The 57,671-nt window shown below is 40.6% G+C and carries 56 protein-coding genes and 1 tRNA gene; 38 read left to right on the top strand and 19 right to left on the bottom strand.

Annotated elements, in window-relative coordinates:
• Positions 1-227: 227 nt before the first annotated feature.
• The 5 genes from aspS (at position 228) to BEGALDRAFT_RS07585 (ending at position 7,120) form a co-directional block, all read left to right on the top strand.
• Complete coding sequence (aspS, locus tag BEGALDRAFT_RS07605) at positions 228-2,033, top strand: aspartate--tRNA ligase (protein WP_002685353.1); 1,806 nt, start codon at positions 228-230, stop codon at positions 2,031-2,033.
• An 85-nt stretch (positions 2,034-2,118) separates the two neighbouring features.
• Positions 2,119-2,373, top strand: a complete 255-nt coding sequence (locus tag BEGALDRAFT_RS07600; RefSeq protein WP_002685352.1) for an FmdB family zinc ribbon protein — start codon at positions 2,119-2,121, stop codon at positions 2,371-2,373.
• A gap of 577 nt (positions 2,374-2,950) precedes the next feature.
• A complete protein-coding gene (gene cobC / locus BEGALDRAFT_RS07595) occupies positions 2,951-3,514 on the top strand; it encodes an alpha-ribazole phosphatase (RefSeq protein WP_002685351.1) in 564 nt (187 codons plus the stop codon).
• A gap of 242 nt (positions 3,515-3,756) precedes the next feature.
• Positions 3,757-5,409: a GGDEF domain-containing response regulator gene (locus BEGALDRAFT_RS07590; RefSeq protein ID WP_002685349.1), complete on the top strand. Its 1,653-nt coding sequence runs from the start codon at positions 3,757-3,759 to the stop codon at positions 5,407-5,409.
• A gap of 280 nt (positions 5,410-5,689) precedes the next feature.
• Positions 5,690-7,120, top strand: coding sequence for a sigma-54-dependent transcriptional regulator (locus tag BEGALDRAFT_RS07585; protein WP_002685347.1), 1,431 nt, complete (start codon positions 5,690-5,692; stop codon positions 7,118-7,120).
• Positions 7,121-7,548: 428 nt separating this feature from the next.
• Here the strand turns inward: BEGALDRAFT_RS07585 and BEGALDRAFT_RS07580 are convergent, their stop codons facing one another.
• Both BEGALDRAFT_RS07580 and BEGALDRAFT_RS07575 read right to left on the bottom strand, forming a co-directional pair.
• A complete protein-coding gene (locus BEGALDRAFT_RS07580) occupies positions 7,549-8,556 on the bottom strand; it encodes an Rpn family recombination-promoting nuclease/putative transposase (protein WP_002685345.1) in 1,008 nt (335 codons plus the stop codon).
• Positions 8,557-9,576, bottom strand: coding sequence for an Rpn family recombination-promoting nuclease/putative transposase (locus BEGALDRAFT_RS07575; protein ID WP_002685342.1), 1,020 nt, complete (start codon positions 9,574-9,576; stop codon positions 8,557-8,559). It lies immediately after the preceding gene.
• A gap of 160 nt (positions 9,577-9,736) precedes the next feature.
• On the opposite strand from BEGALDRAFT_RS07575, the gene BEGALDRAFT_RS07570 reads away from it, so the two are divergent.
• Positions 9,737-10,528, top strand: a complete 792-nt coding sequence (locus tag BEGALDRAFT_RS07570) for a GNAT family N-acetyltransferase (protein ID WP_002685340.1) — start codon at positions 9,737-9,739, stop codon at positions 10,526-10,528.
• Positions 10,529-10,616: 88 nt separating this feature from the next.
• Complete coding sequence (locus BEGALDRAFT_RS07565) at positions 10,617-11,339, top strand: glutamine amidotransferase (RefSeq protein ID WP_002685338.1); 723 nt, start codon at positions 10,617-10,619, stop codon at positions 11,337-11,339.
• 24 nt (positions 11,340-11,363) lie between these two features.
• Here the strand turns inward: BEGALDRAFT_RS07565 and BEGALDRAFT_RS07560 are convergent, their stop codons facing one another.
• The 7 genes from BEGALDRAFT_RS07560 to BEGALDRAFT_RS07530 form a co-directional block, all read right to left on the bottom strand.
• Positions 11,364-12,179 carry a CbbQ/NirQ/NorQ/GpvN family protein gene (locus tag BEGALDRAFT_RS07560; RefSeq protein ID WP_002685337.1) on the bottom strand — a complete coding sequence of 272 codons (816 nt, stop codon included), beginning with the start codon at positions 12,177-12,179 and terminating at the stop codon, positions 11,364-11,366.
• Between the two features lie 2 nt (positions 12,180-12,181).
• A complete protein-coding gene (locus BEGALDRAFT_RS07555) occupies positions 12,182-12,844 on the bottom strand; it encodes a DedA family protein (protein ID WP_002685336.1) in 663 nt (220 codons plus the stop codon).
• A gap of 262 nt (positions 12,845-13,106) precedes the next feature.
• Complete coding sequence (locus tag BEGALDRAFT_RS07550; RefSeq protein WP_002685335.1) at positions 13,107-13,862, bottom strand: RNA methyltransferase; 756 nt, start codon at positions 13,860-13,862, stop codon at positions 13,107-13,109.
• A gap of 2 nt (positions 13,863-13,864) precedes the next feature.
• A complete protein-coding gene (locus BEGALDRAFT_RS07545; RefSeq protein ID WP_002685334.1) occupies positions 13,865-14,497 on the bottom strand; it encodes a DUF599 domain-containing protein in 633 nt (210 codons plus the stop codon).
• Positions 14,498-14,504: 7 nt separating this feature from the next.
• On the bottom strand, positions 14,505-16,088 hold the full coding sequence (gene prfC, locus BEGALDRAFT_RS07540; protein ID WP_002685330.1) for a peptide chain release factor 3: 1,584 nt from the start codon (positions 16,086-16,088) through the stop codon (positions 14,505-14,507).
• 658 nt (positions 16,089-16,746) lie between these two features.
• Positions 16,747-17,823, bottom strand: coding sequence for an ATP-binding protein (locus BEGALDRAFT_RS07535; protein ID WP_002685323.1), 1,077 nt, complete (start codon positions 17,821-17,823; stop codon positions 16,747-16,749).
• Positions 17,820-19,358: a DUF5691 domain-containing protein gene (locus BEGALDRAFT_RS07530; protein ID WP_002685321.1), complete on the bottom strand. Its 1,539-nt coding sequence runs from the start codon at positions 19,356-19,358 to the stop codon at positions 17,820-17,822. Before BEGALDRAFT_RS07530 ends, BEGALDRAFT_RS07535 begins: the two co-directional genes overlap by 4 nt.
• A 425-nt stretch (positions 19,359-19,783) precedes the next feature.
• On the opposite strand from BEGALDRAFT_RS07530, the gene BEGALDRAFT_RS07525 reads away from it, so the two are divergent.
• From BEGALDRAFT_RS07525 to dnaQ, 5 genes are all read left to right on the top strand, one after another.
• On the top strand, positions 19,784-21,352 hold the full coding sequence (locus BEGALDRAFT_RS07525; protein WP_002685319.1) for a glucan biosynthesis protein: 1,569 nt from the start codon (positions 19,784-19,786) through the stop codon (positions 21,350-21,352).
• On the top strand, positions 21,331-21,861 hold the full coding sequence (locus BEGALDRAFT_RS07520; protein WP_002685317.1) for a hypothetical protein: 531 nt from the start codon (positions 21,331-21,333) through the stop codon (positions 21,859-21,861). Before BEGALDRAFT_RS07525 ends, BEGALDRAFT_RS07520 begins: the two co-directional genes overlap by 22 nt.
• A 187-nt stretch (positions 21,862-22,048) precedes the next feature.
• The gene (locus BEGALDRAFT_RS18105; protein ID WP_002685315.1) at positions 22,049-22,573 is read left to right on the top strand and encodes a hypothetical protein; all 525 of its coding nucleotides are present in this window, start codon (positions 22,049-22,051) and stop codon (positions 22,571-22,573) included.
• Between the two features lie 6 nt (positions 22,574-22,579).
• Complete coding sequence (gene mpl, locus BEGALDRAFT_RS07510) at positions 22,580-23,944, top strand: UDP-N-acetylmuramate:L-alanyl-gamma-D-glutamyl-meso-diaminopimelate ligase (RefSeq protein ID WP_002685314.1); 1,365 nt, start codon at positions 22,580-22,582, stop codon at positions 23,942-23,944.
• Positions 23,945-23,953: 9 nt separating this feature from the next.
• Positions 23,954-24,697 (top strand): DNA polymerase III subunit epsilon, encoded by a 744-nt coding sequence (dnaQ, locus tag BEGALDRAFT_RS07505; protein WP_002685312.1) that lies wholly within the window; start codon positions 23,954-23,956, stop codon positions 24,695-24,697.
• An 80-nt stretch (positions 24,698-24,777) separates the two neighbouring features.
• On the opposite strand, the gene BEGALDRAFT_RS07500 is transcribed toward dnaQ, so the two are convergent.
• A tRNA-Arg gene (locus BEGALDRAFT_RS07500) sits at positions 24,778-24,855 on the bottom strand.
• 164 nt (positions 24,856-25,019) lie between these two features.
• On the opposite strand from BEGALDRAFT_RS07500, the gene BEGALDRAFT_RS07495 reads away from it, so the two are divergent.
• Positions 25,020-25,871 carry a c-type cytochrome gene (locus BEGALDRAFT_RS07495; protein WP_002685310.1) on the top strand — a complete coding sequence of 284 codons (852 nt, stop codon included), beginning with the start codon at positions 25,020-25,022 and terminating at the stop codon, positions 25,869-25,871.
• 253 nt (positions 25,872-26,124) lie between these two features.
• Entirely contained in the window at positions 26,125-27,489 is a 1,365-nt protein-coding gene (locus tag BEGALDRAFT_RS07490) for a hypothetical protein (RefSeq protein ID WP_002685307.1), read from the top strand.
• A gap of 317 nt (positions 27,490-27,806) precedes the next feature.
• Here BEGALDRAFT_RS07490 and BEGALDRAFT_RS07485 read toward each other — a convergent pair whose 3' ends face one another.
• The 4 genes from BEGALDRAFT_RS07485 to BEGALDRAFT_RS07470 form a co-directional block, all read right to left on the bottom strand.
• The gene (locus BEGALDRAFT_RS07485; RefSeq protein ID WP_002685305.1) at positions 27,807-28,457 is read right to left on the bottom strand and encodes an IS982 family transposase; all 651 of its coding nucleotides are present in this window, start codon (positions 28,455-28,457) and stop codon (positions 27,807-27,809) included.
• 420 nt (positions 28,458-28,877) lie between these two features.
• Entirely contained in the window at positions 28,878-29,948 is a 1,071-nt protein-coding gene (lptG, locus tag BEGALDRAFT_RS07480) for an LPS export ABC transporter permease LptG (RefSeq protein ID WP_002685300.1), read from the bottom strand.
• A gap of 49 nt (positions 29,949-29,997) precedes the next feature.
• Complete coding sequence (locus tag BEGALDRAFT_RS07475; protein WP_002685292.1) at positions 29,998-30,378, bottom strand: PilZ domain-containing protein; 381 nt, start codon at positions 30,376-30,378, stop codon at positions 29,998-30,000.
• Positions 30,379-30,403: 25 nt separating this feature from the next.
• Positions 30,404-30,616: a YdcH family protein gene (locus BEGALDRAFT_RS07470; RefSeq protein WP_002685285.1), complete on the bottom strand. Its 213-nt coding sequence runs from the start codon at positions 30,614-30,616 to the stop codon at positions 30,404-30,406.
• Positions 30,617-30,882: 266 nt separating this feature from the next.
• On the opposite strand from BEGALDRAFT_RS07470, the gene dapF reads away from it, so the two are divergent.
• Together dapF and BEGALDRAFT_RS07460 are read left to right on the top strand one after the other, a co-directional pair.
• Positions 30,883-31,722, top strand: coding sequence for a diaminopimelate epimerase (dapF, locus tag BEGALDRAFT_RS07465; RefSeq protein WP_002685284.1), 840 nt, complete (start codon positions 30,883-30,885; stop codon positions 31,720-31,722).
• Positions 31,719-32,414 carry a DUF484 family protein gene (locus tag BEGALDRAFT_RS07460; RefSeq protein WP_002685283.1) on the top strand — a complete coding sequence of 232 codons (696 nt, stop codon included), beginning with the start codon at positions 31,719-31,721 and terminating at the stop codon, positions 32,412-32,414. The genes dapF and BEGALDRAFT_RS07460 overlap by 4 nt, the downstream gene beginning before the upstream one ends.
• An 81-nt stretch (positions 32,415-32,495) precedes the next feature.
• On the opposite strand, the gene BEGALDRAFT_RS07455 is transcribed toward BEGALDRAFT_RS07460, so the two are convergent.
• On the bottom strand, positions 32,496-33,200 hold the full coding sequence (locus BEGALDRAFT_RS07455; RefSeq protein WP_002685282.1) for a hypothetical protein: 705 nt from the start codon (positions 33,198-33,200) through the stop codon (positions 32,496-32,498).
• Between the two features lie 58 nt (positions 33,201-33,258).
• Between BEGALDRAFT_RS07455 and BEGALDRAFT_RS07450 the strand changes: the two genes are divergently transcribed.
• From BEGALDRAFT_RS07450 to BEGALDRAFT_RS07375, 14 genes are all read left to right on the top strand, one after another.
• Positions 33,259-33,447 (top strand): helix-turn-helix domain-containing protein, encoded by a 189-nt coding sequence (locus BEGALDRAFT_RS07450; protein WP_040294908.1) that lies wholly within the window; start codon positions 33,259-33,261, stop codon positions 33,445-33,447.
• Complete coding sequence (locus tag BEGALDRAFT_RS07445) at positions 33,444-35,258, top strand: RHS repeat domain-containing protein (RefSeq protein WP_002685281.1); 1,815 nt, start codon at positions 33,444-33,446, stop codon at positions 35,256-35,258. Before BEGALDRAFT_RS07450 ends, BEGALDRAFT_RS07445 begins: the two co-directional genes overlap by 4 nt.
• Positions 35,242-35,424 (top strand): hypothetical protein, encoded by a 183-nt coding sequence (locus tag BEGALDRAFT_RS07440; RefSeq protein ID WP_002685280.1) that lies wholly within the window; start codon positions 35,242-35,244, stop codon positions 35,422-35,424. Before BEGALDRAFT_RS07445 ends, BEGALDRAFT_RS07440 begins: the two co-directional genes overlap by 17 nt.
• 133 nt (positions 35,425-35,557) lie before the next feature.
• Positions 35,558-36,379 (top strand): hypothetical protein, encoded by an 822-nt coding sequence (locus tag BEGALDRAFT_RS07435; RefSeq protein ID WP_040294907.1) that lies wholly within the window; start codon positions 35,558-35,560, stop codon positions 36,377-36,379.
• Positions 36,380-36,424: 45 nt separating this feature from the next.
• Positions 36,425-36,934 carry an RHS repeat domain-containing protein gene (locus BEGALDRAFT_RS07430; RefSeq protein ID WP_002685276.1) on the top strand — a complete coding sequence of 170 codons (510 nt, stop codon included), beginning with the start codon at positions 36,425-36,427 and terminating at the stop codon, positions 36,932-36,934.
• Positions 36,935-37,014: 80 nt separating this feature from the next.
• Complete coding sequence (locus BEGALDRAFT_RS07425; RefSeq protein ID WP_002685275.1) at positions 37,015-37,290, top strand: ParB N-terminal domain-containing protein; 276 nt, start codon at positions 37,015-37,017, stop codon at positions 37,288-37,290.
• A gap of 102 nt (positions 37,291-37,392) precedes the next feature.
• Positions 37,393-38,019, top strand: coding sequence for a hypothetical protein (locus BEGALDRAFT_RS07420; RefSeq protein WP_002685273.1), 627 nt, complete (start codon positions 37,393-37,395; stop codon positions 38,017-38,019).
• 85 nt (positions 38,020-38,104) lie between these two features.
• On the top strand, positions 38,105-38,902 hold the full coding sequence (locus BEGALDRAFT_RS19385) for an RHS repeat domain-containing protein (RefSeq protein WP_456297503.1): 798 nt from the start codon (positions 38,105-38,107) through the stop codon (positions 38,900-38,902).
• Positions 38,903-39,208: 306 nt separating this feature from the next.
• Positions 39,209-39,649 carry a hypothetical protein gene (locus BEGALDRAFT_RS07405; RefSeq protein WP_002685262.1) on the top strand — a complete coding sequence of 147 codons (441 nt, stop codon included), beginning with the start codon at positions 39,209-39,211 and terminating at the stop codon, positions 39,647-39,649.
• A 95-nt stretch (positions 39,650-39,744) separates the two neighbouring features.
• Positions 39,745-40,626 carry an RHS repeat-associated core domain-containing protein gene (locus tag BEGALDRAFT_RS07400; protein ID WP_081484154.1) on the top strand — a complete coding sequence of 294 codons (882 nt, stop codon included), beginning with the start codon at positions 39,745-39,747 and terminating at the stop codon, positions 40,624-40,626.
• 537 nt (positions 40,627-41,163) lie between these two features.
• Positions 41,164-41,934, top strand: coding sequence for an RHS repeat domain-containing protein (locus tag BEGALDRAFT_RS07390; RefSeq protein WP_002685259.1), 771 nt, complete (start codon positions 41,164-41,166; stop codon positions 41,932-41,934).
• 46 nt (positions 41,935-41,980) lie between these two features.
• Positions 41,981-42,520, top strand: a complete 540-nt coding sequence (locus tag BEGALDRAFT_RS18100) for an ankyrin repeat domain-containing protein (protein WP_050978422.1) — start codon at positions 41,981-41,983, stop codon at positions 42,518-42,520.
• Between the two features lie 560 nt (positions 42,521-43,080).
• A complete protein-coding gene (locus BEGALDRAFT_RS07380; RefSeq protein WP_002685257.1) occupies positions 43,081-43,521 on the top strand; it encodes a DUF6896 domain-containing protein in 441 nt (146 codons plus the stop codon).
• Between the two features lie 97 nt (positions 43,522-43,618).
• Positions 43,619-43,873 (top strand): CPCC family cysteine-rich protein, encoded by a 255-nt coding sequence (locus tag BEGALDRAFT_RS07375; protein WP_002685255.1) that lies wholly within the window; start codon positions 43,619-43,621, stop codon positions 43,871-43,873.
• Here the strand turns inward: BEGALDRAFT_RS07375 and BEGALDRAFT_RS19155 are convergent.
• Positions 43,856-44,002: a hypothetical protein gene (locus BEGALDRAFT_RS19155; RefSeq protein ID WP_157237562.1), complete on the bottom strand. Its 147-nt coding sequence runs from the start codon at positions 44,000-44,002 to the stop codon at positions 43,856-43,858. The genes BEGALDRAFT_RS07375 and BEGALDRAFT_RS19155 overlap by 18 nt on opposite strands.
• Positions 44,003-44,285: 283 nt before the next feature.
• On the opposite strand from BEGALDRAFT_RS19155, the gene BEGALDRAFT_RS07370 reads away from it, so the two are divergent.
• The 3 genes from BEGALDRAFT_RS07370 (at position 44,286) to BEGALDRAFT_RS07360 (ending at position 48,463) form a co-directional block, all read left to right on the top strand.
• Positions 44,286-47,414, top strand: coding sequence for a mechanosensitive ion channel domain-containing protein (locus BEGALDRAFT_RS07370; protein ID WP_002685252.1), 3,129 nt, complete (start codon positions 44,286-44,288; stop codon positions 47,412-47,414).
• 159 nt (positions 47,415-47,573) lie between these two features.
• Positions 47,574-47,804, top strand: coding sequence for an FmdB family zinc ribbon protein (locus BEGALDRAFT_RS07365; RefSeq protein WP_002685251.1), 231 nt, complete (start codon positions 47,574-47,576; stop codon positions 47,802-47,804).
• A gap of 110 nt (positions 47,805-47,914) precedes the next feature.
• Positions 47,915-48,463, top strand: a complete 549-nt coding sequence (locus tag BEGALDRAFT_RS07360) for a DUF2062 domain-containing protein (protein ID WP_002685250.1) — start codon at positions 47,915-47,917, stop codon at positions 48,461-48,463.
• A 34-nt stretch (positions 48,464-48,497) separates the two neighbouring features.
• Here the strand turns inward: BEGALDRAFT_RS07360 and csrA are convergent, their stop codons facing one another.
• From csrA to guaB, 3 genes are all read right to left on the bottom strand, one after another.
• Positions 48,498-48,686: a carbon storage regulator CsrA gene (gene csrA / locus BEGALDRAFT_RS07355; protein WP_002685249.1), complete on the bottom strand. Its 189-nt coding sequence runs from the start codon at positions 48,684-48,686 to the stop codon at positions 48,498-48,500.
• A 245-nt stretch (positions 48,687-48,931) separates the two neighbouring features.
• Positions 48,932-50,164, bottom strand: coding sequence for an aspartate kinase (locus BEGALDRAFT_RS07350; protein ID WP_002685247.1), 1,233 nt, complete (start codon positions 50,162-50,164; stop codon positions 48,932-48,934).
• 226 nt (positions 50,165-50,390) lie between these two features.
• The gene (guaB, locus tag BEGALDRAFT_RS07345) at positions 50,391-51,857 is read right to left on the bottom strand and encodes an IMP dehydrogenase (RefSeq protein WP_002685245.1); all 1,467 of its coding nucleotides are present in this window, start codon (positions 51,855-51,857) and stop codon (positions 50,391-50,393) included.
• 426 nt (positions 51,858-52,283) lie between these two features.
• Here guaB and BEGALDRAFT_RS07340 point away from each other — a divergent pair, with 426 nt between their 5' ends.
• From BEGALDRAFT_RS07340 to BEGALDRAFT_RS18095, 5 genes are all read left to right on the top strand, one after another.
• On the top strand, positions 52,284-53,435 hold the full coding sequence (locus BEGALDRAFT_RS07340) for a 4-phosphoerythronate dehydrogenase (RefSeq protein WP_002685243.1): 1,152 nt from the start codon (positions 52,284-52,286) through the stop codon (positions 53,433-53,435).
• Positions 53,436-53,577: 142 nt separating this feature from the next.
• On the top strand, positions 53,578-54,120 hold the full coding sequence (locus tag BEGALDRAFT_RS07335; RefSeq protein ID WP_002685241.1) for a hypothetical protein: 543 nt from the start codon (positions 53,578-53,580) through the stop codon (positions 54,118-54,120).
• 248 nt (positions 54,121-54,368) lie between these two features.
• Positions 54,369-55,796, top strand: a complete 1,428-nt coding sequence (locus BEGALDRAFT_RS07330) for a LutB/LldF family L-lactate oxidation iron-sulfur protein (protein ID WP_002685239.1) — start codon at positions 54,369-54,371, stop codon at positions 55,794-55,796.
• Positions 55,793-56,443 (top strand): LutC/YkgG family protein, encoded by a 651-nt coding sequence (locus BEGALDRAFT_RS07325; RefSeq protein ID WP_002685237.1) that lies wholly within the window; start codon positions 55,793-55,795, stop codon positions 56,441-56,443. The genes BEGALDRAFT_RS07330 and BEGALDRAFT_RS07325 overlap by 4 nt, the downstream gene beginning before the upstream one ends.
• A gap of 623 nt (positions 56,444-57,066) precedes the next feature.
• Positions 57,067-57,666 (top strand): hypothetical protein, encoded by a 600-nt coding sequence (locus tag BEGALDRAFT_RS18095; protein WP_002685231.1) that lies wholly within the window; start codon positions 57,067-57,069, stop codon positions 57,664-57,666.
• Positions 57,667-57,671: the final 5 nt, after the last annotated feature.

The following is a 57,671-nucleotide window of genomic DNA, read 5'->3' as shown; positions in this document are numbered from 1 at the left end:
TAACTATATATTTATTAATGAAATTTTTAATACTTTAATACTTATCTATTGTCTTAGCGTTATAAACTTTATTGACATTTTATTTTTAGCTATCATTTTTAAAAAATTGTTGTTGGGTTGGTTCTGATAACTTGCACGGTTACAGGACACCGCTTAACATGCTTAGTTTTGCCCAAGATTTTATAAAACGAAATTTTATTGCTTGAACAAGTAAGGAAGATAACGCCATGCGTAGCCACTATTGTGGACAGATTAATGAAGCATTCATCGACCAAACCGTGACTTTATGCGGTTGGGTACATCGTCGCCGTGACCATGGCGGGGTTATTTTTATCGATTTGCGTGACCGTGAGGGGGTTGTGCAGGTTGTGTTTGACCCCGATACAAAAGAGGCTTTTAACACGGCAGAGCGGTTAAGAAATGAGTATGTTGTACAAATGCAAGGGCTTGTTCGCCGTCGTCCCGCAGGCACGGAAAACATGGATTTGTCCACAGGACAGATTGAAATTCTTGGTAAACAAATTGAAATTTTAAATACCGCAGAGGCGTTGCCCTTCCAAATGGATGAAAATAATGTGAATGAGGAAACTCGTTTGCGTTATCGTTATTTAGATTTGCGTCGCCCTGTGATGTTGGAGCGGATGAAGTTGCGTACGCGCGTGAGCCGTTTAGTACGTGAATATATGAACAGTAACGGTTTTATGGATATTGAAACGCCGTTTTTAACAAAGGCAACGCCTGAAGGGGCGCGGGATTATTTAGTGCCTAGCCGTACTCATAGCGGGGAGTTTTTCGCGTTGCCTCAATCTCCGCAGTTATTCAAGCAGTTATTAATGATGTCGGGGATGGATAGGTATTATCAAATCGTGCGTTGTTTCCGTGATGAGGATTTACGCGCCGACCGTCAGCCCGAATTTACGCAAATCGATGTGGAAATGTCTTTCGTCGATGAAACCATTGTGCGCGATACGATGGAGAAGATGGTTCGGGGAATTTTTAAAGAGGTTTTAAATGTTGAGTTTCCTGAGCCTTTGCAGTGTATGACTTATCATGAGGCGGTGAGCCGTTTTGGGTCTGACCGTCCTGATTTGCGTAATCCGTTAGAGTTGGTGGATGTGGGCGATTTGATGCAGGATGTGGAGTTTAAGGTATTCGCTCAGCCTGCTAAAGATGCTAATGGACGGGTTGCTGCGTTGTTAGTGCCGAATGGCGGGCGGGATTTGTCACGCGGGCAAATTGATGCTTATACGGATTTTGTGACGATTTATGGCGCGAAAGGGTTGGCATATATCAAGGTCAATGATATCACGACAGGTCGTGATGGCTTACAATCACCAATTTTAAAATTCTTACCTGATGAAGTGATTAGCCAATTATTAGAGCGCACAAAAGCTAACACGGGTGATTTAATTTTCTTCGGCGCGGATAAAGCTAAGATTGTGAATGAGTCTTTAGGCGCGTTGCGTTTGAAGATAGGCGAGGATTTGAAGTTAACGCAAGCAGGGTGGAAAGCGTTGTGGGTGGTGGATTTCCCGATGTTTGAATGGGATGATAAGGAGAATCGTTGGATGTCTTTACATCATCCGTTTACCGCGCCTAAAGTCAATGATATTGGGGAGATGGAGGCGAACCCTGGTGCGTGTTTGTCTCGCGCTTATGATTTGGTGTTAAATGGTTCTGAAATCGGTGGCGGTTCTATTCGGATTCATCGCCCTGATATGCAAGCGGCGGTATTTCGTTTGTTAGGGATTACGGAGGATGAGGCGCGGGTTAAATTTGGCTTCTTACTCGATGCGTTAAAATTTGGTTGTCCGCCCCATGGTGGGCTGGCGTTTGGTTTAGACCGTTTGGTCATGTTAATGGCGGGTGCAAGTTCTATTCGTGATGTGATTGCGTTCCCGAAAACGCAAACTGCTAGTTGTCCGTTGACGGCTGCACCGTCACCCGCGAGCGAAATGCAGTTGCGTGAATTACATATTCGTTTACGCACGCCCGCAGCGAAAGAAGTGACAGCGGTTAAAGCAGGGGCTTAACGGTTTTATAAAACGGGGTAAAGTCACTTTTTTTAAATCGTAAAAGTCTTTACCTTGGTTAATCCAGCAAGATGAGGTTTATATCATGCCGACTTATGATTATCACTGTGCTTCTAATGGGCAAACGATAGAAGCAAAACATGGGATGAATGAAGAGTTAAGTACGTGGGGCGAATTATGCGCTAATACAGGGTTAGCCTTGGGCAATACGCCAGCCGATACGCCGATTGTGCGCTTAATTACGGGTGGGCAAATTGTGAGTAGTCGGGCGTTAAAAAATCCTGATATGCCTGCTTGTGCATCAGGTGGCTGTGGCGGGGGCATGTGCGGGTTACATTAAATTTAATTCTTAAATACACCGCACTTTTTAGCATTGCCTGTCATTGTATGACGAGTAAAACAGGGCTGGTCAATCGAGTAGTTGCTTGAATTGCCAGTCCTTATTTTATGAAATAAAACAATAACGCAGTAGCAAAACAGGTGGGACTTAACAGCTTGATTGTACGCAGTGGTTTATCGGTAGTATTGGCATGAATTTAACATTATTGTTAAAATTTTCTGTATCGACGGCAATGTCCTGAATTAACCATCTAACAATTCATTGCAGGACAGGGTGTAAGCCGTTTTGCCACCAACCCGATCGTAAAAGCAACCATAAAGAAACATGCAACAATGGCAGGATAGGCAGGACAAAACCTATCATAAAGTCCTAAGTTAATAATATTCATCTGCGTTGCTTTGGTGTTGCATCATTTATGCTTCCGCCAAATTATGGCTGTTTATTGGCAATTCCTGTTATTCCCTCGCTTTACGAATCTAAAAAACTATTTTAATTAAAATAGAGGGGATGCTGGCAATTGCGATGGGTGCGACCCAACAACAGACAGAATTATCTACTTCACAATAACGACAGAATTTTGGACATTTATCTCATTCGACATACTACACCAGCCGTCTCAAGTGGCGTTTGCTATGGGCAATCTGATATTGCACTGGCTGACAGTTTTGCCGAAGACGTGCAAACGGTTAAGCACAAATTAACGGAACTAGACAAGGACAATGTAATCATCAGCAGTCCGTCAAGTCGTTGTCTGCAACTCGCTGAAATTTTGGGGAATAATGTTATAAGCGATTCTCGCATTATGGAACTGAATTTTGGTGAGTGGGAAATGAAGAATTTCAACGATATTAATCCTGAGCAATTGCAAAAATGGACAGATGACATTATTCGCATTGCGCCGCCAAGGGGCGAAAGTTATCAAACGCTATCAGCGCGTTGTCAGGATTTTTGGAATGAATTGATTCAGCAAAACTATCAGCGAGTTACTATCGTGACACATGCAGGCGTGATTCGAGCCTTGATTGCCCTGCTGTTAGAAATACCCTTACAAAAATCTTTTTGTTTTAAGGTGGATTACGGCTCAGTACACAAACTTGTGTATCATAAAGATTGGCACGCGATTGAGTATCTTAACCGTTAGAAAAACTACAATTTTTCTTAGCAATTCGTCAATCATCGTCGTGAAATCAGCTTTAATCTGGGAAACTATTATTTCCGACTATACTGAATAAATAACGTGATAAAAATATGTCGGTTAATTCACTGTTCTTGAATGCGTTTAAATATGTCAAAGGTCAATAATACGTGAGCAGACACTGCATAGAAAATTGCTAACGATAAATAGCTAGCCATACCATGATAAATAACGATAAGGTAGGGTTTATGTCTAGTATTTCTGAACAACAAAGCCAGTTACAAAAATTGTATCTGCATTCTATGATTGAAAAGCGTACCGAGCTTATCAATGGGATGTTATTGGCAGAGCAACAAAACTGGCAAGGGGATGCTGTTGCTAAATTAGAGCAAATCGTCGTGCGTTTAATCGGCGCGGGGGTTTATGGGTTTGCTGATATTAGTTCGCTTGCTTATACCGTTGAACAGCTTTTAAAAGCGGAAGTTATCAATGATAAAAACACTTTATATCTTAGCTTAAAACGGCTTTGTGACTTATTGACTATTTATGCTGAACAGCATAATACAAACCCTTCATCCTTATTTGATGCCATCGTTGCCCCCTTGCCGTTAAAGCATATTCTCTATATTGACAACCGTAATTCTGAGAATGAAGCCTTTGTAAAACAAATGGAATATATGGGCTATCAGATAACATGGTGCGCCACGTTAGAAGAGTTAATACCGCTTATTGCTAACTTACAGGTTGATGTCGTTTTAATGGATGTCTTAACGACACACAACCTAACCCAAGTAGGAACGGTTTTAAAAACCTTCCTACTGACAAAAACCCCCTGTTTCTTTACCTCTTATCAAGATACCATTGAAACCCGTTTAACTGCGATTGCTGCGGGCGCAACACACTATTTACCCAAACCAATTACACTCGCCAATTTACAAACAGCCTTTGAACACATTATCAGCCCACGATTTAAAAACCCGCCACATATTCTACTGTTAGAAGCAAACACAACAGAAAATACCGCAAGCAATTATCACCAAGCACTGCGTAGCACACAATTACATCTCCACATTGTGCACACAGCAACAGATATGATTAACACCCTAATCGCCTTACAACCGCAATTACTGCTGATTAACTTAAATATCGGGATAGAACAAGGTATACATTTACTGACACTCCTCAAACAAGAAGATGCTTATCTCACCCTGCCCGTTATCTTATTAACTGATGACAATCATTTACAATCCTATGGGCAACATCACGCTGTGAGTAACGAAGACTATCTGCCCATCCCCAATACACCGACTCAAACAGAATATGTGATTCAATTCATTTTAAAACGTATTCAACATGCACACCGTCTCAACGCGCTACAAGCCTACGACGGCTTAACCCAACTACTCAATACAAACACATTTCGCAATCGCCTACTTTCCAGTATTGCCAATGCAGAACGTTCAGGCAGTCCGATTGCGGTCGCAATGATAGATATAGACAACTTTAAACAGCTTAATCAAGAATATGGTTACTGGATAGGCAACAACGTATTAAGACAAATCGCTAAAATGCTACGCCAACGTTTTCGACGCGGAGACCTATTAGGACGCTACAAAGACGACTGCTTTGTTATCGCACTCAATGACGCTGACATGCTATCCGCCCAACAAGTCTTAGAACAACTTGTAGAAGAAATCGCCAATAGCCAAGTGAAAGTGAACAATACCCTGATACCGCTCACCCTCAGCGCAGGCATTGCCTACTACCCAGGACATTTACACCATGAACCACTAATAAATAGTGAACGCGATATTCTCCAAGCTACCGAAAAAGCAGTACAAGAAGCCAAACGACGAGGGCGCAATCAAGTAGTTGCAACTTCATTAGAAACTATCCTATAAATACACTATCCTATGCACTAACAAAATTGAATTAATAACAGAATCAAAAAAATATAATTAAGTTAAACATCAAGCCAAAAAGTCGGCGACAATGACAGTTAATTCTAAATTTACTGAAAACACTCAATACAAAACAAACTGAGCTAAACAAGACGACACATATAGTAATGATGTTTAAAAATACTCAAATTAACTGATTGAATTTTAGAATATAGAGTTCACTATCTACGACCTATCATAATAAATAATTGTTGAATGAACGCTAAGGAATCCACAAAGCATGTCAGATACACCCATAACCCCTACAGAAGAAGAAGTACGTCCGCTACGTATCTTACTGGTTGATGACGACACCTTTATTCTTGCACTGATGTCTGCATGGCTTGAAGATGCAGGATACGAAGTTGCAACCGTAGAAAGCGGCGAAAAAGCCGTGTTAGAACTTCCCAATTTCCGTCCGCACCTTGTCATCACCGACTTACGCATGGATGGCATGGATGGCATAGCACTCCTTAAACAAATTCAAGATTACAACAGCGTGCTACCCGTCATCATGCTCAGTGGTAGTGCGCAAATCTCTGATGCAGTACGAGCGACACATCAAGGCGTTTTTGAATTTCTCACTAAACCCGTTGACCCTGAAGACCTCATGCGCTGTGTACAATCAGCTCTCACGCATGTAGGTACAGCCAACAAAGATGAAGCTGCCGAATTTGCCCCCGAAATTATTCACCGCAGTGCCATCATGTCCAACATGCTCAAACAAGCACAGCGTGTGGCAAAAACCCGCAGTAACATCTTCATTGGAGGCGCGACGGGAACAGGTAAAGAACTGCTTGCCCGCGCCATTCACCGTGCAAGCCCCCGCAAAGAACAAGTATTTTTAGCCATCAACTGTGGCGCGCTCTCAGAACAACTCCTAGAATCCGAACTATTCGGACACGAAAAAGGCGCATTCACAGGCGCAGTACGCAAAAACTTAGGACTCTTCCAAGCAGCAAACGGCGGTACACTTTTCTTAGACGAAATCGGCGATATGCCCGCAACACTACAAGTTAAACTCCTGCGGACCTTACAAGATGGACAAGTTAAATCCGTCGGTGCGGTCAATAGCGTTACTGTGGACGTGCGCATTATTTCCGCCACCCATCACGACCTAGAAGCTGCCGTCCGCCGTGGAGAATTCCGTGAAGACCTCTTTTATCGACTCAATGTTATTCCACTCTATCTCCCGCCCCTCTCACAACGGCGCGAAGATATATCACTGCTTGTCGACCACTTCTTAAACAAACAAGCCCAACGCGAATCCCTAGAACAAACCCCGCGTTTTTCACCAGATGCAATGGAATACATCATCAATCTGACTTGGCCGGGAAATGTGCGCCAATTACAAAATGTAATTGAATTATGTAGCGTTCTTTCTGCCTCGCCGATGATTCCATTATCACTCGTAAAACAAGCCTTACGCGATACTGAAAATAAATTTCAAACGCTTACACAAGCCCGTAAAGAATTTGATAAAAATTATCTACAACGTGTAATGAACATGGTCGCAGGAGACATACACCAAGCCGCCCATGTTGCAGGTTGTGACCCCAATGAATTTAGAGAACTATTGCGTGACCATGCTATAGACCCTTTACGTTATATGAAAAATTTAGAAGAAGAGAAAGAAAACGCGAAGAAGGGGGAAAATATTCATTTGCAATAAGAGAAGGCATAATGAATATGTTATTTAATAAATTAAATAAAAAAGTAAACCCAAGACAGACCTGCTAGGTTTTTAAAACCTAGCAGGTTTTTTTGTCTGAATCAGGATTTTCAGGATTAACAGGATTTAAAACCCTCAAACCAAAAAGTCAGAATTCAGACAAGCTGTTATCTTTTTAAAAGAAACTCGCCGAACTCAGGTTAAAGGACGTACTAATGCCATCGGGGCTTTGCTCAATTTTTGTTTATTAACGGTCTCTTTCGTTTCTGGGGCGATTAATTCCGATGTCTTTTTTGCTTGGATAACCTAAGAGTTACTCCCTAAACTCCCTCAAAACTCTGTAATTGTCATGGATAACGCCACTTTTCATCAACGTAGCGATATTCAGCGGGCGATTTGAGACGCTGGGCATCTCATAGCGTTTGCATCTAATGAGTTTCAATTTCTCGCCAAAATGCGCTGATATTCTCAATATTGTAGAATTTGACCAGTAACGCCATTAATTTCCCATCACTGAGTTGAAACAGCCGTTCTTTTTCTTCTACTGTTAAAGGCATAAAGCGAGCTTCTAATAAGGTAATTAGGGCTTCCGCTTTGCCTTCGGCTCTGCCCTTGAAAATACCCTCTTCGAGTCCTTGTGCTCTCCCCTTAAAAATGCCTTCTTCAAATCCTGTAGCCCTTTCTTGTTGCCGTATCTGTTGAATGGCATTGTCTAACATGGCTTTTACCTCGTATTTATCTTGATAGACCTGCTCTAAACTTTGATAGTCTTCTGCTGAACGTCGTCCGTGTATCATTAACTGCGCAAACCAGTTGGCTAAGAGTGAAACTCCTTCTTGTTGCTCGGTTTCAAATAAGTTTAGTACTTGTGCAATGAGTAGTTCTATATCGTTGGGGTAGGTTTCTGCGAGGAATAGCGTTGAAACCGGATTTTTGATTTGTAGTAGTTGTTCTTGACTGTATTCATTTTCAGCGATTTTGAAAAAGCGGAAATCAGGGGTATAGCCTTTTAATAAGTCAGGTTCTTCTAAAATATCGCGTAATCGGGTGGGCTTCGTCCATTTTTCTTCGCCGTTATATAAAACGATAGGAAAAATCGGTGGGAGTTTTTTCACTTTAGGACGAGTTTCTGCGTAGTCTAACCAGAAACTACAGAGATAGTGCAGAACGCGCAACGCCATGAACCATACAACGGATGATTGAAATTCTAGTAAAACATAAATATAGGCTTCTTGCTCTTTAAATTTAACTTTATAAATTAAATCGCTTTCCGTTTCTTTGTAATGTTCAGAGACGAAAGATTTATCGATACGCTCAGCAGATTCGAAATCGATATCTTTCACCCATGGTTCAGGGACGAAAGATTGTAGGAGTTGGCGGAAAAAGGTTTTATTGGAGAATAGCCTTTTATAGCCTCGGTCATGAAGCGTTTGCATCTAATGTGTCTCAATACCCTGCCAAAACTCACTTATACTATCGATTTTATAGAATTGGATTAATAAAGCGGTTATCTTTTCATCCGTTAATTGAAACAGGCGTTCTTTTTCTTCTACTGTTAAAGGCATAAAGCGAGCTTCTAATAGGGTAATTAGGGCTTCTGTTTTGCCCTTAGAAATGCCTTCGGCTCTGCCCTTGAAAATCCCCTCTTCGAGTCCTTGTGCTCTCCCTTTAAAAATGCCTTCTTCAAATCCTGTAGCCCTTTCTTGTTGCCGTATCTGTTGAATCGCATTGTCTAGCATGGCTTTTACCTCGTATTTATCTTGATAGACCTGCTCCAAACTTTGATAGTCTTCTACAGAGCGTCGTCCGTGTATCATTAACTGCGCAAACCAGTTGGCTAAGAGTGAAACCCCTTCTTGTTGCTCAGTCTCAAATAAGTTTAGTACTTGTGCAATGAGTAGTTCTATATCGTTGGGGTAGGTTTCTGCGAGGAATAGCGTTGAAACCAGATTTTTAATTTGTAACAGTTGTTCTTGACTGTATTCATTTTCAGCAATTTTGAAAAAGCGAAAGTCAGGGGTATAGCCTTTTAATAAGTCAGGTTCTTCTAAAATATCGCGTAATCGCGTGGGCTTCGTCCATTTTTCTTCGCCGTTATATAAAACGATAGGAAAAATCGGTGGGAGTTTTTTCACTTTAGGACGAGTTTCTGCGTAGTCTAACCAGAAACTACAGAGATAGTGTAGAACCCGTAATGCCATGAACCATACAACGGAAGATTGAAATTCTAGCAAGACATAAATATAGGCTTCTTGTTCTTTAAATTTAACTTTATAAATTAAATCGCTTTCAGTTTCCTTGTAGTGTTCAGAGACGAAAGATTTATCGATACGCTCAGCAGATTCGAAATCGATATCTTTAACCCATGGTTCAGGGACGAAAGATTGTAGGAGTTGGCGGAAAAAGGTTTTATTGGAGAATAGCCTTTTATAGCCTCGGTCATGGAGAGTCTGCATAAATTTAATAAAAGTGAGGGTTTAATGCATATTATTCTTTAATGGCATATTGTCATCAAACACACATAAAACTTTAATTTTATTGTCATATCACTGTCAAAACAATGCAATTCTGCCTTGCTAATTTAAAGAATCCACAGCATATTTACGGGGTTCTGGCATGAATACAAACAACACGATTGTACGCGACGTTGATGACAAGCAAAAATGCTACGTCACAATTACCACGAATAAAGCTGAAGTGAGACAAGCGCAAGCCCTACGCTATCAAGTCTTTTCCGAAGAAATGGGCGCAACACTCAATACCAGTTTATCAGGCTATGATATTGATGCTTTTGACGATTATTGTCAGCATGTTTTAGTCCGTGAATCGATAACTCATCAAGTTGTTGGTTGTACTCGTATTTTAACCAATGAGCAAGCCAAACTGGCGGGCGGGTTCTACTCCGAATCAGAATTTGATTTATCCCGCGTCTTACGCCTAGAAGGGCGGTTTATGGAAATTGGACGTACCTGCGTACATCCTGAATATCGGACAGGTGGCGTAATTACTCTATTATGGTCGGGGATTGCCCGTTTTATGGTGGAAGAGGGTTTTGACTACTTAATGGGATGTGCCAGTATTCCCATGCCAACCGACGACCACCATAGCTTATTTGACCACTTCCGCGAACGTTATTTTAGCAATGATCAATTGCGCGTTACCCCTAAAATTCCCCTGCGGAAAACGGTAGAAGAAGATACCTTTAATTTAGACACCCCTTCTTTACTCAAAGCCTATTTACGCTTAGGGGCGCAAATTTGTGGCGAACCTTATTGGGATGCTGATTTTAAAGTTGCAGATGTCTTTATCCTGCTTGATTTAGATAACTTACAAGACCGCTACATGAAGCACTTTGTCAACCGTGCTACACGCCCAACACATAACACATTACACACTGTTGCCGCGTAGATAATCATAGCCGTCACTGATTGAGACTTTATATAATATCGCGTTTGATGCAAGACTGACCTGTTTTCCTCACGCACGCGAGCAACACATGAAAAAACTATTTCTCATAAAAACGGGCAAGACCTTCCCCACCTTAATAAAACGACGTGGCGATTTTGACCAATGGTTTACGCAACAATTGCCTTTTGATGAGACACAACAAGAACTGATAGACGTTTTTGACGGTGAGCCGTTACCTGATACTTTAGATGAAGTCGCAGGCGTTTTAGTCACAGGCTCGCCCGCGATGGTCACAGACCGCGAACGCTGGAGCGAATTAACCGCGAAATGGCTAACAAATGTTCATCAAGCACAAATCCCTTTACTTGGCGTTTGTTATGGACATCAATTAATTGCCCACGCGCTGGGCGGGAAAGTGGCAAATAATCCCAATGGGTTTGAAATTGGCGTTGTCACCGTGAATTTAACGGATGCGTGTCAAGATGATGTATTGCTGAATACCTTGCCAAGCCCTTTATCAGTTCATGCGATGCACCGTCAAATAGTGATAACACCACCTGAACATGCGGTGATACTTGCCAGCAACGCCCACACAGCCTGCCAAGCCTATCGCGTCGGTAATACAACATGGGGTGTACAATTTCATCCCGAATTTGACGCAGATATCATGCAAACCTATTTAAATGAACGCGAAACCGTGTTTATTAAAGAGGGTTTAGATGTCGCAACAGCGCGACAACAAGTTATCGACACCCCTGATGCACAAAGTATTTTGCAACGATTTGCAACTCTTGTCAGTGCACGTTTATAACAGGATAAAAAGAAATAAAATTATTTAAAACAATGCACTGCTTAACTCTCCCACCGCTTTTAACATTTCGGGGTCATCGGTTAAGGTTTGAGTAATCGCACTACGGCAAGCAACAAGGGGCGCAATGCCCGCAACAATGAGCGTAGCGCAATGGACTAATAAGCGCGTGCTCGCGCCTTCGTCTAAGCCATTGCCTTTTAAATTGCGGGTCATTTGAGCGAATTTTACTAATTTATCCGCCATAGCTGAGTTTATCCCCGTTTCGGTGATTAAAATTTTACGCTCAACTTCCGCACTCGGATAATCAAACTCTAGCGCGACAAAACGTTGTCGAGTACTTTGTTTTAATTCTTTTAAAACACTTTGATAACCAGGATTATAAGAAATCGCAAGGCAAAATTCGGGCGGACATAAAAGTAATTCGCCTAATTTATCCATCGGCAAAACACGCCTATCATCTGCAAGTGGGTGTATCACAACGGTTGTATCTTTCCGCGCTTCGACAATTTCATCTAGGTAGCATATCGCGCCGTGACGCACTGCACGGGCTAACGCGCCATCAACCCAAACCGTATTCCCGCCATGAATGAGAAAACGCCCCACAAGGTCAGAGGCGGTGAGGTCGTCATGACAGGAGACAGTAATTAATGGGCGTTTAAGTCTCCATGCCATGTATTCGATAAAACGGGTTTTACCGCAACCCGTTGGCCCTTTGAGCAAGACAGGGAGTTGATTGCGGTAGGCAGCTTCGAACAGTTCTACCTCATTGCCTATTGCTTCGTAATAGGGTTCTTGTTCGACGTAGTATTCTTCTGGTTTAAAAGTCCGCGCTGCGTTCATGGTCAATGGTTTGTGTTATTTGAATGATTTATCGTGTTGATGTTGTCTGAGTGGGGATGCTCTGGGTTTGGAGCATCTGGGTGTATATGGTGATGATGTTCTTCAATCTTATGAATAATTTTCTTTTTCGTGCGTCGTTTGACCATGAAAAGGATGAAGGCAAGAATAAGTACAATAATGATAATCGCAGGAAGCTGATATTTATCAAGAAAGGCTTCAAAGGCTTGTCCGAATAAATAGCCTAAACAGCTCAGGATAATTGCCCAGATAATCGCACCGACAAAGTTGAGGATAAAGAATTGTTTAAAGGGGACGCTCATTGTACCAAGGGCAAAGGGGATGATATTGCGTAGCCCGTAGTAAAAGCGGAAAGTCAGGATGAGCCAGAAGCGGTAACGGTGCAGTAGTTCATCAATATATTCAATGCGTTCCTGCCAGACGGGGCGGGTTGCCAGTAGGCGTTTTCCGCCAATGCGTCCAATTTGGAAAAATAATTGGTCGCCCATAAATGAACCCATGAAAGCAGTAGCTGCAACCAGCGGGAGGTCAAGTAATCCCATATGTGCCGCAATGCCACCTAATACAACGATTGTTTCGCCTTCTAAAAAAGTACCAATAAAGATAGCAAGATAACCATAATTAATAATAAGTTGTTCTAAATCCAAGATGATGCCCTTTTATTAGGAGAGTGATAAATAGAGAAATTGAGCGCGTGAATGTTGTTCTTTTTTAGATAGTGCTAAATAGTAAAACTTGTTTGTCAGAATCAGAATTTTCAGGATTTAAAAGATTTATTCACGTTATTTTTGTTTTTAGCGTTTTGAATCCTGTGAATCTTAACTTGTTTAGCACCACCATTATTTTTATTGTATAAAAAGCACATGACATAAAAAATAACGGCGTTGCATTACGATTTATTGATTAATTTTATGTCTCTGTCTTTACTTGGGCTTTTTTTTGGGCGGCAGTCAGAATACCGCGCAATATATTGACTTCAGATTGATTTGGATGCGCTTTGTTAAAAAAACGTTGTAGTTTGCGCATTAAATGCCTTGGTTTGGCTGGGTCTAAAAATTCGACATCAATTAAGGTTTGTTCTAAATGAGCGTATAAATGCGCAAGGTCTTCCGATGTCGCAAGCGGAATTTCATTTTTAACTTCAGGGGTTTTTATATCAGTTAAACGCATCGCTTGGCGACGGGCTTCATAGGCGAGAATTTGCACAGCACTAGCAACATTTAGCGACGCATAATCAGGATTTGAGGGAATTTGTACGAGATAGTGACAGCGGTCTAATTCGGCATTGCTTAAGCCTGAATGTTCGCGTCCGAAAACAATCGCACAGTCTTCACCTGAATTTAAGGCTTTTTCGATACAAGCTTCTGGGGTAAGCATGGGCCATGCCACACTGCGTAAACGTGCACTACAGCCGAAGACGATTCGACAGTCTTTTAAGCCATCTTCTAAGGAATCGCAAACACGAGCTTGTTGCAATATATCGCTAGCACCTGAGGCTAAAGCAGTCGCTTCTGCTGAAGGAAATTTGAGCGGTTCGACAAGGACTAAGCGAGATAAATTCATGGTTTTCATGGCACGTGCGGCAGAACCTATATTGCCCGCGTGAGTCGTGCCAACCATAACAATATGTAAACGACGCAGTAAGTTATCTAAAGAGGTGGACATAATTAGTCGGCTTGTAGCCAATGTATATCGTTATTGCCAAAATCGAGGCGGTAAAGGAGAAATAGTAAACCCAACATTCCCAGTAGTAGCCAAATACTACCTAGCAACCAGAGTGCTAAGGGAATCGAGAAATAGTAGTGTCGCATTCCCATATTGTAGTAATAGGCAGTCCGTTTTAAGGTTTTAATGACAAATTGGCGTAAATCATGATGCGTTTTGTCGTTCGTGGGAATATTGAGTAAAAAAGCCAGATGATTGTAAAGCCTGACCGCCAACGCAAAGTTGAGAAAGCCTAAAAAGAAATTTATCGCTAACAGTGCTAGTTTAGTCACCCATAAGACTTCGTGGGTATGCTGTTGTTCAGCGGTTAAAGTTACATTTAATATGCCTAATGCGATGATAATTGCTGTCGAGGCAAGAAAAGAGCTAGACATAATCCAGTTACGCAGGGTTTGGACAACCATCACATCTTTTTTACCGCCTAAAACGCTATCTATCCATAGCACACGCAAGGCATTAATTTGTCCCATACGCACGCTGTGTGGGGTGTGACGCATACGGATGTATAAGTAAAGATGGTATGCAGCCGCAACGCTAAAAGCGAGTAACGTAAATGATGCCTCTAAACCGCTCATACCGACATTAATGCTCTCGTGTGGCTAAAAATTGCACATCTGCCCATTTTTCTTGAGCAAGGCTAAGATTCACTTTTGTTGGTGCGATATAAACCAGTTGATCAGCATTATCTAACGCTAAATATTCAAAGGCGCGTTTATTAAACTCTTCCAACTTTTTCGCATCATTGCATTTTATCCAACGCGCTGTTGCAACCTGCACATTTTCAAAACTGCACTCAACCCCATATTCATTTTTTAATCGCCAACTAACAACATCAAATTGTAAAACTCCAACCGCGCCAAGAATCAAATCATTATTGCTTAAAGGACGGAATACTTGCGTTGCCCCTTCTTCACTCAATTGTATCAACCCTTTTAATAACGCCTTCATCCGTAAGGGGTCACGCAAACGTGCACGGCGGAAAATTTCAGGCGCGAAGTAGGGAATACCTGTAAATTTCAACTCTTCACCTTGCGTAAACGTGTCACCAATTTGTATCGTGCCATGATTATGCAAGCCAATAATATCGCCTGGGAAGGCTTCCTCGACATGCTCACGCTCGCCCGCCATAAAAGTTAATGCGGTAGAAATCTGCACATCTCGCGCCAAACGCACATGGCGCACTTTCATCCCTTTTGTATATTGTCCTGAACAAACCCGCAAAAATGCGACGCGGTCACGGTGGGCAGGGTCCATATTTGCCTGAATTTTAAAGACGAAACCTGAAAATTTATCTTCAGTCGCTTCTACGATGCGCGTGGTGGTTGGGCAAGGTTGTGGCGACGGTGCATATTGAGTAAATCCATCGAGTAAGTGTTGAATACCAAAATTATTAATCGCCGAGCCAAAAAAGACGGGGGTTAATTTTCCCGATAAATAAGCGTCTAAATCAAAAGGATGACTTGCCCCTTGTACAAGCTCTAATTCTTCTTGTAGCTCATCAATCATATGTGAGCCAATCAATTCGTTTAATTCTGGCGAATTCAAGCCCTTAAATTGCTTACCTTCACTCGCAACGGCGTTTTTACCGTGTTCAAATAAAGTGACGGTATGGTCAAGTAAGTTATACACGCCTTTAAAGCGTTTCCCCATGCCGATAGGCCATGTAATGGGAGAACATTGAATTTTTAAAACGCTTTCAATTTCGTCGAGTAACTCAATTGCGGGACGACCTTCACGGTCTAATTTATTGATAAACGTCATAATTGGTGTGTCACGTAAACGACACACGTCTAACAATTTAATCGTGCGCTCTTCTACCCCTTTCGCGCAGTCAATCACCATTAACGCAGAATCAACAGCGGTTAAAGTGCGATACGTATCTTCGGAAAAGTCTTCGTGTCCCGGTGTATCGAGCAGATTAATAATGATGTCTTTATAAGGAAACTGCATCACGGAAGAAGTCACAGAAATCCCGCGTTGCTTCTCCAACTCCATCCAGTCGGAAGTGGCATGGCGGGCAGCTTTACGCCCTTTTACTGTGCCTGCTAATTGAATAGCACCGCCAAACAGTAATAATTTTTCAGTAACCGTAGTTTTCCCTGCATCAGGGTGGGAAATAATGGCAAATGTGCGGCGTTTCGCCGTTTCTTCAATCAGAGTGGACATGCTAAATCGATTTAGTAGGTGGCAATCGCAAAAAAAAGAATTGTATCGTATTTATGAGGTTTAAATCAGTTTTTTGAGGGGAAAATATTGCCATTATGAGATTACATGCAATGTGAGATTGAGTTTTTTGAATTTCCTCAATACTTAACCTAAATTTGGCGAGATTTTTTTAAAAAGATAAGAGCTTGTCTGAATCAGGATTTTCAGGATTAACAGGATTTAAAACCCTCAAACCAAAAAGTCAGGTGAATCACGCTTTTTAATTCTGCTAATTCTGAAAATTCTGTGAATTCTGATTCAGACAAAAGAGGGTTGACCAGAAAAGATTAAAACCTTGTCTGAATCAGGATTTTCAGGATTAACAGGATTTAAAACCCTCAAACCAAAAAGTCAGGTGAATCACGTTTTTTAATTCTGCTAATTCTGAAAATTCTGTGAATTCTGATTCAGACAAAAGAGGGTTGACCAGAAAAGATTAAAACCTTGTCTGAATCAGGATTTTCAGGATTAACAGGATTTAAAACCCTCAAACCAAAAAGTCAGGTGAATCACGTTTTTTAATTCTGCTAATTCTGAAAATTCTGTGAATTCTGATTCAGACAAAAGAAAGACCTACTAGGTTTTGAAAACCTTAGTAGGTCTATTGAATTGAATAGAATTAGCTTAATTCACGGCAATGACGATATAAATCTTTCCAATCACTGCGTTCTTTAACGACAGTTTCTAAATATTCACGCCAGACGACGCTATCTTGTACAGGGTCTTTTACGATTGCACCGATGATGCTAGAGGCTAAATCGCTCGCGTCGATTGTGCCATCGCCAAAGTGTGCGGCTAAACTCCAGCCGTTATTCATGACGGAAATTGCTTCGGCAGTGCTTAATGTACTGGTTGGAGTTTTTAATTTGGTTTTGCCGTTTTCAGTCACGCCATTGCGCAATTCGCGGAAAATGGTGACAACGCGGCGAATCTCAGCCAGTGCGGGTGGTTCGGCAGGTAGTGCAAGGGCACGCCCTAATTCGCTGACACGTTTTTGTACGATGCTGACTTCTTCCTCTAACGTTGAAGGGAGAGGCAGAATAACGGTGTTAAAGCGACGTTTAAGCGCGCTAGAGGGTTCGTTTACGCCTTTATCGCGGTTATTAGCGGTGGCGATGACGTTAAAGCCACGTTGTGCTTGAATTTCGCTACTTAATTCTGGAATCGGTAGGACTTTTTCGGAAAGCACGGTGATTAAGGTATCTTGTACATCGGCAGGAATACGGGTGAGTTCTTCAATCCGTACAATTTTGCCAAGTTCCATGCCGCGCATCATGGGGCTTGGAACGATAGCCTTAGCGGACGGGCCTTTAGCGAGCAGTTCAGCATAATTCCAGCCGTAGCGCATGGCTTCTTCACTCGTGCCCGCAGTGCCTTGTACTAAAAGGGTGGAGTCGCCACAAATCGCAGCACTTAGGTGTTCAGACACATAGGATTTTGCCGTACCAGGTACGCCGTAGAGAAGTAAGGCGCGGTCGGTGGTTAGGGTCGCAACGGCTATTTCTACCAGTCGACGATTGCCGATGTATTTTGGCGTGATTTCAAATTTATTTTCTAGTTTTCCACCAATGAGATAAGTGGCAACTGCCCACGGCGATAAATGCCAGTTTGGCGGACGATGACGTTTATCTACCTTTTTTAAGTTTTCTATCTCTTCCGCAAATTGTTGTTCTGCATGTTCCCGTAGTGCATTCATGACTTAAATTCCTGTAGGTTATGAAAACGGTATTCATAATATTTTAAAAACAGTTCAACCCCTGTAATGGATTGCTTTTCGGTTAAGGATTGTCGTAGTTCAGGGCTGATATCTGCATAGGTTTCTGGCGCAAGTTTACATGCTAAAGCTTGTAGGAAATAGGTAATTTGATAGTAGGGTTCTGCTTTTAGCCATGTGGGGAGCTGTTTAAGGATGTAACGACTCATTTCAGGAGAATATTGCCCTTTAATAAGGGCATTCATGGGATTCAAAATACTATAGTCGTTAAAGGCTTCGGTATTTTTTTCGGTGAAGTAGTGCATTAGCAGGGCTTCGCGTTCTGCATCAGAAAAGTCGATAGTTGTTGCGAAGTGATGTAAGCGATCTAAATAGATTTTTTTGTGTGTACTTTTAATCAGTATCACTGCGTTTTCAGCATCTTGATGTCCACTGATTGAGTTGTATAACGCAGATTCTAAGGCTCCTGCAAATGCGGTTTTTTTAGCCAGTGCAAGAAAGGTGTCTAGGTCTATTTGCCAGCGTTGTAGAAATTGCTTGGGGTGGATTAGGCTGAGTAAATGGTATAACCAGCCCATTTTTTCGCCCATGCCGTAAGGCGTATCTTTTTCAGGAACGCCCCATTTTTTCCAATCGTCGTTAAATGTCTCTGGTAAAGTGACGATTAATTTACGTTGACGTAGTGTTTTTTGCTCAATTTGTAAATAGTTATCTAATACACTGAGTAATTGTTGTGTCAGTGCAGAGGGTAAACAACTGAGTAAGCGTGTTGCCATTAATACAACAAGGCTACTGCGTTCTTTTAAACAGCGATTTAAAAAAGGCTCATCGTCTAAACTTAGATTTTTGAAAAATAGGGGGAGAAAGGCTTGTTTATCTTTTGCTGATTCGCTTCCCCATGTGTTTTCTAAGAGTTGACGGGCTTTTGCGGGGTCAGTTGCGCGAATGTTGGCGAGCCATTGCACCCGTGACGCTTGTGAGGCGTTTGTCCAGTTTTCTTCGTTTATATCGACGCTGACTAATAATTCTTTCCACGCAGAAGATTGTTGGCAGAGCCATTCACCGCGTTTGCCAACAACATGGCTGGGAATCCGTCCCCGTAATTCAGGTTTACTTTGAATGACATTTAATAAAGTAGGTAAGTATTTAGGGGGAACAATGCAGGCTTTTTTTTGTGCTAATGCAACCCATTCTAATAGTAAGAGTTCCCAGTTATTGATGTCTTTTAAGAGTATCGCCTCTAGGTAATGTGCCGCTTTAGGTGTACATAGTGGACGTGTTTCTGCTTCACAGGTGGGAATGGGCGGTTCAGTTGCCTTTGGCGGAAGTGCGCCAACCTGTTGGGAAATAAGCAACAATGCAGCCGTGGACAATAATTGCTCTTCGGTCGGTTTTGTGGTGAGTTGTTGATATAACGGGGAAAGAATATCATCGCTTGCAGTTGGAACGGCGTAAGGTTGTTGTGCTGTTCCTAAGATGGCGTGTTTTAATAAGGTTTGCCATTGTGGGTGCATCATAGACAATCCTAAATATTGATTGAGTCGTTTAATTTAACCTGCTTGCTTCATATTTTCAAAGTCAGGAAAAATGCATAAGGCGTTATTGTCGCATTTTAATCGTTGCTGTTTGTATGTTTCTCGTTAAAGTTGTAAAAATCTCATGAGTAAGCATTGTTATTTTTAATACTCACCAGTCGTTTTTTGCATCCTATATAATGTTGCGCTGTAGCAATCTTGATTTCCCGCGCGATGAACATGACCAAACCCCCAGATTTTTTATTGTCTATCCATTCGATCTTTTGCCAAAAGATACGCACTTTATAATTCATAAACGATGGAATAGTAAAAGGAAGATACTATAACCATGTTAAACAATCTGTTTGTCATCAGATTAACGATTAATCCTTCCTGTAACCCCTTTTGAATAATGATGAGTTAGCACGATGGTGAAAAGAACGGTTTTTCTCTTATCTTTAGCGAGCACGTTATCGGTGTCTCCTTTAAGTATGAGCAATAGTTATGCAACCCCTGAAATCCCTTCTGTTGAAACGATTAAAGTGGCAGATAGTTTTAATTTTGCCAATGTGCATCGTCGTGCGGCTGAATTAGCGACGCAACCTTTTAAAGAAGATACTTCAGCAGCTTTACCTGATTATTTGGTGAATTTGGGCTATGACCAGTATCGAGATTTGCGTTTTCGCACGGATAAATCTTTATGGTTAAAAGATAAATTACCGTTTATTGCACGCTTTTTCCATCGCGGTTTTTTGTACAACAAACAAGTAAAGATTAATATCGTCGATGAGGGGATTATCTCCCCTTTAGAATATAGCCGTGATTTGTTTACTTTTGGTAAAACAGAATTACCTTCTGATATGCCTGCGACTTTAGGATTTGCAGGATTTCAATTATTTTACCCTTTGATTAATGATGAAAATTTTAACGAATTTGCTTCATTTGTTGGGGCAAGTTATTTCCGCGCAGTGGGTAAAAACCAGCATTGGGGGTTATCCGCGCGAGGTTTAGCCATTAATACAGGAAATAATGAGGAATTTCCTTATTTCAGCGAATTTTGGTTAGAAAAACCGAATAAAGATGCGACGAGTATCACTGTTTATGCACTCTTAGAGAGTAAAAGTGTTACAGGGGCTTATCGTTTTACCCTTTCGCCCAGCATTGACACAGTTATCAGTGTGAAAGCTAGCATTTTCCCCCGTGAAAAAGTCGCTAAACTGGGTATTTCTCCGTTAACCAGTATGTTTTATCACGGTGAAAATACTGACCGTTTTCAAGATGATTTCCGCCCAGAAGTGCATGATTCTGATGGCTTATTGATGGCAAATGGCAGCGGTGAGTGGATTTGGAGACCGTTAAATAATCCGCAAGATTTACGAATTAACTCTTTTTCTGATGACAATCCGCGTGGTTTTGGCTTAATGCAACGGGACAGGGATTTTAATAACTATCAGGATTTAGAATCTTTTTATCATCAACGTCCTAGCGCGTGGATTGAACCCATTGGTCAATGGGGTAAAGGGGTTGTGCAGTTAGTAGAAATCCCCACCGATGCGGAACGTAACGATAATATTGTTTTATTCTGGGTACCTGAAAAACCGATAGAAAAAGGTGACGAAGTTACATTTGAATATCGTATTCGCTTCATGAGTGATGATGAACAATTACAATCAGGCGGGCGAGTGATTTCAACACGAATAGGACGCGGTGGTAGTGATAGCTTAAATGAAAAACAACGGAAATTTGTCATTGAATTCAGTGGTAATGCTTTAGAAAATTTACCCATCGATACGGTATTAGATGGTGTCGTCTCTAGCACTAAAGGGAAAATCATCAATAAGGTTGTGCAAAAAAACCCGTTTACAAAAGGCTATCGCTTGTTTTTTGAATTAGAAGTAGCAGACCAAGACCCTGTTGAATTACGTGCATTTTTAAAACGAGGGAATGACGTATTAACCGAAACATGGAGTTATCAATGGAACCCCACGAAAAAGTAGGCAATAGCGTGCTTGTCCCTGTGGACATTACCAATCGCTTACAAGCCTATTTGAACACGTATAAATTGCCTGAAGCAGAACAGGCTCTCGTGACAAAGCAAGTGATGGAACGCATTACTACTCGTATCGAGCTAAACCCGCAACAAGGCTTGTCTTTCCGTCTTGCCATTGAAGAAGCACAATTTGCGATAGATGAATGGTTAATGCTCTCTCATTACCGCCCGACGGTTGAAAGCAGTCACCGTGATGAAGTAGTTTTACCACAGCGTTATCATCAACTGCTTTCGGTTTATACAACATGGCTGGTTCGTACTAACGTACAATTACATCGTGGCTTAATACAGCGGTCAACTGCCTCGCCTTTACAAGCCGTGCCAAACGTGATTGAAAATAAGATGAACATTCACCCGTTTGAATTTTGGTCATTATGGGCATTAGGCAAACAAGCTATTGCGCAAGGGTATGCTTGGATACGTCGTTTTTTTGCGGGTAACAGCCCAACCGCTTAAGATAACACGATTGCTTATTAGCGTTATCACGAAGCTGTCATTATTTCACTTGATGTGTTAAGACTAACCGTTTATTGAAAACTGCTAGTCTTTAACACCTTTTTCATCCCCTGCTTTATGTTCCAGCACTCACCAAACTGCCAGCCTATAAAGCGCGTTTTCTTTTGATATTAGCAATGCTCACGTTATGACGAACACTCTTTTGCAACTGGGTCTTTTATTTTTCAACCTCTGTCGCTTTCGCATCGCCCCGCAACACCTCCCATACTCACCCGTTTTACTCTGGGGCTGTATGCTCTGTTATGTGCTACTCAATATCCCGTTACTCGCTATGCAACTGGATTTCCCAACAGCACTATTACTGAGCCTTTTAGAAATTGCTTTATTAGCCTTCGTTGTTGCCAGTTTATTATATATCGTGAAGCTCTTACCACGCTTTGTGCAAACACTCACCGCCATTGCAGGAACGGGGAGTTTATTCGGCTTACTTGGTATGCCTATCAGCCTATTTATTTATGTTCAACAATCCAATAATGAACCCGTTGAATTTTCCGCAATAATTCTTACCGCGCTGGTTATTTGGCAATTGGCTATCTATATTCACATTTTCCGTCACGCGCTCAATCTAACTATCTTCTTCAGTGTCATTGTTACCTTTGTTGTGCTCAGTTTAGTTGCAACTTTATTGGGACAAATTACCGCTTTATTATAATAAATCATGCATATACATATTTTAGGGATTTGTGGCACTTTCATGGCGGGGCTTGCTGTCTTAGCAAAACAATTAGGACATACCGTTGTTGGTTCTGATGTCGCTATTTATCCACCCATGAGCACCCAATTAGCTGAACAAGGGATTGAATGCAAACAGGGATATTTAGCAGAACATTTAAACCCACGTCCCGATTGCGTCATTATTGGCAATGCCTTATCACGGGGTAATCCAGCAATAGAAGCCGTGTTAAATTTAGGTATTCCCTACATTTCAGGCGCACAATGGCTGGCTGAACAACTCCTGCATAATCGTTGGGTCATTGCGATTGCAGGTACACATGGCAAAACAACAACCAGTAGCATGGTCGCGTGGATACTGACTGATGCGGGTTTAGAATGCGGTTTTTTAATTGGTGGTGTGCCCGAAAATTTTGGCGTTTCTGCCCGTTTAGGTAGCGTGCCGTTTTTTGTTGTAGAAGCGGATGAATACGATACCGCATTTTTTGATAAACGCGCCAAATTTGTCCACTATCGCCCGCGTACTCTGATTTTAAATAACTTAGAATTCGACCACGCCGATATTTATCCTGATTTAGCCGCGATTCAACGCCAATTTCATCACCTTGTGCGCACTGTTCCCAGTCAAGGGCTTATCGTCTATAACGGACAACAAAATAGTTTACAAACCGTTTTAAAACAAGGCTGTTGGACACCAACGGAAACATTTGCCCAAACAAATTCTGCATGGCAAGCACATTTATTAACAACTGATGGCAGTGCCTTTACAGTCTCCCACAAAGGACAAACACAAGGCGAAGTTCATTGGCAATTATGCGGTGAACATAATGTACACAATGCCTTAGCAGCGATTATTGCCTGCCAACATGTTGGCATTTTACCCCAACAAGCCTGTGAAGCATTAAGCCGTTTTCAAAATGTAAAACGTCGCTTGGAATGTCGTGGCGTTGCGCAGCAAATCACAGTTTATGATGACTTTGCCCACCATCCGACAGCGATTCGAGTGACAATGCAAGCCTTACGACAACGGGTTGGCGATGCACGCATTATTGCCGTGTTAGAACCCCGTTCCGCCACCATGAAAATGGGCTATTTTCAAAACGAACTCGCGCCCGCACTACAACAAGCCGATGCGATTTTCTTATACCAATCCCCACAACTAGGCTGGTCACTAGCCAAAGCCGTACCAAATGGTCATTTATGCCACGATACCGAAACGTTAATTCAGCAACTGTGCGAATTCACCCGCCCAAACGACCATATTTTAATTATGAGCAATGGCGGTTTTGAAAATATTCACCAACGCCTATTAAAAGCGTTGAATCAGAAAACGCCTAACGGATTTTTTTAGGAAATTATCATGCGTCAAATAGTATTAGATACAGAAACGACAGGATTAGAACCAAAAGAAGGGCATAGAATCATTGAAATCGGCTGTATTGAAATACTCAACCGTCGTGTTACAAAACAACACTTTCACTGCTATTTAAATCCTGAATGTGAAATATCAGCAGAAGCCGTTGCTGTACATGGTCTTACAAGCGAGTTTCTACAAGATAAACCCAAATTTGCCGAAATTGTCACCAAATTTATGGATTTTATCCGCGATGCAGAATTGATTATTCATAACGCCGATTTCGACGTAGGCTTTATTAATCATGAATTACAACTACTGCGTCAAAATTGGCAAGCCTTAAACCACTATTGCCAAATCACCGACACGCTAAAAATGGCACGCACCCTCTTCCCAGGACAAAAAGCCAATTTAGATGCCTTATGTCGACGCTATGGCATTGATAACTCACATAGAGAATTACACGGCGCATTATTAGACGCGGAACTCTTAGCCGAAGTTTATCTTGCCATGACAGGCGGACAAACCAGCTTGCTAGCAACTGATAGCAATCAACAAACTAACCGCCATCAACCCGCGCAAGAAACAATTCGCCGTTTAGCAACAGACCGCCCCGCTTTACCCATTATTCTAGCGAACGCAGAAGAACTCGAAGCCCATCAACAACGCTTAAACGCCATTGATAAAGCCAGCGGGGGAAAATGTGCATGGAAAAAACTCACCGAAACGCCTGCAAATGTGCCAGAATAGCCCCGTTAGATGACGATACTACAGCTTGATTAAATAGAAACTTTCGTGATTTAACGTCTATAAAAAGGAGAGGGGATAGATGGCGCGCCCGACAGGATTCGAACCTGTGACCTTTGGCTCCGGAGGCCAACGCTCTATCCGGGCTGAGCTACGGGCGCGTAGCGAAATGAAGTTGTAAATTGTACATGATTTAATCACACCCGTCTATCTGCTTAGATAAAAGCCTATGTTATACTGATAGGCTCAAATTATGTCGGCTTTTATTTAAACAAGTTTGTTTATTTAAAAGGGGTTTCACGAGAGCAATCAAGGTGGTGTTTCTATGAGGAACTTAGCTTTATTATTAGCATTATGGATTATTGTTGCGGTTAGTCTCGTTGCAAGTGTGGAGTATTACTTAGCAACTCCGCCAGAACCAGCGGGCGCAGTAGAATTACGGGTTAAACCAATCAGCGCGGTCAATATCGGAGCAGTTCCCGTTGTTGCTGAAGCAAAAGATGAAAAATTAGCCCCTGGTGAAAAAGTTTATAAAAACGTTTGTAGTGCCTGTCATGCAACAGGTGCGTTAAACGCGCCTAAATTTGGCAATAAAGACGATTGGGCTCCCCGCATTGCAAAAGGTATTGATACCCTTTATACCCATGCAATTGGAGGCTTTAACACGATGCCCGCCAAAGGTGGTCAAGCACAATTGAGCGATGACGAAGTGAAAGAAGCCGTTCGCTTTATGATAGGAGATGCGGAAGGTAAAAAACCTGAAGCCGCTGCCGAACCTGCTCCCGCAACCCCTGCACCTGCCGAAGCCGCTAAACCAGCAGAAGAAGCTAAACCAGCGGAAACAGCCCCAGCTCCTCAAACTGAAGCGACCAAACCCGCAGAAACAACAGCCAGTACAGGTGCGGTTGATGTCAGTGCTTATGACTTAGCCAAAGGCGAAGAAGTTTATAAAGCCACCTGTTTTGCTTGCCACGATTCAGGGTTAGCAGGCGCACCTAAATTTGCTGATGCCAGCGCGTGGAAAGACCGCATTGCACAAGGTTTAGATACCATGTTTGGTCATGCCCTCAATGGTTTCCAAGGTAAAGCAGGCATTATGCCCCCTAAAGGTGGTTCTACGGCTAGCGATGACGACATCAAAGCAGCCGTTGCCTTTATGGTTTCTAAAGCCCAATAAAAACTGTTTTAAAAAAATAAACCACTGTATGCCCTTTTAAGCGACAGTGGTTTTTTTATGCCTAAAACACGATTATCTGAATCAAAATTTTCAGGATTACCCCCCCAAACCAAAAACTATAGCAAACGTACTATAAAACGATGCCAAGGCGGATGAATGACGCTTTTAAATCCTGCTAATCCTGTGAATCCTGATTCAGACATCAGACAAATGCGTTAAGATTAATTCAACTAAAAAACGGCGGAGAAAGCGGATGAAACCCTTGATTAAAATCATCTTATCTATCGGTGTTATGACACTGATTCTTTTATTTTCCCTACACTTATTGCCTGATGAATCCTTAAGCCCAGAAGCCAGCGCGTGGTTAGCCCCTAATACCAACCTGCCAAAACCTGAAGAAAATGCCTATTTCAGTTTATTAGCGTTTGATGTGCCAGAAGGGCAAAACCCTCATGCAGAAGGACTTAAAAAAGCCGCACTGATTAGCGCGAGCGCAGAACACTATTTAAAAACGGGAAAAAATACCTATAAAAATGAAGCAGCTGACGATTTACTTTCTAAAATAACGCTAGATAATCTCTGTCAATGGGAAAAACAAGACTGTTTTAATGTCTTACGGGAAAAAAACAGCGATGTACAAGCCTTAATAACAAAATACCGTTTTTTATTAAATCGTTATCGGGATTTATACCAATACAAACATTTTCATGATGTCACGTTATTTACGATTTACACCCCAATCCCAAAATACGCCCAGCTTTTAAGAATACAAAACCTTTCCCATATGGCACTTGTCAACCACATCGACAACGGGCAAATCAACGAGGTGTTGACACAATTACAACAAGATTTCAATTTTTATCAACGACTACTTGCTGAGAGCAATAATCTAATTGCTAAAGTGATTGCTGAGCGTGCGCTCGCGCAAACCCTGCATGTTTATAGTAATTTATTAGATATTCCCCAGTTAAGTCCTGAAGTGATTACCGCTATTAACCAAATTCCGACCTTAAGCCCTGCTGAACTTTCTTTAGAATTAGCGATGCGGTCAGAATTTAGAGCGATGGCAAATCAACTTTTATTAATGGCAAGCGTACCACAGGCTTTTTTAACCACAGAAGAGGATAACTTGCTCTTTCAATGGGGGGAGAAAGTACTTCCTTTTAAACCTCGTGCAACAATTAACTTTGAATATCCACGTTATACCCGCCTGCTTCCCCTAAACACACTCAGCTATGAAGAAGGACAAGCACTTATTCGCCAACAAGAAACGCCATTACCCGTTGCAACATGGCGATGGTTTTATAATCCTATTGGGCATATTTTAAGTGATATTGCTGTTCCTGATTTTAGTATTTATTTCCTTCGCTTACAGGATTTAACAGGATTAATTGCCCTTGTAAAATTAAAAGCCCAATTACGGGCGGAAAATATCACCGTTAAACAATTCTCAACCGTAAATAGCCCTTATAAAATCCATCCTTATACAAAAGGCGTTGCTCAAATTGCAGGAGAACCCCCCTTTATAACTTATGCCATCATGGCTTATCAACGTAAAAATCCAGAACCCACTTATTTAAGCCATCTTTATCTGGGAAAATGGTTTTTTACAGATTAACCCCAGTTTTGCGAGATTGATAAAATAACCTGAGTTCGGCGAGTTTCTTTTAAAAAGACAACAAGTTGTCTGAATCAGGATTAGCAGGATTAAAAAGCGTGATTTACCTGACTTTTTGGTTTGAGGGTTTTAAATCCTGTTAATCCTGAAAATCCTGATTCAGAAAATGTTTTAATCTTGTCTGGAGAATCCCGATGAAAAACAAGAGAGTAATCTCTGCTAGTCCTTCAAACCTTTTCGCCTGTTCCGACAGACCTGCTAGGTTTTTAAAACCTAGCAGGTCTCTGTTTTATTTTATAAATCTCGCCAAACTCAGGTTATCCTATCAACCTTACCTGTTTAGTAATACCTAACGCGAGTACGGCGAAAAATGCTTTAGAAATATAGCCCTTGTCGCCATATAACTTACCTTGAATAAATTGCGTCATCGCCCTTAAGCCCTTGCGGTCATCAAAATTCGCGGCGGTGAGAAAAAAGGAGATTAATTCACCGTTATCATCAATGACTAAATGTAATTTAAAGCCAAAATACCACCCAATAGAGTTCTTCCCCCTCTGTGCAAGGTTTGCAAAGGTTTTATGGTGTGAAATTCGCCGATTGTGGCAAACCTTTAACGGGGTGGAGTCAATGAAGGCAATCCCGCGAGAGTTTACCCGCCGACTGTGCAAGTAAGCACTGAGCGGTATCATCACTGACTGGGATAACTCAACAAACCGTTGATAACTGACCCGTTTCGGAAACGCCCCCCCGAGTACCTGAGGAACATAGTGGGTATAAAATCCTTTGAAATGGCGTTGATTAGATTGATGAAACAACACGAGTAAGGTCATCACTTCCGACGGGGACATTGTCCCATCTCGCTGACTTTTCTTGGGATTTCCTTCTTCTAACAACATTTGTTCCCATAAAGGCATGAACCATTTACAAAAGTCGTCGATTGAGCAGAACAGGATTGTTATCATATCCATGGTTGTACCTTTGGAAAGTGGGGGTGGACGTTTAGTGATGTTCCATTATTCCTACTTTTCCTTTAGGTACAACTTTTTATTTCTTCCATTCCCCTTTTATTCCGCTTTTATCATTAATCCGCTGTTTTATATCTATTATCTCGCCGTACTCGCGTTAAATTAATTTATCATTGAATTTAGGTTTGTTCTAACCTGAGTTCGGCGAGTTTTATAAAACAGAGACCTGCTAGGTTTTGAAAACCTAGCAGGTCTTTTTTTTGTCTGAATCAGAATTCACAGAATTAGCAGAATAAAAAAGCATGATTCACCTTAATTTTTTGGTTTAAGGGTTTTAAATTCTGTTAATTCTGAAAATTCTGTGAATTCTGGTTCAGACAAACTATTGTCTTTTTAAAAGAAACTCGCCGAACTTAGGTTAAATTAAATCAAACGTCGCATTAAAACAATGGCAAGTAATACAAATAAAATCGGTGAAAACAAGGCACTAGCGATAATGTTCATATTGAAAACCAAGCCGACATTGCCTGCTGTTTGATTTAAAATATGAAAGCCTATGCCAATTAATGCGCCCACTAAAATCCGTTGCCCGATTGCAACCGTCCGTAATGAGCCAAACACGAAGGGAATAGCGATGAAAATCATGGCTAAACTCACTAATGGATAGGTAATCCGTTGCCAAAACGCCAATTGATACGGCTCGTCACGTTGTCCGCTTTCACGCAAGTATTTAATATAACTATATAAACCAGTTAACGATAATTTTTCAGGGCTGACAATCACTGATTTAATCAGTGCAGGATTTAAAACCGCACCCCAATCCAATTTTTCTAATGTTTCCAAGCGAATAGCATCTGCACTCAATGTGTCACGGCGAACATCGCGCAGTTGCCATACCCCATTTTCATAATAAGCAGACTTTGCAAGCACTAATGATTTTAATTGTAAATTATCATCTAATTGATATAACGCAATTGCACCAAATCCGCCATCATGTTGAATTGTACGGATATTAATAAAATTATTTTTATCTCGCGCCCAAAAACCGTAACGGCTTTGAAAGGATATATATTCATTGTCGGCTTGTGCCACAGAACGCATGTTATAGGCGTATTGGTCGCCAGCGGGAGCGATAGTTTCCCCTATCAGCATGACTAACAGGGTTAAAGGTAGGGCAATTTGTAAAACTGAACGGGCAATACGTAAGACGGAAACACCACTAGCACGAATAACGGTTAATTCATGATTAGTCGCCATCGCGCCCAACCCCAATAAACTGCCTAGTAAAACAGAGGTTGGAAATAATTCATAAATATGTTGGGGTGTTTGTAACGTGACAAATAAAACCGCTTGCCATACGCCATATTGTTGTTTGCCAATGTCATCGACTTCGTCAATAAAATCAAAAAAGACAAAAAGCCCAACGAGGATAAATAGAACCATTAAAATGCCTATTAAAACGTTGTAACCGATATATTTATCAATTTTTCTCATGCGGGCATATCAACCAATCAATAAAGCGTCAGCAGCGGGTTTATACGGGCTAGGAGGGACGATGAACCCGTTTAATTTCAAAGCCTTCATCAAAAGTCAGAAGATCAGTAATTTGATGAATAAGCGGTAGGTCTTTTTTATCAAATTCGACAAATTGACAACCGATACAATTGAGTTGTGGATTAATATTCGGTTCAGACCAGCGAGTTTTTACTTGAATATCAAGATAAGGCTTATCGATATATTGTACATTCTCAGGCATTTCGATACGAATATCTAAGAGTTGGTCAGGATTGATGTTTAATTGAGAAATAAACATTAATCCTTGTTCAGATATATCGCCTAAATACCCTAGTAATTCATTGTTTTTTCTATTAATAACATCTAAGTATAAAAACAAGTGTCTGCGTACACTGCTTCTTTCGGACATAAGAAATCCCTCAGTTTATCAGCAATTATGCATTTAAATCAGGAATAAGCTGACTTTTTAAACGCATAATTGTATCTTTTAAATACAACTTTCGTTTTTTCAGTCGTTGTAATTGAAGTTGATCCATATGCTTATCCTGTGATAAACGATGAATAACATCGTCTAAATCGTGGTGTTCTAACTCTAATTCCTCAATATGCTGTTCTAGTTTTATCCGTTCTTCTGTGCCTAATTGCATATTTTTCTCTTAAAATTTATTTGTTTTCTAAACATTAATTTGTATTTAACAAGCATACTTAAGCGAGTTTTTCATAAACCACTCAAAAGCATTGCTTATCATTCTGTTTAATTAGTTTAATCTGTCTTTTTATAAAAAACGAATACTCGTCACGGGCATTGAATCTGTGAAGATAAGACAAAATGAATTTTGTGTTATCGTGGTAAATCTCATAAAATCGGTAAGATACTCCGCTTATTTTTCAATAAATCGTACATTATTACACAATGCGCACTTTGCTTCCCTTTACTAAAATGCATGGGCTTGGTAACGACTTTATTGTTATCAATGCCATGAAGCAAGCTTTTAGCCTAACGCCTATTCAAATTCGTTATCTTGCGAATCGGCATATTGGCATTGGCTGTGATCAATTATTGGTTGTAGAACCGTCAACCCAAGCGATGGTTGATTTTCGCTATCGTATTTTTAATGCGGATGGCTCGGAAGTTCAACAGTGTGGCAATGGTGCACGTTGTTTTGCAAAATATGTCTATGACAAAGGATTAACGACTAAACATATTTTACATGTCGAAACCATGTCAGGGATTATCCAATTGCATATCCGCCCTGATGGTAATATTACCGTCAATATGGGAAAACCGCGTTTTTTACCTGCCGAAATTCCATTTCTTGCTGAAGAAACCGCTTTATTTTACCCCTTAGAAGTTGAGGGGCGAACGTATCAAGTCAGTGTCGTTTCTATGGGCAATCCCCATGTCGTTTTGATTGTGGACAATGTTCGTGATGCCCCTGTACAAACCTTAGGCGCGGAAATTGAGCAACATCCGCGTTTTCCTGAGCGGGTGAATGTTGGTTTTATGCAGATTGTCGATAAACATCAAATCCGTTTACGAGTGTTTGAACGTGGTGTAGGGGAAACTTTTGCTTGTGGAACAGGTGCTTGTGCGGCTGTTGTTGCAGGGCAACGTGCTGGACTATTAGGCTCATCTGTTATTGTTCACTTGCATTATGGGCAATTGCATATTGAATGGGCAGCGACGGATTCAGCAAGCGTGAATATGAGTGGCCCTGCTACCTGTGTTTTTGAGGGAACAATAGAATTATGAATACACAAACCTTAATCGATGAAATGCCAGAGGAAGATGCTATTGTTGAATATTTAAGACGGCATCCGAAGTTTTTTTCGCGTCATGAAAATCTTTTAGCTATTTTAGAAATTCCACATCAACAAAAAGGCTCTGCGGTTTCCTTAGTAGAACGGCAATTAATTGTTTTACGCGATGAAAATCAACAACTTCAGCGTAAATTAGATAATCTCATTGCCATTGCAAAGCAAAATGAGATATTAAATCAACGGATTCAACGTTTAATTAGCGTACTTGCTGCGGCTATTAGTGCGGATGAATTTTTTAACCGTTTGTACGGTACATTACATAAAGAATTTGGAACAGATGCCGTTGTGGTGAAACTATTTGATATTCCTAATCCTGTCTTAGCGGGCAGACAAGAATTTGTGGAATATGACGCGCAGGTTTTTACCTTATTTGAAACCTTATTAAGTACAAATCACCCCAGTTGTGGGCGTTTATCTCATGTGCAAACCGATTATTTATTTCCCAATAGTCGAATTGCCTCAGCGGTTTTAATTCCCTTGGGTGTGCCTAAGGCTAACGGCATTCTTGCTATGGGCAGCAATGACGTTTCCCGTTTTCATGCAGGCATGGGCACTGATTTATTGAAATATATGGGGGATTTAATCAGCCACTTGCTCAAACCTTGGCTACGGGGTGGTGTATAAACGTATCAGACAAAAAAAGACCTGCTAAATTTCCAAAATTTAGCAGGTCTTTGTTATTTAAAGCAGTACTTCAAAATACGCTTATTTAAAAGAGCTTTTATGCTCAGTTTTTTTGGCTTCTTCTGCTTGATAAGATGCGCCGTTAAAAACTAAGCGTTTTTCGCCTGTCGCAGGAATAATCGTATTATCAGATTCACTTGCACGTTTCGTCCCTGTTTCAGTCAGTTGTAAATCATAAAATTCAGCATCATTCCCTTTGACGAAACTGATTTTTTGGTCATATTCGTAACACTCTAAGGGGTGAGCATCTGGTTCACAAGTCCCTAAATTGTCGCTGTAAGTTTCTTGATCTAGGGCAATAATAAATTTTTTACCAATTGGCAGGATAACGGTAGAATTTGAAACCGTGTAGCCTTGGAACGTGCCGCCCCCGTCTAAAATAGCCCCATAGTTATCATCACCTACTTTCACAAAAGTAACGCTGGGATACGCGCCACCACTACCCGGTGCATCGATGTTTTTTGTTTCTGCCTCTATTTTCCAGTTGCTATTCTCATTTGTCCAAACGGTAGCCCACACGGTGCTGTTATCCGCATGAGCATCTCCCTTAGACTTTGCGACAAGTACCATTTGTTTGTCTTGTCCTGCTTGTTGAAAGGATTGTTGCAGGATAGGTTCATAACCTTGTTCTTTGATTTTAGCTAACCATGTTTCTGGGGTCGCTGCAATGGCAACAGATTGAAAAAGTAACATGGTAGTAAAAGCAATTACAAATTGTTGACGCATATATTGTCCTTAAAACGCTATCTAAAAGAATAAATGTAGAAATGTATTAATCAAGCAAATGAGGGAACAAAAAGGCTTATCTGAAGATGAATTAAGCGATAAAACAGGTCTTTATGTTTGGGCAATAAAATCTGTAGAATCTGACCCAAATTACATTGACTCATGGTGTTTAAGTAATATTATTGAATTATCTAAAGTTTTATGTATTCCAATACAGCTTCTATTAGGCGTAAAAACTGATGTTTGATATGTTCAAACGCTGTCGGTCGCCTACTCACGCAAACACTCACCGATGGCAGAGTGATTTATTACCAATATGATGCCAACGGCAATGTCACCGCAATTACCCCACCGAGTCGTCCCCAACATACGTTTGATTACAACGCGGTGGATTATCAAACCGCCTATATTCCGCCTGTTTTACCCGAGATAACTGCGCCACAAACCCAATATATTTGGAATGTGGACAAAGAACTCACGCAAATTATCCGCCCCGATGGACAAACCGTTACGCTCAATTATGCGCAAGGACGTTTAAACAACTTAACCCTGCCCAATGGCACACAAAACTTAAGTTATGACCCACAAGGACGAGTCACCAGTTTAACCGCCGTTGATGGTAGCGCACTCAGTTACACCTACGATGGTTCTTTAGCCCTCTCAGAAACCAGCACAGGCACAGTGAATGGTTCGGTGGAATTAAGTTACAACAACAACCTACAAGTCACTGAAGCCCGTGTAAATGGGGAAACTATCAGCTATCAATACGATAACGACGGATTATTAAGCCAAGTTGGTGCAATCCAACTGAACCGACGAGCAGAAAATGGTTTATTAACAAGCACCACCCTAGAAAATGTCGTAACCCAACGCGAATACAGCCTTTTTGGCGAACTGAGCGCGGAAACCGCGAGTTATGCCAACAATCCCCTGTATCAGGTTTATTACACCCACGATAAAGCAGGACGGATTACCCAGAAATTAGAAACGATTGAAGGCATTACCCACAGCATTGATTACAGCTACGACCTCGCAGGACGCTTAATTGAAGTCAAACAAGATGGAATCATCACAGAAACCTATCAATACGATGCCAATGGCAACCGCCTCAACAACGCACAGTACGATGCACAAGACCGTTTGTTGCAATATGGTTCAAACACTTACAGCTATACGTTCAATGGCGAATTACTGACTAAAAATGATACAACCTATCATTACGACGTATTAGGCAATCTCCGCCAAGTCCAACAACCCACAAAAACCATCGAATACGTCATCGATGCGAAAAACCGTCGTGTCGGTAAAAAAGTCAATGGTGTGCTGACACAACGCTTTATTTATCAAGGTAAGTTAAAACCTGTTGTTCAACTCGATGGACAAGGCAATTTAGTTGCTCGTTTTGTCTATGCTTCAAAAGCAAACATTCCTGATTACATTCTCAAAAATGGCAATACTTATCGCGTTATCTCCGACCACTTAGGCAGTCCGCGCTTAATCATTGATGTGCAAACAGGCACAATTGCCCAACGCTTAAATTACGATGCGTTTGGTAATATCACCCAAGATACGAATCCTGAGTTTCAACCGTTTGGGTTTGCTGGAGGATTGTATGATGTTGATACGAAACTGACACGGTTTGGCGCACGGGATTATGAAGCGGAGACGGGGTGGTGGACGAGTAAAGACCCGATTGGGTTGGTTGCTGAAAGTAATGTGTTTGTTTATACAGGTAATGACCCAATAAACTTTATTGATTCCACAGGATTATATGTGAATGTAGTCGTATGTGGGGATAATATACAGATTATTCTACCTGTTACTTTTCGAGGGGAAACTTCTTGGGGGTTTGAACAGAGATTTATTAACCAAGTTCAAAAAGGATGGAGTGGTCAGTTTGGTAAGTATACTACCTCAATGAAAGTTCAAACCGTTGAATCAGGTGGAAATATAATAAATGTTGTATACACCAGACGTGAAGGATTCACATCAGTTGAACGTGACCAAATGTTTATCCGAGCTGAATCAGAGTGGACACCTTATGGGAATCGACGATAGATATGTTCAACCATCTGACGATACTAGAGAAAAAAGAGAAAAGAAACTCAAGTTTTTCGGCAATATTATGCATGGTTCTTCTGGGACGGTATGGGAAATTGATATAGAAGATATACTGCAAAATAAATACGGAATTAATAATATTACAAGGAATTGTCCAAAATAAGAGATATTAAAACGATATTAGGAGTTACGCAGTTGAAGTTGTAATTTATTAATTTTGATTTTAAATCAAAAATTTATCTATTCAACTGCGTAATTCCTAATAATAGTTGAATAATCATTTCATGGTGTTAAACATGACAAACTTACTCCTAACAACGTTAGTTTTCACTTTTTTGTTACCCCCCAAGATTGAACAACCAATAGATATGCCATTATGGAAAGCAGTTGTATATGCTAATGTTATCGTCATAGGGAAAGTAACGAGTCTTTCTGAATCTGATAATTCATTTACCGCAGATTTTCAAATAACTAGCATACTTAAAGGTAGTAGTATTAAAGACGACCGAAAAGTCACTTTTTATATTGAAAAACATAAAAGCCTACTTAAGAACTGTCTTAAGCAGGATTGTATGGTTTTTTTGGATGACTCACATGATTCTAATTGGATTTTTCTTCTTGATTGGTCAAAAGCTATCATAAACATTTCCAAAGAGACAGCTTTCACTCAAATGGTAAAACAAGAAATTCTCCAACAAGTAACTGATGTAAAAAAAGTTCACGATTATTTAAATCGAAATTCATTGAATGAAGAGTTAACAGTAAAACAATTTTTAGTGGATATTTTTGATAAAGAAAAAGTACATAAAGCCTGTGATCAACTCCAAACACGAGATGTCAGCATTGCTCCTGCGTTGATTAAATACATGGACGATAGGAGAGTATTACCTTATCCAGGGTTAGCACTTAATTCCCCGCATGTTTTTGATGATGGAAGTGTTGAGGGTATTACTCACTATTCTCCAGATTTAGTCATTGATTTACTCGATACGATGTTGGGAGTAATAACAGGAGCGGGCAGTGAGCTTTATAATGAGGGGACTGAAGAGATACGTAAAGAAAGAGTCTTTTTTTGGCATGTTTGGTTGTGTCATAAGCAACCTGTCTTTTGTGAATAGCAAGCCAAGCAGGGAGGTATCGTTACGATACCCCCCTCAGCATCGATGCGAAAAACCGTCGGTCGTGTCGGTAAAAAAGTCAATGGCGTACTGACACAAGGCTTTATCTATCAAGGCAAACTCAAACCTGTTGCGCAATTAGACGGGCAAGGCAATTTAGTTGCTCGTTTTGTCTATGCTTCAAAAGCAAACATTCCTGATTACATCCTCAAAAATGGCAATACTTATCGAGTTATCTCCGACCACTTAGGTAGTCCGCGCTTAATCATTGATGTGCAAACAGGCACAATTGCCCAACGCTTAAATTACGATGCGTTTGGTAATATCACCCCTGAGTTTCAACCCTTCGGCTTTGCAGGTGGATTGTATGATGTTGATACCAAACTCACACGGTTTGGCGCACGGGATTATGAAGCGGAGACGGAGCGGTGGACGAGTAAAGACCCGATTAATTTTAAAGGCGGGAGTGCTAATTTATTTGAGTATGTCGGTAGTGCCCAGTCAATTGGATTGACCCGACAGGTAAGCTTGCTTGGTTTGTTGCTCCCATTATAGCTATTGCACTCACTATTTACGATATAGTTGTACCCCCAACTTTACCAGCAGGGCATGAAAATGATGCGATTGTACCAAGCTTGGGACCTGGTGATATTTTAGGTGCAACGGTATCTGCGGTAAGAATAGGAACCACAGCTGTTTCCGTTGTTGCAGATGTATTACCCATTATTAAGGGGACACAGCGTGGGTTACGTAATCCTGAATTGGTTGATCAGATTAAAAATGATATGCTGAATGGTAATTTCAACTATTCTGAATTGCGAGCGCAAATAGCTGGGTACTTAGATGATGGCAAATACTATGTGACTGAGGGGCATCATAGAATGACAGCCGCACTGGAAGGAGACAGGTAATCCAGAACCTGTGTGGAGTTTAATCCGTGAGGGTAAATGGGATAAACTCTCATACGGAATGCAGATTAATAGTTGTCCTTTAGGAAGATAAGGTAAATCATCATGGTGTTATCAGATGCTGGTGTCAAGATAGTATGTAGTGGTGTAGTTACTGGAGATATCGTGATACCAGCATTTACTTTATATGAGAATAAAATACTATGCATGAAACTACCAAAAAGTATCCGCCCAGTAGAAATAAATCTTATCTTTAATATTTTACTTAAAAAGTATCGCACTAATAGTTTAAAAATTTTTGGTAACCCATCAAGAGTAGGGGTATTGTTATTTTTAAATGATTCTTTGTTCTTTAGATATAAATGGTATAAAAAAACAGCTCTTGATTATTTGAAGACATTTGCAAATTTAAGTATTTACCAATCTGAAGAAATATTATGTAGCATAAATATTTTTCCATCTACAATGGTTAGATTTTTGAGTTGCACACAACGCTTTCTGATTGAAATTGAGATAGCTTGTAGCCATTCTGATATTCTCATATTTTCTCTTGATGGAATAGACCCATTAGGGAGCAATATCATTGTGGAATATGTTAGAAGCAAGCTCTTTAAAATATCAGCAATTTGTATTTGTACTCCTTTAGTAAATCCCACTCATCATCAAACTGATTCCTGCTCAAATACTAGTATAATTTATGAAGAATACATTCATATTAACAAACGAACATAGCCCAGCCAAATAAGGTGGGCATCGCCCACCTTACCACTACGATGTCCTAGGCAATCTCCGCCAAGTCCAACAACCCACAAAAACCATTGAATACATCATCGATGCGAAAAACCGTCGTGTTGGTAAAAAAGTCAATGGTGTTCTGACACAAGAGTTTATTTATCAAGGCAATTTAGTTGCTCGTTTTGTCTATGCTTCAAAAGCAAACATCCCTGATTACATTCTCAAAAACGGCAATACTTATCGCGTTATCTCCGACCATTTAGGCAGTCCGCGCTTAATCATTGATGTGCAAACAGGCGTAATTGTTCAACGTTTAGATTACGATGCGTTTGGTAATATCACCCAAGATACTAATCCTGAGTTTCAACCCTTCGGCTTTGCAGGTGGATTGTATGATGTTGATACCAAACTCACACGGTTTGGCGCACGGGATTATGAAGCGGAGACGGGACGGTGGACGAGTAAAGACCCGATTAATTTTGCGGGTAAACAAGCAAATTTATACTCTTATATCAATGAAAATCCTATCAACTATACAGATAGCTCTGGATTTATCGTTGATACTGTATGGGATGTTGCGAATGTAGCTTGGGATATTGCGAATGGAGAATGGGGTGATGCCGCCATAGATTCAGTTGCAATGCTTATTCCTGGCATTCCTGCTGGTATTACAAAAGTTGGAAAGGCTATACCTGAATTACCAAAAGCCTTACCATCACCTACTAACTTAGGTCGCGGTCATTCTAAAGGTGCAAGGACAGAAGCTAACAATTTATATGAGCAATTGGCAATGAAAGAAATAATGAGTAATCCTAGTGCTGGTAAGGTCATTCCTGTACCAATGACAGATATACGTTGGCCTGGTACAGAGTGCTGGTAAGGTCATTCCTGTACCAATGACAGATATACGTTGGCCTGGTACAGATGGGTGGGTAAAAATGAGCAAAACTTTTGATAATGGTATAGAAATTCACTACACCTATAATACTAATCCCTATAGTAAGCTATGTGGAATGGCGGATGACTTTAAATTTAAAAATAAGTAGGACTCATTATCAAAACATATAATATTTTTCCTTGCTTATACAAAATGTTTACCTGCCAGATTGGCTCTGGCAGGCTTACTCTAGTATGACATTTTACCGTATGTAAATACGGTCAGGTTTTTGTAGGGAGTATCATTTTTATGATGGTAGAGAATATTGTTAAACATGGAAAATTTCTTCCTGAATTTTATTCTGAGCGAGGTTATTCGCCAAAAGTACGATTTGATGAGCTTACCATAGGTCGCTTATATAACGTTTATGGAATATGTGTGTATAAAAATGCACTAGAGTATCTAATATCTCCTAGTTATTACTATTCTTTACCTTCTTGGTATCCCGCTACTCTATTTAAAGTCATTGATAGTCGTTTGCCGACGGAGTGGTATTTTTCAGAATACTTACAATCATATAGATATATGATACATGCAATTTGGGGATATAAAGAATTAGTTTTAGATGAGACTCATCATAATAACCTTCTTGAGAGAGAAGAATATGCGCTAACCATTTTTGCAACCGCAAAACAAAAGATAGATGAAGAAATGGGATTTCCTGAATGCAGACCATCAAAAGAAACATAAATCTAACTAAGCAAGTTCTGTAGGGTGGGGATCGCCCACCTCACCACTACGATGTCCTAGGCAACCTCCGCCAAGTCCAACAACCCAGCAAAACCATTGAATACGTCATCGATGCCAAAAACCGTCGAGTCGGTAAAAAAGTCAATGGTGTACTAACACAAGGGTTTATTTATCAAGGTAAGTTAAAACCTGTTGCTCAACTCGACGGACAAGGGAATTTAGTTGCTCGTTTTGTCTATGCCTCAAAAGCCAATATCCCTGATTACATTCTCAAAAACGGCAATACTTATCGAGTTATCTCCGACCACTTAGGTAGTCCGCGCTTAATCATTGATGTGCAAACAGGCACAATTGCCCAACGCTTAAATTACGATGCGTTTGGTAATATCACCCAAGATACTAATCCAGAGTTTCAACCCTTCGGATTTGCGGGTGGGTTGTATGATGTTGATACCAAACTCACACGCTTTGGCGCACGGGATTATGAAGCGGAGACGGGGCGGTGGACGAGTAAAGACCCAATTGGGTTTGTAGGTGGAGATAGTAATTTATTTGGGTATGTGGGGAATAATCCTGTTAATTGGGTTGACCCTTCTGGACTTGATTTTCTTGGAAAAGATATAGCTCTTAGCTATCTTATGAAACATAAAGATATGGCTTGGTATGTGATACAAGTTGAACGAAATCATAAATCTATCGTCATTGGTACTGAATCTGAAGCACGGAGAAACGCAGAGCATTACCTTTATAGTTATTTAAAGGTTAAAGAATCATCATATAACTGGGGATTAATGCATTCTGCAACGGTTGGTTATGACTTTCTTAAATTTTGGACAAATATTGCTGAGTATTATGGCGTTATTGATTCCCCTTGGACTTATACTATAAATACTGTGGATAGTCTAGAAGCTGGAATTGAAGGAGCAAACGATGCATTATTCGGATTAGATAATGAAAGGAGTTGTTCTACAAAATGAAGCCTTTAATTCTCAAGAAGGTAATGTGGGTGGTAAATTTTTTCTATTCAACTATCTACCTGATTGGTGCTGTTCTTGTGTTTAATTCGAACGCTGACAATTTTAGTAAATGGCTAGTTTTTCTCTGTCTCATCATTCAGTCTGTAGGTCACCTCAATATGTATTATTGGGCAGGACAAATTACTGCTATAGTAGCTTTCTTCATTTGGTTTGTATCTACCCCATACAATATTGGGTTATTTGATAATTTTGATTCTGCCGTGGTATTACCTCCACTTGAGAATAGATTGATGAATGCTTTGCTAATATCAATTATTTTTGTGATATCTATTTTCAATGCAATTTATATTGAAAGGTTGAAAAATAAAAGATAATCAAACCAACATAGCCAAGCAAGCATAGGATAGGCATCGCCCACCTCATAACTAAAGAAAAAGCCATCTATCATAATTGGTAGATGGCTTTTTTTATGGAAGAAAACAATGCAAATTAAAATACAGGGATATGAAACGCTGAATCAAAAATTAAAAGCGGTTCGTGAAGCAGTCACGGTCGCAGGTTCTCGTTCTTGCTCGTTTTGTTTATGCTTCAAAAGCCAATATCCCTGATTACATCCTCAAAAATGGCAATACTTACCGCGTTATCTCCGACCACTTAGGCAGTCCGCGCTTAATCATCGATGTACAAACAGGCGTAATCGTTCAACGTTTAGAGTACGATGCGTTTGGCAATATCCTTGAAGATACCAATCCTGAGTTTCAACCGTTTGGATTTGCGGGTGGGTTGTATGATGTTGATACGAAACTAACACGCTTTGGCGCACGGGATTATGAAGCGGAGACGGGGCGGTGGACGAGTAAAGACCCGATTAATTTTAAAGGCGGGAGTGCTAATTTATTTGAGTATGTTGACAGTGACCCTGTTAATTGGGTGGATGAGAATGGTTTATTAGGAACAAGCCCAAGTTGTTCTTGTGTCGCTAACATAAACTCAAAAGTTTATAACACGGAGCGTGAAGAAAAAGACTGGATTGGTGGATACAAAGAATGGTCATGTGAATTTTCATGTAAAAAGCCAGAACCAAATGCAATACCAGACAAACTTCGGGGAACAGAATCTCAATCTTATTGGAAGGATGATGGTTTAGTTGGTATATGTAGAGGAGCTAACTATACTAGTAAATGGAGTCCAGCGGCTGATGACTTTATATGGGAAAACAATCATGAAAATCCTGCCACTCCGTTTAATCCCAAAAAGTGTGGTATTACTGAGCTAGAAGAATGGGCAAAAAGACATGGGTGTCCTTAGATATTTTTCAATTTTTGTGATTTGTTTAAGTTTAATGGGATGTTCTATGCCCCAAGCAGACTGGGAAACTATTTCTATATTTAATGACACCACAGAAATGCAAAAGTTGCTAGCAAAAGGTTTTGATATCAATACGCAAGATACCTATGGAAATACGCCATTACATTATGCTTGTGGATTGGGGCTTAAAGACTCTGAACGTCAATTAAGGCAATTAGGAACGTCCTTAAAACATACGGTGGTTGAAAACACTGATTTTATTAATCTTTTATTGAAAAACGGAGCAAATCCTAATATTCGCAACAAACAACAAGAGACACCTTTAATACCAGCTATTTATCAGGGGAGAATAGCAACCGTTGAACTTCTTTTGAATAGTGGGGCAAATGTAAATTTTCAAACAGTAAATGGGTACACTCCCTTAATGTTAGCTACCTATCATTGTTATCAGGATATAGTGCAACTATTGCTCGACTTTAACGCGGATACCTCGATAAAAGATACATCGGCAACCCCCTTTAGCACTGCTAAGGATATAGCCCAAAGACAATGTAAAGAGGTTTATTCTAAGCTAATTAATAAATAGTGTAATGAGAATGCATATTTTCGCACCATAACGCACCGATTTTTGAATTATTTCACCAAGTAGGGTGGGCATCGCCCACCTTACCATTATGATATCCTAGGTAATCTCCGCCAAGTCCAACAACCCAACAAAACCATTGAATACGTTATCGATGCCAAAAACCGCCGAGTCGGTAAAAAAGTCAATGGTGTTCTGACTCAAGGGTTTATTTATCAAGGCAAACTCAAACCCGTTGCGCAATTAGACGGTCATGGAGAAATTGTTGCTCGTTTTGTCTATGCCTCAAAAGCAAACATCCCTGATTACATTCTCAAAAACGGCAATACTTATCGCGTTATCTCCGATTGGTACTCAGACAAAGATGGTTATAAACCAGAATCACCTCCTATTGAAGTAAATGTTAATGGGAAGCTACTCATTACTGATGGTCATCATCGCACATTAGTAGCAATTAAGGCAGGAGTAAAAGAAGTTCCTGTAAATGTTACAGATGTGACGAAAGAGTTTGGTGATGAACTAATGACACGTACTGCTGAAACACGAGTTAGAGATTACTGATTATGCGTAAGAAAATTTCTACTGCATGTTTTATAGTCCATGTATCTTTTTTTATTGAATTACAGAGACAATTACTTCGTGCATTTACAAGAAAATTTCCTAATATTAATGATTTTGAGTTGTTACTAGATTTCCCCAGAAAAGGAGTAGTTAATATTCGTACTGAACGGTGGAAATTCAGAAAACATGGACTTGGTCTGTATTTTAGAAGGAAATCTTTACAGCCAAATTATGTAGTAGACATGCATACTTGTTTTACAAATCCATATTATATAGATAGTTGGAGGTTATTCTTGTTTTTAGAGTCAGTTAATAACAATATGACCCAAAATGAAATTACTATGATTTTAGAAAAAATGGTATCTAAAGGAATTTTAAACGCAGAAAAATATGGGTATCAGTTGAAAAAGAAAAAATCTAGCCAGTATAGAATAGTGCGTTAGGTGTGTGTTTTTGCACTAGTCCTCTCAGAAACCAGAACGGGAATAGTCCAGCAGGCGGGATTGATTACTGGAATGAACAGTAAAAGGAAAATAAATAATGAACTATGCCTGTCCATGTTGTGGTTACTTAACATTTGATGAGAAACCTTGTGGTTCGTTCGAAATCTGCCCAGTTTGTTATTGGGAAGATGATAATATTCAAAATGATAATCCAACCCGTAAAGGTGGTGCTAATGGCGTTTGTTTGAATGAGGCTAAAAAGAATTTTGCCAAATTCGGAGCAATAAAAGTAGAGTTTGTAAAGACAGTCAGAAAGCCTTTACCAGAAGAATCCTCACGATCTATTGACTAATAACTGTAAAACATTTGTTGCAAAAGCAGCTTGTGGCGGAATATGCAACTCTAGCTCTAATGCTACTCCAACGCGAGTACGGCGATTTTCTTTTAAAAAGACAACAGCTTGAATGTTGTAGTATTCCACCTTGAAATTCTGCAAAAACTGAGCAAAAACAGATTATAAATTGTATGGTGGAATACGCTTTGCTATTCCACCATACTACATTTTTTAGTTGAAAAATTCTAAAAGGTTTTCGCCACTCGCCGAACTAGCGTTAAAAATAACAGACAAGATTGCATAACCGCTAATTTATTTCTATTTTACTAACCCTATATTATTTAATTTTTCGAATTCCCTACCCATTAAGGCAAAAAATTTTGCCATCATCATGCAATACCATCCGCCTGTTGTCAGGAGTGTTTATTCAATGTTCCGTTATCACGCTGTGTTTTATCTTTTACTGTTTGCGATTATGCACTTAGCCAGTGCAGAGCCATCACCACCCCCGCAACCACTCCCCACTGAAACCAGCGTGACCAAAATGCAAAACTTTCCTCCTGTGTTAACCACTACAGGTGTCGCAGAACGCAAAAAAGTCATTCAGGATAATTGGACCGCATTGCGATACAGTCATGATGCAATCGCTGTTTTAAGAAAACAAATCGATACAAAAATAAATGGTTTAGATAGTTTATCTATTACCTTACCGTTATTAGAAAGTGCGGAAATTGATAAAGATGCCGCCAGCATAGAATTAGAAAAAATTCGTCAGGAATATAAAACGACAGATGAAACCATTTTTGCACAAAAAAATGCACATCGTGAAGTCAATCAACAATTGGCTGAGTTACAAAAAACCCCTTTAAATAATCCTGATGAAATTCAACGCCAACAACAACAAATTTCTGAGTTAAGAACTCAGGCAGAAGCACAACGTGCCACGATTGAAGTAGAAGAAGAATTTTTAAAAGTCATGCAAGAGCGTGTCAACATTGCACAGGCACGTTTAGGCTTATTAGCAGAATGGCATAATGCGTTAAATAAAGTCTATCAAGAACGGCAAAAAATTAGCTTAGAAACTCAGTTACAGCAGAATAAACAGCGTTATCAGTCTCTTGCTGTAGAGTTACGTCAGCAATTAACTAAAAAACAAGAGTTAGACCCGTTTAAATCTAATTTTGCTTTAGAAGCAAAACTACAGGAGGCGGACGAAATGACGCAATATGTCGTCTATGATTTTCGTCGTCTCGTCCTACATAAAGAAATTTTACAATTTAACCAGTATTTAACTAAAAATCTTACTGAAGATGATTCTGAAATTGTAGAAGCCAATTTGCGCGAAATGTTGTTAGAAACTGAGAAGATAAAAGCGGAATTAAGAGGTATTCAACAATCATTAGAAACGCGAGTTAAATTGTTACAGCAGCAAATGGAGATTTTTAATAAGCGAAATGAAACGTTAAAAGGTGAGACATTAAAAGATAATCAAGAAGCGGGAAAGTTGATTAAAGCCTTAGCGGAAAAGTTTCAACAGCAATCTGTGGAAATGGGGGTTTTATTGCAAACCGCAGAAACGTTAATGACGCAATTAACCAGCGTGTATCAAAGTAGTGTCACCCGTTTATTGCTCAGGCAACGCAATTTGCCCGATTCCTCCGCAGAATGGCAAGCTTTATTAACGGATTTCAGTAGAATTCCTAGCCTGTTGCTTGCCGAATATCGTTTAACAATACAAGGTTTTCATCGAACTTTTGAACAAACACCACTCCAACGCTGGAGTTTATTAATTCTCGGTGTTACTGTTTGGCTAACCTTATTTATCTGGATTCGTCAAGTCTTATTCCGTCTTTTCAATCAATTGACTGAAACAGGTCAACGGAGTTTTGCTGCAAATCTTTTTTTAACAGGCTTACGGTTACTGCATTTCAATGCCATTGGTATTGCGATTACAGGTATTTTTTTCCTATTGTTATGGCTGACGCAACCAACCACGAACACTGTTTTAGTGAGCTTAAGTTTTGTCTTTTTATGGTTTGGTATTAAAGTTCCGATTAATATTTTATGGTTATTACTTTCTAGTAAGCTTTTAACAAAAACACCTAACCGTTCAAAAACTTATCAACAGTTACGCATTTTTATTATTCTTTTTGCCATCGTTGCTGTTATTACTTCATTAGGGCATATCTTGCCGATTACTTCAGTCACACGCGATTTATTAGATACAGGCTTTATGCTGTTTTTATCAGTGGCATTAATCCCAACAATGCATATTCGCTCAGTCCTATTAAGTCTATTGGAAAACATGGTTAAAGGGTATTGGCTTTTAGTTATTCGCTTTAGTAGTTTATTAGCTCCCCTAGCAATTATTGCTGTTTCTCTCTTAGGCTTATTAGGTTATCTCAATTTAGGCTGGTATGTTGCAAAACATTTAACCTTATCTCTTTTAGTTATCGTTGGTTGGCTCACTATTCGTGGTTTATTGATAGATTTTACTAATGTTTTAAAAAATCTTGCCTTAAAACACAGTAAATGGGGTTTATTGTGGACACAAGATATTATTCCCTTAGTCCAGAAAATCGTGTTTATTATTCTGTTCTTAGTAATGTTATTTGCTTTATTCTTGCTTAATGGTTGGTACACCGATTTTGCAGTACGTAGCACGATAGAAACTGTCTTAGCTTATCCTTTGTTCACCATTAATGAGGCAAAAATCACGGTTAATGTGATTATGATTGCTTTAATTACCCTATGGTTTGTGTTCTGGTTTGGGAGCTGGGCGCGGCAAATTACTTACCGTTGGATTTATATAGGTATTAATGATTTAGGTGTAAGACATAGTTTATCGGTCTTTACCCAATATGTTGTTGTTCTTATCGGTTTAATGGTTGTTTTTCAGGTGTTAGGACTAGACTTAACGACATTAACCATATTTGCAGGCGCGCTAGGGGTTGGCTTGGGATTTGGTTTACAAACGATTTTTAATAATTTTATCAGTGGTATTATTTTATTAGCTGAACGTCCTTTAAAAACAGGGGATTTGGTGAATATTGGGGATAAATATGAGGGTGAGGTTGCTAATATTGGAATTCGCGCCCTTGTTGTCAGAAAGTGGGATAATCAAGAGGTTATCGTACCAAATTCTGATATTATCACCAGTTCTTTTACCAATTGGACGCATTCTGATGATATTGTACGTTTTACGCTACGTTTGCGTATCAGCTATGACAGTGACCCGCATCAGGTCATTGAGATTTTAAAAAAGGTGTTAAAAGAAAGTCCTGATGTTGTGCCAGAACCGCCCCTCTCTCAAGTCAATTTATGGGAATTTGGCGATTCATGGATGGTATTTCGGGTGGATTATCATATTAATGTACGGACTAATAGTGTGTTACAAAGCCGTAATCGTATTGCGTTGAAAATCTGGGATTCGTTAAAACAAGCAGGTATTCGTATGTCTTACCCGCAACACGAGCTGTATGTTAAAAATTTGTTGACTGAACGTGCTGAAACACAAGACCTCTTTGACGAGCCGAAGGATTATAACGGGCTTGCTTAAATGGACATAATTTGAGTATTGATATAAATACTCGTAAAATTTAACGAAAATGCGTGAACTGCAGATAAAACTTGTATTTTTAACATTTAAACATACTTTGTAAGGCAGTTTATTCTTTTAATTGTCTATTTTTATGTGCTTGTGTGCAGGAGAAGAAAAATGCCTATTTATGAATATCGTTGCGAAAGTTGCAGTCATGAATTAGAAGTATTGCAAAAGATGAGCGAAGACCCTTTAGAAGAGTGTCCCGCTTGTCATCAAAAAACCTTAGTCAAATTAATTTCTGCCGCTGGTTTTCAATTAAAGGGCACAGGCTGGTACGCAACTGATTTTAAAGGGGATAAGAAAGCGGATAGTTCTGCAAGCAAAACAGCGACAACTGGGGATTAAGGTCTATTTTAATAGGCAATTTCGCCCAAGAGGCTTTTCGCAGTAAAAATGCAGGCTCATCATTGAGCTTGCAACACATCTCATCATCACCACGTTTTTAACACATTGATATGGCAAAACATCTGTTTAAACGTTGGTTGCCACAAGCACATCATGTCAAGAATCATCCTAATCTACAGTTTTTGGGTAAGCTATTGCACGATGACAATTTATGGCATCTCAACCGTCGTTCCCTATCAGGTGGGATGGCAATCGGGCTGTTTTTCGCCTTTATTCCTATGCCACTTCAAATGCTACCTGCTGCGATTTTTGCGGTTTTATTACGCGCAAATTTACCGTTAGCCGTGAGTTTAGTCTGGATTACTAATCCAATTACAATGCCACCTATTCTGTATTTAGCTTATCAATTGGGCAATTTGCTGTTAGGCAGTCCTGCTGAATATGATTCGTTTCAAATGTCGGTTGAGTGGTTTATTGACGCACTGGATAATATTTGGTTGCCTTTGTACTTAGGTTCGCTTGTGTTGGCTTGCGTCTTTTCTGGGGTAGGTTATATTGCGGTGCGTGGTTTATGGCGTTTACAAGTTGCGCGTGAATGGCAGAAACGCCGTCGTCGTCGGGAGGCGAATGGTTTAAATGGGAACGTGATGGCTGATTGAAGAAGCTACAACACATCACGTAATAGATGATATGTTAATGCGAATCGTCTGTACCAGACTTCTCTTGTTGAATACGCTGATAAATCTCTTCACGGTGAACGGCAACCTCTTTAGGAGCATTGACCCCTATCCTTACTTGATTGCCTTTCACACCTAACACCGTCACTGTGACCTCATCCCCTATCATCAGTGATTCCCCAACACGCCTTGTCAAAATCAGCATAGATTTTCTCCTGTTCCAAGCTATTCCATACGGTGTCAGGTTACATCATTACCCCTCTGTAACCTCTCCTTCCTTCGTGTTACTACAATGTAATTTAGTCGCTTTTAATTATTATACAAGTATTTAAGAATACAATAAGCCAATAGCATTTTTACACAAAGCTCATTGTCTAGTATAGCTATCTTTTTGCCAGAATGGGGAGGGGATTATGCGTTACCTAACGGTTTAGGTAACGCATAGGTAACTTAGAGGGTAGGGATTTTTTCTAAATCAAAAGCTTGATGTAAAACCCGTACAGCCAGTTCTAAGTATTTTTCGTCGATGACAACAGAAATTTTAATTTCTGAGGTGGAAATGAGTTGAATATTAATGCGTTCTTCTGCCAATGTCTTGAACATTTTGCTCGCAACACCTGCATGTGAACGCATACCAATCCCAACCAGTGCAATTTTGGCGATTTTTTCATCCCCTTGAACTTCTTTTGCATTGAGTTGTTTTGCAATGACTTGCAGAATTTCTAAGGCTTTTTTGTAATCATTGCGATGAACGGTAAACGTTAAGTCGGTGGTGTCACTGCCTGCGCGAATATTTTGCACAATCATGTCGACTTCAATGTTCGCATCAGCAATACCGCCAAGCACTTGATAAGCAATCCCTGGTTTATCAGGAATGCCTAAAATGGTTAATTTGGCTTCATCACGGTTAAAAGCGATACCTGAAATTAAAACTTGTTCCATTGAAGCATCCTCTGGCGCGATTAACGTACCTTTACTATTTTCCTCAAATGACGATAAAACTCGAAGCGGAACGTTGTACTTGCCCGCAAATTCTACAGAGCGGATTTGTAAAACTTTTGACCCTGAACTTGCCATTTCGAGCATTTCTTCAAAGCTGATTTTGTCTAACCGTCGCGCGGTTGGAACAACGCGAGGGTCGGTGGTGTAAACCCCATCAACATCTGTATAAATTTGACATTCATCGGCTTTTAACGCGGCTGCTAATGCAACAGCGGTTGTATCAGAGCCACCACGTCCTAACGTTGTAATATTGCCATCCGCATCGACCCCCTGAAATCCAGCAACGACAACAACAGTGCCTTGTGCAAGGTCATGACGCATGGCTTTGTCGTCAATTTCTAAAATCCGCGCTTTGGTGAAAGCGTTATCAGTCAAAATCCGCACTTGTCCCCCTGTGTAGGAGCGTGCGGGGCAGCCTTTTGCTTCTAAGGCAATGGCTAATAAACCGATAGTCACTTGTTCCCCTGTCGCAATGAGGGCATCGTATTCTCGGGGTTTTGGTGGGTCATTCACACTTTTTGCTAAAGCAATGAGTCTGTTCGTTTCGCCACTCATAGCAGAGACAACGACGACAATATCATGTCCTTGTTTGCGGGCTGCGATGACTTTATCAGCAACGTGTTGGATGCGTTCAACAGAGCCAACAGAAGTGCCACCATATTTTTGTACAATGAGTGCCATAATTTGTTTTTAATAATCTCCTGAAACTGAAACATCAGCGTAAATTGCCATTAAACACTATTTTATTTGAGGGTGTAAAGTTGGGTATTAAGAAATTTTTTTCGCGGGTTTTTAAGATTTTGTCTTGCAAAAAACCACAATTTACTTGTGTGTTTTTAGAAAAAGAAAACCCGCCATTAATGACGGGTTTTTAGGAGCGCACGCTAATACCGTGGTGACGTAAGGCTTAATTTTCTACACGATAATTAGGGGCTTCTTTCGTAATGGTTACATCATGGACGTGGCTTTCACGCATACCAGCCAGAGAGACTTTTACGAATTCGGTTTTCGTGCGCATCGCCTCTAAGTCGGCACATCCTGTGTAGCCCATGCTTGAACGTAATCCACCCAGTAGTTGATGAACAACGCCTAACATACTGCCTTTATAGGGCACTCGACCTTCAATCCCTTCAGGCACTAATTTTTCTACATCCGCATCATCTTGGAAATAGCGGTCTTTTGACCCTTGTGTTTGTGCCATTGCACCGAGTGAACCCATACCGCGATAGGATTTGTAAGAACGTCCTTGATAAAGTTCGACTTCCCCTGGGGCTTCTTCTGTCCCTGCAAGTAGCCCACCTATCATCACGCAGTGTGCCCCTGCGGCGATGGCTTTGGCGATGTCGCCAGAGTAACGAATCCCCCCATCAGCAATGAGCGAAATGCCCATATCGCGTAACGCGGTGGCAACATTATCAATAGCGGTAATTTGCGGAACGCCAACGCCTGCAACAATTCGTGTTGTACAAATAGAACCAGGCCCAATGCCCACTTTAACCGCATCCGCACCCGCATCAGCAAGCGCGAGTGCAGCGGAGGCAGTTGCGATATTACCCCCAATGACTTGTACGCTTGGGTAGTTTTGTTTGACATAGCGAACACGGTCTAAAACGCCTTGAGAATGTCCATGTGCGGTATCTACAACGATGACATCGACACCTGCTTCAACTAAGGCAGCAATCCGTGCATCAGTGTCTTCGCCCGTGCCAACAGCTGCGCCAACACGTAAACGTTGTTGTTCATCTTTACACGCGGAGGGTTTTTCAGTGGCTTTTTGAATATCTTTTACGGTAATCATGCCACGCAATTGGAATTTATCATTAACAACTAAGACTTTTTCAATGCGATGTTCATGCAATAATGCTTGAACTTCTTCACGACTCGCGCCTTCACGCACGGTGATAAGGCGATTTTTAGGGGTCATGATGCTAGAAACAGGGGCGTTATAATGTGTTTCAAAGCGTAAATCACGACTGGTCACTATTCCCAAGAGTAAACCATTATCAACCACAGGCACGCCAGAGATTTGGTTAGCACGTGTTAGGGAAAGAACTTCACGAATGCTGGTGTTTGGGGTTACGGTGATGGGATCATTAATCACACCACTTTCAAATTTTTTCACTTGTCGCACCTGTCGGGCTTGCTCTTCCACAGACATATTTTTGTGAATAATGCCTATTCCACCTTCTTGAGCCAGTGAAATTGCCATGCGGGATTCTGTAACGGTATCCATCGCGGCGGAAAGAATAGGAATATTTAAGGTAATTTTGCGCGTTAGCGGGGTGTGGAGTTTAACTTGTTTAGGCAAGACAACTGAGTGGGCGGGTAAGAGCAGAACATCATCAAAGGTCAGAGCTTCTTGAACAATACGCATGACGGAATTCCGTAAGAGAACGAGCAGGAGAAAAAGAAGAAAAATAGTACACTATATAAAACTTTCAAGTATAAAAACAAATTTTTCGCCCAAAAACTTTTAATGCACTGTTAAAAATCAACTTTTTAATCATCGTTTTAAATCATAATCAATCATACTGAAATGCTATGCATCATATCTTGCATGGAATCAAGTAAGAATAAATAACACTTATTTTTTTCTAAATAGATTCAATGGTAAGGCTGGCAGAGTCATAAATCCGCAATCTGTACCCTATCTCTATTCTGTGACAAACGTATTTTAATATAAAATAATCAATTGAATGGGTGAAATCACTTAAAATATTTTCTAAGGTACTTATTATTATTCAATATTATCAACAATTTTAAATCTTATAAAACATCTTTATAGAACCAACGAGAACCTATGAAAATTATTGCTGATGAAAATATTCCCTATGTTGTTGAAGCCTTTTCTTCTTTAGGCGATGTAAAAACAGTTGTTGGGCGCAGTTTAAAACAAAGTGACTTGATAGCGTTTGAAGCAGATATTTTATTAGTTCGTTCTGTCACACCTGTGACAGCCGCTTTATTAACTGACACGCCTGTTAAATTCGTCGGCACTAGCACGATAGGCACTGACCATATCGATATGGATTATCTGGCACAACAACATATCGGTTTCGCCAATGCACCCGCAAGTAATGCAACCTCTGCGGCCGAATATGTCATCAGTGCCTTAATCGTTTTAGCCCAACAACAGGGATTTCAATTAGCACAAAAAACCGTTGGTATTATCGGCTGTGGCAATGTTGGCTCTCGTGTTTTACAAAAATTGCAAGCCTTGGGTGTCACCTGTTTAGTCTGTGACCCCCCCTTACAGACTCAAACAGGCACAATGGGCTATGTCAATATGCACGATGTGAGTCAAGCTGACATCATCACAATTCATGTGCCATTAGTCACAACAGGTGCTTATCCAACTTGGCAATTAATTGACAGTCACTTTTTACAACGCCTAAATCCCAACGCGATTTTAATCAACACGTCGCGCGGTGATGTCATTGACGAAACTGCATTGATTCAACGCCTCGTTAAATATCCCAATATGACTGCAATTTTAGACGTATGGGAAGAAGAACCTGCTATTAATCAACTGCTTTTACAAAGAACAGTCTTCGGTACACCGCATATTGCAGGCTATAGTTTTGACGGTAAAGTGCATGGTACAGAAATGATTTATAACGCGGCTTGTCAATACTTTGCACAACCTAAATACTGGTCAGCCCAACAATCTTTAGCCGATCCTGCCTTATTACGCCTCCGTTTCAGCGATACCGTGCAAGACAATCAAGCGATTTATACCGCCGTCACTAGCGTTTATGATGTTCGACGAGATTCTGACGCATTACGACGGGGTATTTATACCGATGACCCCAGTGAATGGTTTGACCTATTACGCAAGCAATATCCTATACGTCGTGAATTTTCTTCGTTGACTATCCAACTACCTGCGACAAAACTTGCGTTAGCCTATCAATTAGAAGGCTTAGGATTTCAAGTCACTATCAATCAATAACGGTTGACCGCCTTGATTTTTCATCTACAGTTACTCTCATAACAATGGGTTAGCAATGCATACTTGCGTATAAAAACAACTAACTGGAACGCTGTTTGCAACAATAAGAACCAGAAGAATAACGACCACCCTAGATGATAATATGGCTAATAAAACTCCTCATGATGTTACGACACAAGCAGATGAAATTGTTGCCGTTGAAAATCAATTACAAGCGACCTTGTCACGTGAATTAAAAGAATTCCGTTTAGTTGCCGAACAACTTAAAGGAAGCCTTGTTGATTTTCACCAACAATCAGCACATACCGATGAATGGATGAATGATATTCTGCAAAAAGCAGATTTACTCTACCAAGACTCGTTAAATACCTTTGCCAACGAGAATTTAAAGGTATTGCATCAAGCGCAAATAACACGCGAAATTTCCGAAAAAACCAAAGAGCTAGAAGCTCAACTTTCTGAAATAAATCAACTAAAGAACATAGTCACAACACAACAAACTGATTACAGCGAGATACGTGATCAACAAGAAATTGAACGTTTAGAAAGCGAATTGCACGCCTTAGAACACGCGCGTTATGCCCCAACACACATCACAAAAACCGCGCCAAAAACCACAAAAGAATTAAAAGATATTGATTTATCATTAGAAGCAGAGGAATTATTAAAAAAACTAAAAAGCTAATTTTTAGCGACCCAACGCTTTCTAATCTCCCGCCATTCTGAACGGGGTTTTAACCCCCATTCATCCTACTGTTACAAACCGCAATGTTTCTTCAGTATTGCTTCAAACTTGATATAAATACACCTGACTATTTTTCCCGTGAATCGATTCGCATCTATGCTTAAAATAATGAGTGACCATACTCAGATGTTGAGAGATGCAAACGACATCCCCCCGTAACGAGATTGGATCGAGGAGTTTTTACTATAATGCAATCCCAATCCCATGATTTTAAACAGCGTGCAACGGCTGCTTTGCGTGATGTGCAGTTACAAAAAGCAATGGCAAATGCTAAAACAGGTTTCATCGACAAACGTCGTCTTGCTGTACAAGCATTACCAGAATTCGAAGCCTTACGGACACGTGCAAAAGAAATTAAAGAGCATACGCTCAAGTATTTAGATTTCTATTTAGAACAATTTGAAAAACAAGTGGTTGCAAGCGGTGGGCAAGTCCACTGGGCAGACACCGCCGAGACTGCACGTCATATCATCGTCAAACTCTGTAAAGATGCCAATGCCAAAGTTATTACTAAAGGTAAGTCAATGATAGGCGAAGAAATTGCCATCAATGAAGCCTTAGAAGCAGAACAATTTGAAGTCGTAGAAACTGATTTAGGCGAATATATCATTCAACTCGCCAAAGAACCGCCAAGCCATATCATTGCCCCTGCGGTACACAAAACCCGCGAACAAATTACCGAATTATTCCATCAGCATCATCAACAATATGGACTCACTGAAAAACAAACAGAACGCGCGGCACTCGTCAATGAAGCTCGCCAAGTGTTACGTAAAAAATATTTAATTGCTGATGTAGGCATTACAGGCGCGAATTTTCTTGTCGCAGAAACAGGCTCTACCGTCATTGTTACCAATGAAGGCAATGGCGATTTAACCAATTGCTTACCCCGTGTGCATATCGTCACTGCGAGCATAGACAAAGTTATCCCCACGTTAGAAGACATGACAACTATCATTCGTCTTTTAGGACGCAGCGCGACAGGGCAAGAAATGACTGCCTACACCACCCTAACCACAGGGATTAAACGCACAGGCGATATCAGCGGCGCGGAAGCCTTTCACGTTGTCCTACTTGATAATGGACGCTCACGCATGTTAGGCAATGAATTCCACGACATGCTACGTTGCATCCGCTGTGGGGCTTGTCTCAACCACTGCCCAGTCTATGGCTCAATTGGTGGACATGCCTATGGCTGGGTTTACCCAGGACCTATGGGCTCGGTACTCACACCGATTATGCTAGGATTACAAGAAGCAGGCGATTTACCCAACGCCTGCACACTCAATGGACGCTGTCAACAAGTCTGTCCGATGAGCATTCCATTACCAACCATGCTACGCCATCACCGTATTCGCCAATATAAACAAGGCTTAGTACACGGTCGCGCCCGCTGGGCATTAACCCTCTGGGCATTCTTTGCAAAACACCCCCGTTTATATCATGCAGGAACAGCCATAAAAGCAAAAATTTTACGCTTTTTCGGAAAAAAACATGGTTATTTTCAACAGCTACCCTTTGCCAGTGCTTGGACTGTCAGTCGTGATATGCCCGCCCCTCAAGGAGAAACCTTTATGTCTCACTGGAAACGCTTACAAAAAGGGTTTAATCAATGACAACCGCCCGCGACACTATTTTTACTCAAATTCGCCACTCTTTAGGTAGGCAAACTGCTCTTGATGAATTAACCCAACAACGGTTAGAAAATCGCTTGCAACAACATTCCATCCATGAACAACCTACGTTACAACTTTCTTTACGCGATAAATTTATCTATCAATTGGAAAAAGTGGCGGGAAGTTATGAACAAATTGCCCACGAGCAAGAAATCCCTGCCTGTATCAGTCGTTACCTAAGTACACAAAGTTTACCCGCGCAATTAGTGATGGATGCTCATCTCAAGCATTTAGCATGGGAAAGTACCTTTTTAAACGTTGCCTATCGCACGGCACAACAAGATGATGTCATCAGCGTCACCCAAGCCTTTGCGGGAGTTGCTGAAACAGGTAGCATCGTAATGTTATCTAGCCCTGCTAGCCCAACAACATTAAATTTTTTACCAGATGTACATATCGTTGTTTTATCACTCAACGATTTACTACCTCATATCGAATCAGTTTGGGAAAAACTGCGACAAACCCATGCAAATATTCCTCGCACCATCAATTTTATTACAGGACCTTCACGCACTGCCGATATTGAACAAACCATTCAATTAGGTGCACATGGCCCTAGACGATTACACGTTTTACTGGTTGGCTAAAAAACTGAGTTCTGCGAGTTTTTTAAGAAAAGATAACGGCTTGCCTGAATCAGAATTCACAGAATTTTCAGAATTAGCAGAATTAAAAAGTGTCATTCACCTGACTTTTTGGTTTGAGGGTTTTAAATTCTGCTAGTTCTGTTAATCCTGATTCAGATAATGTTTTAATCTTGTCTGATGAATCCCAATGAAAAACAGGAGAGTAACCTCTGCCAGTCCTTCAACCCTTTTCGCGTGTTCCGACAGACCTGCTAGGTTTTGAAAACCTAGCAGGTCTCTGTTTTATTTTATAAAACTCGCCGAACTCACGTTTATTAGGTAGGAGTATTGATAGGGATAATCAGGGGTTAGAGGAATCTACTCATTTAGGTATGTTAACGGATGAAGATGAAACGCTACCTAATGAAGAAAGAGATAAGCGGGAGAGTAAGGGGGTGGAGTATTGGGTAGAGAAATTGGGTAAAGATTCTACTTGGGATGTTGATACCCCAATTCGGGCAGGTAAAGGTAGAGAGTAGTTATATGAGTCTAGGTATGAGCCAAGAGAAGGCAACTCAGGTTAAGCGGGCTTTAAAGGGGTAGGTCAGTAGGGCGGTTTACCGCCCTTTTTTTTGGGGGTAGGTATGCAATTAGAACAAGCGGACTGGGTAGGGGGATTACCCATCAAAGGAAAAATGGATGAGCGGCTTGAGGAGTTGGAACAGGTTATTGAAAAGGAGTTAAGCGCGTTTTATCGGGTTGGAAATGCGTTAGTGGAGATTCGGGATAAGCGGTTATATCGGTTAAAGGGTTATGAGAATTTCGAGGCGTATTGCGTTGAGGTGTGGAAGATGCACCGACAACATGCACATCGTTTGATTAATGCAAGCGCGGTTGTGCGTAATTTGTCCTCAGTTGGTGACATGCCAAAGAATGAGGCGCAGGTTAGACCGTTAGTGGGTTTACCCCCTGAGAAACAGCGGGAGGTGTGGGAAACGGTTTGTCAGTCTGGAAAGGTGACAGCGGAACGGGTTCAGGCTGTACTTGCCGTTGAGGTTGACCCGTTGGTTAAGGCTCAGGCGGTTTATCAGTCTTGGGGTGAACGTTGTGAGCAGGTTAAGGAGCTGATTCAGTCACGACGGGATGATGAGGTATTAGTAAATATACGTCCTAAGTTGGAGAAGATTTTACGGTTGTTGGATGAGGTCGATAGGGTGTTGTGTCCTAATAAGGGGTTTAAGTAATGCAG

The organism is Beggiatoa alba B18LD, assembly GCF_000245015.1.
In the GTDB taxonomy this organism is placed as follows: Bacteria; Pseudomonadota; Gammaproteobacteria; order Beggiatoales; family Beggiatoaceae; genus Beggiatoa; species Beggiatoa alba.
The sequence above is the reverse complement of the archived record's forward strand: the minus strand, read 5'-3'. Positions and strand labels throughout refer to the sequence as shown.

Excerpts from the sequence above, each read along its gene's own strand:
- aspS (WP_002685353.1), top strand. The coding sequence starts at position 228 with ATGCGTAGCCACTATTGTGGACAGATTAATGAAGCATTCATCGACCAA.
- BEGALDRAFT_RS07600 (WP_002685352.1), top strand. The coding sequence starts at position 2,119 with ATGCCGACTTATGATTATCACTGTGCTTCTAATGGGCAAACGATAGAA.
- BEGALDRAFT_RS07590 (WP_002685349.1), top strand. The coding sequence starts at position 3,757 with ATGTCTAGTATTTCTGAACAACAAAGCCAGTTACAAAAATTGTATCTG.
- BEGALDRAFT_RS07585 (WP_002685347.1), top strand. The coding sequence starts at position 5,690 with ATGTCAGATACACCCATAACCCCTACAGAAGAAGAAGTACGTCCGCTA.
- BEGALDRAFT_RS07580 (WP_002685345.1), bottom strand. The coding sequence starts at position 8,556 with ATGCAAACGCTTCATGACCGAGGCTATAAAAGGCTATTCTCCAATAAA.
- BEGALDRAFT_RS07575 (WP_002685342.1), bottom strand. The coding sequence starts at position 9,576 with ATGCAGACTCTCCATGACCGAGGCTATAAAAGGCTATTCTCCAATAAA.
- BEGALDRAFT_RS07570 (WP_002685340.1), top strand. The coding sequence starts at position 9,737 with ATGAATACAAACAACACGATTGTACGCGACGTTGATGACAAGCAAAAA.
- BEGALDRAFT_RS07565 (WP_002685338.1), top strand. The coding sequence starts at position 10,617 with ATGAAAAAACTATTTCTCATAAAAACGGGCAAGACCTTCCCCACCTTA.
- BEGALDRAFT_RS07560 (WP_002685337.1), bottom strand. The coding sequence starts at position 12,179 with ATGAACGCAGCGCGGACTTTTAAACCAGAAGAATACTACGTCGAACAA.
- BEGALDRAFT_RS07550 (WP_002685335.1), bottom strand. The coding sequence starts at position 13,862 with ATGTCCACCTCTTTAGATAACTTACTGCGTCGTTTACATATTGTTATG.
- BEGALDRAFT_RS07545 (WP_002685334.1), bottom strand. The coding sequence starts at position 14,497 with ATGAGCGGTTTAGAGGCATCATTTACGTTACTCGCTTTTAGCGTTGCG.
- prfC (WP_002685330.1), bottom strand. The coding sequence starts at position 16,088 with ATGTCCACTCTGATTGAAGAAACGGCGAAACGCCGCACATTTGCCATT.
- BEGALDRAFT_RS07535 (WP_002685323.1), bottom strand. The coding sequence starts at position 17,823 with ATGAATGCACTACGGGAACATGCAGAACAACAATTTGCGGAAGAGATA.
- BEGALDRAFT_RS07530 (WP_002685321.1), bottom strand. The coding sequence starts at position 19,358 with ATGATGCACCCACAATGGCAAACCTTATTAAAACACGCCATCTTAGGA.
- BEGALDRAFT_RS07525 (WP_002685319.1), top strand. The coding sequence starts at position 19,784 with ATGGTGAAAAGAACGGTTTTTCTCTTATCTTTAGCGAGCACGTTATCG.
- BEGALDRAFT_RS07520 (WP_002685317.1), top strand. The coding sequence starts at position 21,331 with ATGGAACCCCACGAAAAAGTAGGCAATAGCGTGCTTGTCCCTGTGGAC.
- BEGALDRAFT_RS18105 (WP_002685315.1), top strand. The coding sequence starts at position 22,049 with ATGACGAACACTCTTTTGCAACTGGGTCTTTTATTTTTCAACCTCTGT.
- mpl (WP_002685314.1), top strand. The coding sequence starts at position 22,580 with ATGCATATACATATTTTAGGGATTTGTGGCACTTTCATGGCGGGGCTT.
- dnaQ (WP_002685312.1), top strand. The coding sequence starts at position 23,954 with ATGCGTCAAATAGTATTAGATACAGAAACGACAGGATTAGAACCAAAA.
- BEGALDRAFT_RS07495 (WP_002685310.1), top strand. The coding sequence starts at position 25,020 with ATGAGGAACTTAGCTTTATTATTAGCATTATGGATTATTGTTGCGGTT.
- BEGALDRAFT_RS07490 (WP_002685307.1), top strand. The coding sequence starts at position 26,125 with ATGAAACCCTTGATTAAAATCATCTTATCTATCGGTGTTATGACACTG.
- BEGALDRAFT_RS07485 (WP_002685305.1), bottom strand. The coding sequence starts at position 28,457 with ATGGATATGATAACAATCCTGTTCTGCTCAATCGACGACTTTTGTAAA.
- lptG (WP_002685300.1), bottom strand. The coding sequence starts at position 29,948 with ATGAGAAAAATTGATAAATATATCGGTTACAACGTTTTAATAGGCATT.
- BEGALDRAFT_RS07475 (WP_002685292.1), bottom strand. The coding sequence starts at position 30,378 with ATGTCCGAAAGAAGCAGTGTACGCAGACACTTGTTTTTATACTTAGAT.
- BEGALDRAFT_RS07470 (WP_002685285.1), bottom strand. The coding sequence starts at position 30,616 with ATGCAATTAGGCACAGAAGAACGGATAAAACTAGAACAGCATATTGAG.
- dapF (WP_002685284.1), top strand. The coding sequence starts at position 30,883 with ATGCGCACTTTGCTTCCCTTTACTAAAATGCATGGGCTTGGTAACGAC.
- BEGALDRAFT_RS07460 (WP_002685283.1), top strand. The coding sequence starts at position 31,719 with ATGAATACACAAACCTTAATCGATGAAATGCCAGAGGAAGATGCTATT.
- BEGALDRAFT_RS07455 (WP_002685282.1), bottom strand. The coding sequence starts at position 33,200 with ATGCGTCAACAATTTGTAATTGCTTTTACTACCATGTTACTTTTTCAA.
- BEGALDRAFT_RS07450 (WP_040294908.1), top strand. The coding sequence starts at position 33,259 with ATGAGGGAACAAAAAGGCTTATCTGAAGATGAATTAAGCGATAAAACA.
- BEGALDRAFT_RS07440 (WP_002685280.1), top strand. The coding sequence starts at position 35,242 with ATGGGAATCGACGATAGATATGTTCAACCATCTGACGATACTAGAGAA.
- BEGALDRAFT_RS07435 (WP_040294907.1), top strand. The coding sequence starts at position 35,558 with ATGACAAACTTACTCCTAACAACGTTAGTTTTCACTTTTTTGTTACCC.
- BEGALDRAFT_RS07430 (WP_002685276.1), top strand. The coding sequence starts at position 36,425 with ATGCGAAAAACCGTCGGTCGTGTCGGTAAAAAAGTCAATGGCGTACTG.
- BEGALDRAFT_RS07420 (WP_002685273.1), top strand. The coding sequence starts at position 37,393 with ATGGTGTTATCAGATGCTGGTGTCAAGATAGTATGTAGTGGTGTAGTT.
- BEGALDRAFT_RS07405 (WP_002685262.1), top strand. The coding sequence starts at position 39,209 with ATGATGGTAGAGAATATTGTTAAACATGGAAAATTTCTTCCTGAATTT.
- BEGALDRAFT_RS18100 (WP_050978422.1), top strand. The coding sequence starts at position 41,981 with ATGCCCCAAGCAGACTGGGAAACTATTTCTATATTTAATGACACCACA.
- BEGALDRAFT_RS07380 (WP_002685257.1), top strand. The coding sequence starts at position 43,081 with ATGCGTAAGAAAATTTCTACTGCATGTTTTATAGTCCATGTATCTTTT.
- BEGALDRAFT_RS07375 (WP_002685255.1), top strand. The coding sequence starts at position 43,619 with ATGAACTATGCCTGTCCATGTTGTGGTTACTTAACATTTGATGAGAAA.
- BEGALDRAFT_RS07370 (WP_002685252.1), top strand. The coding sequence starts at position 44,286 with ATGTTCCGTTATCACGCTGTGTTTTATCTTTTACTGTTTGCGATTATG.
- BEGALDRAFT_RS07365 (WP_002685251.1), top strand. The coding sequence starts at position 47,574 with ATGCCTATTTATGAATATCGTTGCGAAAGTTGCAGTCATGAATTAGAA.
- BEGALDRAFT_RS07360 (WP_002685250.1), top strand. The coding sequence starts at position 47,915 with ATGGCAAAACATCTGTTTAAACGTTGGTTGCCACAAGCACATCATGTC.
- csrA (WP_002685249.1), bottom strand. The coding sequence starts at position 48,686 with ATGCTGATTTTGACAAGGCGTGTTGGGGAATCACTGATGATAGGGGAT.
- BEGALDRAFT_RS07350 (WP_002685247.1), bottom strand. The coding sequence starts at position 50,164 with ATGGCACTCATTGTACAAAAATATGGTGGCACTTCTGTTGGCTCTGTT.
- guaB (WP_002685245.1), bottom strand. The coding sequence starts at position 51,857 with ATGCGTATTGTTCAAGAAGCTCTGACCTTTGATGATGTTCTGCTCTTA.
- BEGALDRAFT_RS07340 (WP_002685243.1), top strand. The coding sequence starts at position 52,284 with ATGAAAATTATTGCTGATGAAAATATTCCCTATGTTGTTGAAGCCTTT.
- BEGALDRAFT_RS07335 (WP_002685241.1), top strand. The coding sequence starts at position 53,578 with ATGGCTAATAAAACTCCTCATGATGTTACGACACAAGCAGATGAAATT.
- BEGALDRAFT_RS07330 (WP_002685239.1), top strand. The coding sequence starts at position 54,369 with ATGCAATCCCAATCCCATGATTTTAAACAGCGTGCAACGGCTGCTTTG.
- BEGALDRAFT_RS07325 (WP_002685237.1), top strand. The coding sequence starts at position 55,793 with ATGACAACCGCCCGCGACACTATTTTTACTCAAATTCGCCACTCTTTA.
- BEGALDRAFT_RS18095 (WP_002685231.1), top strand. The coding sequence starts at position 57,067 with ATGCAATTAGAACAAGCGGACTGGGTAGGGGGATTACCCATCAAAGGA.